The sequence below is a fragment of the Actinomycetota bacterium genome, assembly GCA_005888325.1.
Classification (GTDB): Bacteria; Actinomycetota; Acidimicrobiia; order Acidimicrobiales; family AC-14; genus AC-14.
Window position 1 is genome coordinate 1 of the sequence record VAWU01000068.1, and the last position, 45928, is coordinate 45928.

A 45928-nucleotide genomic window follows, 5' to 3' on the forward strand; every position below is an offset into this window, starting at 1 on the left:
CGACGACGTCGTCGTGTCGATGCTCGGGCCGGGCCCGGCTCCGAGCCGGGGCGCAGCGGCGGACTCCCGGGTGGTGAGCCGGCCGGCCGGCTCCTGGCTGCTGTCCCGTTCGGCCGCGCCGACGAAGACGAACAACGACAGGATCAACCCCAACGCGATCGTGCGGGAGTTGGTCATCTCCCGATCATGGCCCACCGCCCGGACGGCGGGGGCGTCATGCGTTCGCGGGGAGACGGACGACGAACCGAGCGCCGCCCGAGCCTGATTCGACGAGGATGCGACCGCCGTGCGCCTCGACGATCTCCTTGGCGATGGCCAGACCGAGACCCGCGCCCCCGGTGGCGCGGCTGCGCGAGTCGTCCAGCCGGGTGAAGCGCTCGAAGATCCGCTCCTGGTCGGCCGCGGGGACGCCGGCGCCGTCATCGGCCACGACGATGACTGCGGTGCCGTCCGAGTGGTGGAGCTCGACCGTGACGCGCGACTCGGCGTGTCGATCCGCGTTCTCGAGCAGGTTGCGTATGACGCGGCCGAGCTGGTCGGCGCTCCCGCTGACCTCGACGGCCGCGACCGGCGACGCCACGATGCGCGAACGGGCGCGAATTCGGATGCGCTCGACCTCCGTGCGCACGACGTCGTCGAGATCGACAGGAGCATGAGAGGCTCCCGCGCCGGGGTCGTCCGCCCGCGCCAGGAACAGCAGGTCGCGCACCAAGCGTTCCATGCGTTGGTTGTCGTCGAGCAGGTCGGCGGCGGTGGTCGACCAGTCGGTCGTCGTGGGGTGCCCGACCGCGACCTCGAGCTCGGCCCGGCTCGACGCGATCGGGCTCTGGAGCTCGTGCGACGCGTCGGCAACGAAGGCGCGTTGACGCTCCGCGAACCGCTGGAGGCGGTCGAGCATCCCGTTCATCGTCGTCGCCAGTCGTCCGACCTCGTCGTCGATGTTCGGCTCGGGCACCCGTCGCGCCAGATCGCGGGAGGAGAAGTCGGCGACCTGGGCGCGGATGGCCTCGACCGGCCGCAGCGCATGCCCGACGACGACCCAGGTGGTCCCGCCGACGAAGACGAGCAGCAACGGCAAGCCGAGCACGAGGATCCGCCTGACCGCGTCGACGCTCTCGCCCACCGGCTCGAGACTGCCGGCCGCGTAGACGATCAGCGGGCCCTCAGAGCTGGAGGTCCGCAGGGCGACGACGCGGAAGTCGGTGGTGTCGTGGGGATCCGGCAGGCCATGCATGGTGCGTCGTTCGGGACGGGTGCCGCGCGGCCGGAGCCCTGTGATGGGCCCCCTTTCCTCGAGGTTTGCGCTCCGCGACACGACCCGACCCGACGCGTCGATCACCTGCACGATGGCGTCCTCCTCCCCGGGCGCCGAAGGGGTGCGGGGCAGACTGCCTTGACGGGCGGCCGCAGCAACGTCCTCTGCCCGCGCCAGAGTCGCGTCGTCGATGTTGTCGACAAGTGAGCGGCGCAGCACCGCGAGGACGAGGATCGCGCTCACCAAGAGTGCGATGGCGACGACGAGGCACGCGGCGATCGTGGTGCGGGCACGTATGGTGCCCACGCGTCTCAACAGCCGGCTAGCCACCGTCGGGGTCGAGGCGGTAGCCGACGAGCCTGATGGTCGCGATGGCCTTGCGACCGAAGGGCAGGTCGATCTTCTTGCGCAGGTAGCCGACGTAGACCTCGACGATGTTGAGGTCGCCGTCGAACGCGTAGTCCCACACGTGCTCGAGGATCTCGGACTTCGAGACGACGTCGCCGGCGCGGCGCATCAGATACTCCAGGAGCGAGAACTGGCGCGACGTGAGCGTGATCTCGGTGTCGCCGCGCCAGCAACGGTGCTGCGCCGGATCGAGGCGCAGGTCACCGGCCGTGAGGACGGTCGGCCGCTCACCGCTGCCCCGCCGGATCAGCGCGCGCAGGTGGGCGAGCAGCACCACGTAGCTGAACGGCTTGGTGAGGAAGTCGTCGGCACCCGTGTCGAGCGCCTCGGCATGGTCGAGCTCGCCTTCCTTCGCCGTGAGCATGAGGATGGGGGTCCAGATGTTCGCGTCGCGCAACGCGGAGCACACCTGGAAGCCGTTTTGACCGGGAAGCATGATGTCGAGGACGATGGCGTCGTAGACGGCTTCCTTGGCGAGCCACAGCCCCTCGTCGCCGTCGAGCGCGACGTCGACGGCGAAGCCGTCCTCTTCCAGGCCCCGCTTGATCGCCCCGGCGAGTCGCTTCTCGTCTTCCACGACGAGGATCCGCATCCCACCAATGTGCCAGGCAACTGCTGAGCATCCGCTGAGATTCACCTGAAGTCACCGAAGGGCTCACAGGTCGCGGACGAGGGCGATCGCGGGCCGGCGGATGGCGGTGAGGGTTCCGTACGCGGCGACGACCACCGCGACCAGCGCCACCGCGACGAAGCTGCCCAGGTAAGGCCAGGGGACGGCGAGCGTCGACGGCGGCGGGTCGAACACACCCGCGAGCACCTTCACGAGCATCACGGCCAGCGCCCAGCCCGCGATGGCGCCGGTCAACAGCCCGCCGAGGGCGACGAAGGCCGCCTCGGCCCAGATGAACGCACCGAGCTGGCGGGATCTCGCGCCCAGGGAGCCGGCGATGACGAACATACGACGCCGCTCGGTCAGGCCCAGCGCGAGCACCAGGCCCGTCGCCGCGGCGGCGAGGACGAGGGCGAAGCCGAGCTCGACCTTGGTGAGGCCGGCGAGGTCGACCGAGGTCAGGCTCGAGCCGATGATGCGCCGGCTCGTGCGGATGTCGATGACCTTCGCCTCGGCTCCCACAACCGCGCGGATGCGACCGGCCACCGCCTGCGGAGATGCACCGCCGGTGTCGACGAGGAACGACCCGACGTCGTCGCTGCCGGTGGTGCGGGCCACGTAGTCGGCGTTAGCGACGAGGAAGCTATCGCGCGGGGCCGTGGGGAACTCCTTGGCCACCCCGGCGTAGTGGAACACGACGTCGCGGAGCTGCTTGGTGCGGGCGTCCTGGAGCCGCAACATGAGACGGTCGCCGGGACGGAGCTGGAAGTCGTGCACGGTCTCGGCGCTGACGAGGATCGAATCGGGACGCGCGCTCAGCGTCGAGATGAGCTTGCGCGCCGTCCCGCCGACGAAGTAGGCGTCCTGCAGCTTGGTGGCCGCGACGATGCTCGCGGGGCGCACGCCGTAGAGGTCCTGGAGGTCGGCGCCGACGTAAGCGAACCGATGTTGGATGGGCTCGACGTGCTCGACTCCCGCGACCTTGGCCAACCGGGCGGCACCAGCGGGGCCGACGCGCGCGCCAGGCGACTCGATGACCGTGACGTCCGCGCCGTTGGTGAGGCGTGCGTCGACGTCTGCCTGCTGCCGGTACGTCGAGTTGAACACGGCCGTGGACAACGCGAAGGACGCGGTCAAGGTGACGAGCACGAGCGCGCGCGCCAGGAGCCGTCGCTGGCGGGACATGGAAGCCGCCACCGTGCCGCAAAGGTTGCCGGCCAGGGGACGGACGCTCCGACGGATCAGGCCCCGGCCCCGCCCGAGGACCAGGTCGGCGAGGCGCCACGCGAGCAGGGCCGCGCCCGACCACAGCAGCGCGGGGCCGGCGAACGCCCAGTAGCTCACCGAGATGGTGGGAACGCCCTCGGGCGCGAGGACCAGCTTGTAGCCGCCGCGGCCGGTGAGCCAGAACACCACGCCACTCGCCAGCAACAGCCACACGTCGAGGCCGAGGCGAGCCCAACGCGGGCGGCGCGTGGCGCGCCCCACGCTGCGGCGGCCCGCGACAACGGTGATCTCACGAGCGTCCCGCCAGGCGGGCACCGCGACGGTCGCTGCCGCGATCGCCAGCCCGGCGACCGCCGCGCCGCTCGCCCAGCCGATCGCCGCACCGGTGGTGGCACCGAAGGCGCCGGTACCGAACGCGAGTCGCCCGACCAACCGCGCCAATCTGAGCCCGGCCGCGGCACCGACGAGCCCGACGACCGCGGCCTCGAGCACACCGAGCCGGACCAGCTGGGTCGTGGTCGCGCCGCGGGCGCGCAGCAAAGACTGTTCTCTACGCCGTCGCTCCGCGCCGACGCCCGCGACCGTCGCCGTGAGCATCCCGGCCAGCACTGCGCCGGGAAGCCCGAGGAACAGGAAGAGCATCTGCGCGTAGAGCGCGTCGGAGCGGGCCGCGCCGAGGGTCGCGGCCAGGTTGTCGCCCACCAGCCCGGCGCCCGCCAGCCGCACCTCGAGGTTGCGCGCCCGGCCCGAGACCGCGGCATAGGCGGCCGAGGGGTCGGACGCCAACTGGTGGCCGAGGCGCGCGTGCACCTGCGTGTGCACCAGGTCCGGGCGCTGGGCCCCGAGCGGGTCGAACTGCGCATGCCACTGGTCGGCCGGCATCACCAGCACGTTGTCGGGCGGCGCCGGTGGTTGCGCGCCGACCGGCGCGCCCACGTTCTGGAAGAAGGAGTCGGCCTGGGGCACGTCGACCACGCCATCGACCCGGACAAGCACGGGCGCCATCCCGGCACGGCCGATCGTGACGGTGTCGCCCGGCGCGGCGTGGAGGTTGGCTGCGGTCTGCTGCGCGACCAGCACGCCCGCGCGCGCGCCCGTCAGGTCGCGGAACACCGCGGGGAACGCGGCGCGGTACCCGTCGGGCAGACCGATCACGACGCCCGGCCCCGTCGTCTGGGTGGTTCCGCCCGCGCTGGCCTCGAACCCGGTGGTCGTGGCGAAACCGACCGGGAGCGCGGCGCGCACGCCTGCCGCGCGCCTCACGCGATCGAGCACGACCGTGGGATCGAAGCCGGGCTGCGCTTCGACCTGCCAGTCCACCGAGACGTCGGCAATCGAGCGGCGCGTCATCGTGGCCTTGGATGCGGACAGGAAGGAGCCGATCGACGCGAGAACCCCGACTGCGACGGCGATACCCGCGGCGGTGGCCAGGAGCCGGCCGCGTCGACGCGCGGCGAGGCCGCGCAGCCACGTCAGGCCGAGCATCGGCGGGTGTCACGGGTATCGAGGCGACCGTCGAGCATGCGCCAGCGTTCGGGCAGGCGGTCGGCGACGAGCACGTCGTGGGTGGTGACGACCAGGGCCGCGTCGAGGTGGCGCGCCGCCTCGAGGAGCGCGTCGACCACGATCGCGCCGTTGACGTGGTCGAGCTGACCGGTGGGCTCGTCGGCCAGGATCAACCGCGGCCGCCCCGCGAGGGCGCGAGCCACGGCCACGCGCTGGGCCTGCCCGCCGGAGAGCTCCTCGGGCAGCTTCGCGGCCAGCGCCTCCAAGCCGAGGCGGGCGAGCGCGCCGCGAGCGACGGCGTCGGCCTCGTGCTGAGACGCGCCCCCGAGGACGAGCGGGAGCGCCACGTTCTCGACGACGTCGAGCGGTGCCATCAGGCTCGGGCCCTGCAGCACGACCGCGACGGGGCCGGGCCGAAGCTCCGTCCGGGTACCGATCCCCGGCCAGCTCACGTGGCCCGCGGTGGGCTCGTCGAGGCCGGCGAACAGGTGGAGCAGGGTCGACTTGCCCGACCCCGAGGGACCGGTGACCGCGACCAGCTGGTGGGCGACGATCTCGCAGGAGACGCCGTGGACGGCGACCACCGCGCCCGGCCCCGTGCCGAACGTCCTCGCGACACCATCGCAGCGCACGAGGACCTCCGCCGTCACGCCACGACCTCTCCGTCCATGAGTCCTACGATGCGGTCCGCCTCCGCCGAGACCGTGCGGCTGTGGGTCACCACGACGATCGCCGAGCCGGCCGCGGCGCGTTCGCGGAGCAGAGTGAGGACGCCCGCCTCGGTGGACGCGTCGACTTCGCCGGTGGGCTCGTCGGCAAGGACGATGGCGGGGTCGTTCACCAGGGCGACGGCCAGCCCGGCGCGCGCCGCCTCGCCGCCCGAGAGCTCGGACGGGAAGGCCTCGGCGCGGTGGTCGAGGCTCAGCTCCGCGAGCAACGCTGCCCGTCGTTCGCGGTCGGGGCGCCCCGCGAGCGACTGCGACAGCGCAAGGTTCCGGTCGAGGCTCAGATGCTCGAACAGGTTCGCTGACTGGAACACCATGCCGATGGCGCGGGCGCGCAGCGCGGCCCGCTCGGGCTCCGGCCGTCGGCTCATCACCTGCCCCGTGACCTTCACCGTGCCGCCGTCGGGCTCGTCGAGCCCGGCGAGGCACGCGAGGAGGGTCGACTTGCCGGAGCCGGACGGTCCCGTCACGGCCACCAGCTCGCCGCGCTCGACCGCGAGCGTCACCCCGCGCAACGCCAGCGTCTCCTCCTCGCCGACGTGGAAGAAGCGGAAGAGTCGATCCGCCTCGAGGACCGGTGTCATCAGCTCCACCCGAACGAGTCGGTCACGATCCGCCACGGGTCGACGTTGTCGGCTCCCTGCGGGCCGGACAGCGTGAGGACCGCCTCCGTGCCGTTGCGCCAGAACTCGTAGCGCTCGACGTCGAGGCGCCTCACCTTTCCGGTGACGGCATCGGGGTTGCTGTCGGCCCGATAGGTGATCAGGACGGCCTGGCCCGCCTTGCGCGTCACCACGGTGACGCGGCCGGACGCGAAGTTCCCGACCGCAGCTGTGATCGCCGGCACTTCGCCCTGCTGGGCGGACGAGACCGTCGGGGCGCTCGCGACGCTGACCGTCTCCATGCGGATGCTGTTGAGGTTGTCGGTGAAGACGACGGCCCCGCCCTGCTCGCTGCGGGCCCAACCCTCGGGCACCTTCACGCTGAACCCGCCCGACGGCGGCGAGTACGCGACGAAGACCTGGTTGTCGGGGATGTCGCCCGCCGGGTTGATCTCCGGGGCGTTGGGGTCGACACCTCCGGCGGGCACGCTCGGCTGTGTGGTCGAGGTCGTGGACCCACTGTCGACTTCGCGCGGGGCCTTCGGCTTGGTGGAGGGCTTGGGCGCGCTCGACTTCGAGCCGCCACCGCAGGCGCCCGCGATCAGCGCGAGAACCACGAGCCCCGCGACGATGACGATCCGACTCACTCCCGTGCTCCCCGTGTTGGCGCGTCCACGAGCCCGAGGGTACGGAGACGGAGGTATCGGACCCCGCCGACGAAGGTCAACGCACGGCAAATCTTGGTGTCATGTCTACGCTCGACCCGTGGCCGCACCTCACATCCTGGTCGTGGAGGACGAGGACGACGAGCCCATCGGGCGCAGCCTGGAGGACGCGCTGGCCGCCCAGGGCTACCGCGTCACATGGGTCACGACCGCGGCCGCCGCGGACATCGCGACCGACCGCGAGCGCCCCGACCTCGCGCTGGTGGACCTCGGCCTCCCCGACGCCGACGGCGTCAACCTCTGCCGGCGCATCCGAGCGCGGCGACCGACGACCACCGTCGTCATCGTCACCGCTCGCAGCGACGAGATCGACGTGGTGCTCGGCCTCGATGCGGGCGCCGACGACTACGTGACGAAGCCGTTCCGGCTCACGGAGCTGCTCGCTCGGATCCGCGCCCATCTGCGCCGTCCACACGGCGAGCCGTCGCACGATCGGCTCGTCGTCGGCCACCTCACGCTCGACCCCGAGGCCCGCCGAGCCTGGCTGGACGACCGCGAGCTCGAGCTGCGAGCCAAGGAGTTCGACCTGCTCGCACTGCTCATGGCGCAGGCGGGTCGGGCCGTCACCCGCGGGCGCATCATGGCCGAGGTGTGGGACGAGCACTGGTTCGGCCCGACCAAGACCCTCGACATGCACATCTCCGCGCTGCGTCGCAAGCTCGGCGGCCAAGACGAGGCGTACGCGACGATCACGACGCTGCGCGGCGTCGGCTATCGGTTGGAGCTCCCATGAGCCGGCGGATCCTGACCGCCATCCTCACGGTCACCGTCCTCGCGGTGGTGCTGTTCGGCATCCCGTTGGCGGTCGGCCTACGACGGCTGTACCGCAACGAGGCGGTCGTCCGGCTGGAGCGCGAGGCCGCGCGCGCCGGCATCGAGGTGCCGGCTTCCTTCGAGACGACCGGTGACCCGGTCGAGCTCCCGACGCGGCACGACGCGACGCTCATCGCGCTCTACGACCGTCGAGGTCGCAGGCTGCAGGGCCACGGGCCGCCCCGCGCCGACACCGAGGTCGCACGTGCGCTGAAGGGCGCGGTCAGCGACGGGGCCCACGGAGGCGAGCTCGTCGTCGCCTCCCCGGTGACGAGTGAGGAGCACATCTTTGCCGTGGTGCGCGCCGCGGTGCCGGAAGGTGCGGTGAACGCCCGGGTCCGGCGAGGGTGGCTCACGATGGGTCTTCTCGCCGTCGCGGTGATCGCCCTCGCCGCGCTCGTGGCGCGTTGGCAGGCACGGCGGCTCGGTCGACCCGTGCTGGCCCTCGCGACTGCCGCCACCAAGCTCGGCGACGGCGACTTCTCGGTGCGAGCCGATGCCGCAGGGGTCCCCGAGGTCGACGCCGCCGCGTCCGCCCTCAACGCGACCGCCGAACGGCTGGGCGCGCTCGTGGGGCGTGAGCGAACGTTCAGCGCCGACGCATCTCATCAGCTCCGCACTCCCCTCACCGGGCTCCGCCTCCAGCTCGAGTCGACGCTGGTCAACCCGCGGGCGGACAGGGACGCTGCGATCGAAAGGGCACTCGGCGACATCGACCGCCTCGAGGCAACCGTCGAGGACCTCCTCGCGCTCGCCCGCGACGCGAGCCCCGCCCGTGACCCGATACGAATCGACGGGCTGCTCGCGGACGCCGACCACCGCTGGCACGGCCCGCTCGCCGCGGCCGGCCGACCGCTTCGGATCGACGCCGGCGCGGAGCTGCCGGCGGTGCGAGCCTCCGCCCCCGCGATCAACCAGGTGCTCGACGTCCTCATCGGCAACGCCCTCCAGCACGGCCGCGGCACCGTGACGGTCCGGGCCCGCCATGCGCCGCGATCGATCGCGATCGAGGTGTCCGACGAGGGCCCGGGTCCCCCCACCGACGCAAACGACGTGTTCCGTCGGCGCCCCGCGTCGGCCACGGGGCGGGGCATCGGCCTGGCGCTGGCGCGCTCGCTCACAGAGGCGGAGGGCGGCCGGCTGACGCTCAGCCGGGCGGGACCGGGGCCCCGGTTCACCCTCCTCCTGCCCGCCCCCGAAGACTGACGCGGGGTCACGCTCACGACGATCCCGGGCGGTTCCTTCGGTCTCGCGCGTCCAGCCGGAGCGTCATGCAGACACTGTTCGGGCTCGGTCCGTACTCGCCGAAAGGCTCACAGATCTCGAACCCCGCAGATGCGTACAGAGATCGAGCGGGGGCGAACGCCGCCATCGACCCCGTCTCGAGACTGACCCGGCTGCAGCCGCGAGCGCGAGCGGTGCCGATGAGGTGGTCGAGCATCGCCCGGCCGACGCCCCTTCCTCGCGCCGCCTCCGCGGTGTGCATCGACTTGAGCTCCGCGTGGACTGCGTCGAGCTGCTTCAGCGCTCCGATCCCAAGCAGTGCGCCGTTCACACGGATGCTGTAGAACGACACGTTCTCTGCGAGCAGCCCCGTGACGTCGAGCGCATGCACATCCTCAGGCGGGCCGTGGTGCTGCATGACGACCCGGTGGACCTCGAGGAGGGCCTGCACGTCCGTGGACTCGGGATGGTCAGGTCCGACGACGTACTCGCCCACCCGCGAAATCTACGCGTTGCGACCGCACGCTCGAGCACAGGCGCGCATCGGCGAGACGGGAACGCGTCTCGCCGGTGCGGGCGGCCAGGTGGCGGGCTCAGGCCCTGCCGCCTGTGGTCGAGGGTGGGCGGGGCGGCCGCCCCCGACGGTTGAAGTGTGAACGGGCGATCGGGCCTGGACAAGCGCGGACGCTCCTTGTTGCGTCGCCCGTCACCTGCCGTTTCCAACCCTGTCGCTTGCCGTTTCGCGGGGTGCCGGTCGTCGATCAGCTCGCTGCTACACCGGCGTCGATGCGGTCGTCGTCTCCGCGGTCGACGTGAGCGCCCTGCCGTGCGCTCGCTTCGCCGGCACGAGCCTGTCGGCGGCTCGCGGCGCGGACGGCGATCACGGCGACCGTGAGGCACCCGAGCCCGAGTAGAGCGCCGACAAGGACGTCGGTCAGGTAGTGAAGCCCGCGATAGACGCGAGCGAACCCGACCATTCCGACGACCCCGGACGCGACAACGGTGCTCACCACCCGAGCCAGCCTGTTGCGCGTGCAGCACATCACGATGATCGTGATGCCCACGAACAGAACGGTCGCCGCCGCGGTGTGCCCCGACGGAAAGCTCGTGTTCGACGGTGACGAGTTGAGGTCGAGCACGTCGGGACGCGGCCGCGCCACGACGAACTTCACGGAGAGAAAGACCGTGATCTCGAGTGCAAACGCGATCGCGATCAAGACTCCCTCCCGCCAACGCCCACGGCGAGCGAGGAAGGTGACCACGACCGCGGCGACGATGATCGCGGGCAGGTCGGCGTGCCCTACCCGCACGAACTTGCTGACTCCCGATGTCGCCCTCTTCGTCAGATCGTTCAAGCCGCTCGTACGATGACGAGCGAAGTAGTCGCTCACGTGCCTGTCCCAGCTGCCAACGCTGCCGTTCAAGGCGTGCGTGAGCAAGAGGCCGATGCCGAGCATCAGAGCCGTGAGGACCACGTAGCCGATGACCGTGACCGCGAGGGCCGCGCGAATCGGATGCTGCGGCGGGGAATCGTCGGCCCGCGCGTCAGTCGCGGGCTCGAGCAGCGAACCGGACGTCTTCCCCATGGTGCCTCCCGAAGGGTTCCCCGATGCGCCTTTGACGCTGCTCTCGGGTGGGGCCATCGTTGGTGTCTTCGGATTGGCCGCCCGCGGGCTTGAGGTTCGAGGCTCCCGGTGAGGGGCTGAGCCAGGCGACGCGGCATCGGTCAGAGCGAGGAGCCCCTGAGGCGCGCGTCAGCGAGAACGTTCCGAACGGTCCTCGCTGACGCGGGCGACCGGGGCCCCTGAGGCGTGGTCGCCGGGATGCCGGGGGAGGCGGACCCCCGACGAGGTGAGTGTGCAGCGTCGCGGCTGCGGTCACAAGCGGCGATCGCCGTAGTGGGGCAGGACGCGACACCGGAGGAGAGCTACGGCTTTGACCCCATGTCCGCGCGAGCGGTGGGTCGCCGGGGCGGACCCGGGCAATACAGTGCGCCGTGGCGTGGGTGCGGCCGTAGTTGCGCGCGCGCGTACACGCCGACCCGAAGGAGAGCGCACGATGGCCAAGGCGAAGTTCGTGGTCCGCAAGGGCAGGACAGGCAAGTTCCGCTTCAACCTCGTCGGCCCCAACGGCAAGATCATCGCCACCAGCCAGGCGTACGAGTCGCGAGCCTCGGCGCTCCGCGGCATCGAGTCCGTTCGCAAGTACGCGGCCCTCGCGGAGCTCGTGGACCGGGCGGGCACCCGCGTCGTGGGTGGCGCGGCCAGGACGGGCGTACCCAGACGGCGAGCGCTCCCAGCGTCTGATGTCGGAGTCGTTCCCTCCGACGAGGCGGTCCGGGGCCAGGTCGTCCGTCCCGACGTCGTGGGATGACAGGGTGGGCGCCGGCGGCCGCAGCTCCCGAGGAGCAACGTCCGTTTTCAGCGTGCTGCCGCTTCCCTCGCGTGGCCGACGACTGGAGTCACGGATGGCACGACGCTCTCCGGGTGCCTCTCTTGGAGCGCCACCTGATTGCGGCCGTTCGCTTTCGCGCTGTACAAGAGCCGGTCTGCGATGCGGAGCAAGGTGCTGGAGTCATCGGCATCGTCGGGGATCACCGCGACCCCGACGCTCACCGTGATCGGACGATCGACTCCGTTGACGATCGCCTTGCCAACCGCTTCGCGCACCGCCTCGAACAAGGAGCGGGCGCCATCGCGATCGGTGTCCGGGAGCAGCACCACGAACTCCTCGCCACCGTAGCGACCGACGAAGTCGGTCTCGCGCAGCCTGTGCCTTATTGCGACGGCGGCTGCCGCGAGGGCGTCATCGCCCACGTCGTGACCATACGTGTCGTTGATCTGCTTGAAGTGGTCCAGATCGAGCATGCCGAGGGCGAGCGGTGTGGCGGTCCGGCTCGCCAATGCCACCATCCGCTTGGTGGTCTCTTCCGTCGCGCGCCTGTTCGGTAGGCCCGTGAGCGCGTCGTTGTTGGCGCGGAACTCGGACAACGCAAGGACAGGAGCGGCTTGAGTGACGCTCTGGCGAATCGTGCGCCGGGCATCGGCATCGATCGGCGTCAGGCGCTCGATGACGATCGACCCGATCACCTCACCGCCCACGAGGAGCGGCTCGCAGAGCGATGCACCTTCGGTCGTTTGGCACAGCTCACAGCTGACGAGTGGGTCACAACCCGCGCCCTGGTCCTGCGCCTGCCCGAAACGTACGGCGAGACACGAACGGGGGGCGGCTCCGGCGAGCGAGTGCTGGAGTGGGGAGCCCTCCGGCACGTCGGTCATCGCCTGGAGACGATCGGCGCTGTTGTTTCGGTTGAGCACGACGACGGAGACGCCGGCGATCGAACGCTGCAGGTGACGCCGAATCAGCTCGTGCGCGTCGCCTTCGTTCTCGGCGGTCTGGAGCGCGTGGCTGAACGCGCTCTGAGCCTGGTCGTGATCTCGTGCGCGAAGCTGGTCGCGGACCATCGTGTCCAACGCGTGCCCGAGGTCGGCCAACTCGTCCGACCCCTCGACCTCGAGACGCTCCGACAGCCGCCCCTCGGCAACGTCGACTGCGTACCGGGCATACGCGCGCACCCGGGGCACCACGCTGCGGATCAGCCAGGAAAGCAACCCGGCTGCGACCAGGACGGCGCCGCCGACGAGACCGAAGAGCGAGAACCGCGTGAACCGGTAGGTGTGCTGAGCTGCCTTTCTGGATTTGGCGGCGTCAGCCACCTCGTTGTCCAACACCTTCTCGGTCAAGGCCCTCGCCGGAGCGAAAACGTGCGACACGTCGTCGGCGAGCTTTTCGTCCCTCGCCGCCGCCTCTGGCCCGTAGTCGGTGGCGTCGAACTCGGCACGTCGCCGTAGCTCGAGGAACGCCCGCCACTGTGTCTCGATGTCGTCCACAGCAGCTCGCTCGGCGCGGGAGTCGCTGGCGACGGCGGCGCGTAGTTCGGCGATCAAGGACGCCACGCGGAGGCCGTTGGCGTCGAGCCCGGCCTCGAGCTCGCCCCGGCGCTCGGGGCTGTTCGCGGAGATCACCCGCAGGAGCGCCTGCTCCGTGTCGGCCAGCCGAAGGGCGAGAGAGCTCACCATGTCCGTCGTGCTCAGCTCGTGATCAATTTCTATGGCGCGGTCGTTCACCCGCCGCACGCCGATGGTGGCGACGGCGGCGACGACAGCCATAACGATGAGTAGCCCCGCCAGCACCACCCCGAAGCGGTGGGCGACGCGTAGGCGGAGAACGGGTCGACGAAGGGAGCGCATGAGTTTCGGATCGGGGACGTTGTTCCCCTCTCTCCATCGTCACGCGGAAGGGTGAAGTTGACAGGAGCCGTCGCTCCGACGCGCGGCGGCCCCGAGCGGAGCGAATCAGAGGACGCGAGACACGGTTCCGGGCCCGGCGGCGGGCGCCTTGGGTGTGAACAACCCGGCGATGAGGTAGACGATCGCTCCGATCAGGGCGGGAACCCCGATCGCGTTGTGGAGGATCAAGCTGGTGCCGCTCACGTGAGGGCGGCTGATGGCACGGGCGTAGCTGACCATCGAGGCGGCGCAGATGACGGCGAGGGCGGCCGCGATGGTGAGTCGCCGGCGGCGACGACTCGCGTCGGGTGTGCGGATCGAGCGCGCCAGTGTGCCGCGTTGCGCGATGGCGACGAGTATCGCGGCTACGAGCAGGACGATCCCGGGTCCGAATCCGGCGAGGAAGCTGAGGGCACCGCCGGCGGTGAACACCGTGAGCGTGATGTACAGGGCCCTGTCGCTGTCTCGTTCGGTCATGATGGTCTCCAGTTGGTAGCGAGGAACGGTGACGACGAAGTCGATGCCGGTGCGGGCCCATGCGGCAGGTGCGCCCATGTGGGTCACGAGGTCGCCGAAGTGCTGCAGGAGATCCTCGCCGTAGACCGTCCGGAAGTCCTTCGGGTAGAGGCGCAGCAGCGAGCGGTAGAGCGGATGCCGAGCGGACATGGTCAGGTCATCCGCGGGCGGAGGTTGCGACGCGTCATGCGCACGAGGCCTGCAAGTCGGTCGGCCTCGGCGGCGCAGACCTGCCGCCCGAGCCCGCTCAGCCGGTAGTAGCGCCGCCGCTGGTCGTCGCCGGGTGCGGGTCTGCCGGGAAGCTCGTCGGCCAGCCCATGGTCGACGAGTCGCTTGAGCGTCCCGTACAGCGTTGCCGGGCCCATGCGTACGACCCCGTTGGAGGAACGCTCGACGGCCTGCATGATCGCGTAGCCATGCTTGTCGCCTTCCGTGAGCGCGACCAACACGTGGAACTGAGCCTGCGGTAGAGGAAGGAAGGATTCGGGGTCGGGACCGGCCACCACGCCACTCTATCACTGGACGATATAGTGTCAATCGATAGAGTAACTGCGCTCCGGCGTTTGGCCGGGTGGACGAGCTAACACGAGATCGTCTCGTAGCGTCTTCCCATGGCTATGCCCGACTATGTGCGACGACTCCGGCAGCGGATCGGACGAGATCTGCTGCTGATGCCATCCGTGAGCGTGCTCGTGCGTGACGGCGAAGGCCGAGTCCTGCTGGTGCGCCATTCAGACTCGGGATCGTGGGGCCTCGTCGGCGGTGCAGTCGAAGTCGACGAGCGGCCCGGAGACGCCGCGGTCCGCGAGACCGAGGAAGAAACCGGATTGCGTGTTGATTTGACGGGACTGATTGCCGCTCTTGGAGGCAAGAAGTTTCGGGTGACGTATCCGAACGGCGACGAGACGGCGTACGTGTCGGTGGTGTACGACGCGCGCGTTACCGGCGGAAACGAACGTCCGGACGGCGGCGAGACCATCGACCTCGACTGGTTCCGGCCCGAGGACTTGCCGACTGTCGACCTGGGTCCGTTCGCCGAAGCCACGTTCGAGGAGCTGGGGTGGCTCGAGCCGAGTCCTGAGTGACGGCGGTGGCGTTGGAACCGGCCAGGCCGTGCGTCGAGGGGCGCGGAAAGCGACCTATCCGTCGTCGTTGCGGATCGTCACGCGGCCGGTGTCGCGTGTGATCTTCGGGTTGCACGACGTGCCCGAGCACGACCCGCACGACCCTCCGCTCGTGCACGCCCTTGTGAGCATCACCGTGAAGAACTTGTCGCCGTCGCCGGGACGAGTGCCCGGCAGGATGCGAATGGGAATGGTGGCGCTGGACTGGCCGGGCGCGAACGTCACTGTTCCGATCCCGAAACCGTTCGGCAGGATGTAGTTGGCCGAGGGAATGGCCGTGTCGCCCGGCGCCCCCACCTGGTAGTCGACCGTGACGGTGGACCCCGGCGGTGTCGCGATCGTCTTCGAGAGCGTCACCGTGACGTTGGCGACCGCGCCGGTGCCCGTTCCGTCGGCGAGGTGGCCCTCGAAGTCACCCTCCCAGACCATGGCACCACCCACACCCACGTGGATGCCCGGCGGTGCGCTGTCGTCGTCGATGATGATGCCGGTGCCCACGCCATGTGAGATGGGTGGGCCGGTCGAGCCGCTGAGCGTGACCGAGAAGGTCTCGTCCGGCTCCGCGATGGTGTCGCCGAGCACCGTGACGTCGACGGACTTCGACGTCTCGCCCGGGGCGAAGACGAGCGTGCCGAGGACGTGGTTGAAATCGGACCCTCCGGTGGCCGTGCCGTTGGCGCTGCCGTAGTTGACCCGCACCTCCTTCTCACTCGGTTCCGACATCGTCACCGTGAAATGGGCGATCGGCTTCACCGGCGAGGAGACCGAAGGCGTGTTGCCCTTGTCGCCCTCGTAGACGGCCGCATCGCCGATCGCGAGCGAGCGCTTGCCGTCGCGCAACGCGGCGAGGCGTGCGGCCAGGTCGGTGGCGACACTCGGGCAGTTGGGTGGCTGGGGCGGTTGCGCGCCGGACTGCTGGCACAGGTTGTTGAGCTCGTAGGGATCGGTGACGAGGTTGTAGAGCTCCTTCTGCACGTAGTTGGGATTGGGAAACGTCAGCGGGTCCTTGATGTCGGTCTCGACGTACTTCCACGACTGGCCGGCCGAGGGGTAGTCGAGCGTGCGCAGTCCCCAGTAGCGGCGCTCGGTCGCGTACGGGCCTCCCACGTTGTTGAACCGCGACTCGATGAGCACCTGCTTGCGCCAGCTGGGGGCGGAGCTGCCCACGATGAGCTGGTAGAGGTTGGCGCCGTCGCGACCGCGGTCCTTGAAGGCGTCGAGGACGCCGGCGAAGCGCGCGTAGGTCGGGGCCAGGTCGACATTGCTGGTCAGGCGGTTCTCGGTGCGATTCGGGCCGCCCGGGTATCGGATGAGAAGAGGAACATGGGAGCACTCCTCGTACTGGCAGTCCTTGCGCGTCGGCTCGCTCTGGCCCAGCTTGTGGGACCCGTAGGCGTAGCCGTTGTCGCTCGTGAACACGATGATCGTGCGGTTGAAGACCTGCTGCGCCTTGAGCGCGGCCACCAGCTCCTGGACGGCCTCGTCGAGCGACTTGAGCGTGAGTTGTGCGTTCACGCGGACCCGGTCGGCGTCGTACTCGCCCACCTGCGGGTTGAGTCCGGGCGTGTTGCTGGTGACCTGCTGGAACGCGTTGCGCTTCACGAGCGGCGGGAGCGAGTCGAGCCACTGCGGCTTGTCGTAGGAGTCGGTGTTCCTCGACCCGTCGGGATTGCCGCCCTCGTTGAAGTTCGGCGACTCGGGCAGCGTCGGCGGTGGGGTCTCGGGGATGTGGCGCGAGGCGGGCACGGGTGACGGGGGGCAGGCCTCGCCGTTCGCCACGGTGCAGCTCTGCAGGGCCGAGTTGTGCGGGCCGCTGGGCGCGAAGTTGACGAAGTCGACCGCGGCCGTTGCGAGCACGTCGGTGGAGTAGCAGTTGTTCGGGTCGTCGCGGGCCAGCGGGGGGGCGTCGGGGCACGAACGGCTCACCACGTTGTGATCCTGATCGATCAGCGTGTAGTTGTAGTACCGGTTGTCTCCGGGGGCGTTCTCGTCGGATTGGAACGCGAGCCATCGGTCCCAGTTGGGGGGCACGTAGGGCTTGGCGACGCCGCCGATCAACTGGGTGCGGCCGAACGGGTAGAGGTTGAGGTACTTGCCGATCAGCCCGGTCTTGTAGCCCGCGCCGTGCAGCCAGTTGTTCACCGTGAGCGTGTCGTCGAGCACGAAGCCCTGCTTGTTGTTGGTGACACCGTTGTGGTGGTTGTACTCACCGGTGAGGAAGCTGGCCCGAGCGGGGCAGCACAGCGAGGTGTTGATGTAGTTGTTCTTGAACTCCACCCACGAGCCGTCGGGACGGCTGCCCAGGTAGGGCATCCCCGAGATCGCCGCGAGACCGGGCAAGCTGGCGAAGGAACCGGTGGCGGGCTTGCCGACCGGATCGAGCAGATCGGCGAGGGTGCCCATCGTCTGGTCGTCCGTGAGGATCTGCACGATGTTGCACTTGGGATGGGGCACCGCGCCGCAGTCGACGACGTCGTCGGCTGCGCTCGCCGGTCGCACCCGCTGCGCGTCTCCCAGGACCGTCGCCGGAAACACGCCCATCAGGACGATGGCGACCGCCGCCAGGGCCCTCACCGTCCGCTTGCGTCCACCCCGGGCCACCGTCACGTCCCCCTCACCCAGCCCAAGCCAATGTTGTCACCGTACGGCCGCTCAAGTGCGGCGGCAGCGGAAGGGCAGGGAGGGACGATTCAACTGGTGCCGTGATTCGCGGGTCGCACCCACGAGACACCGTTCGTTCGAGTCAGCCCGCGACGAGGGTCAGGTCGGAGACGAGGGGTCGTTGCGGGACTGCGACTCCCGCGCTGCGATGAGCCGATCGAGCTCGGCGCGGGTCATCGTGATCTTTTCCTCTGGATCCGGTGAAGGCGCCGGCGTTTCGCTTTCTTCACGAACTCCCTTCGCGAACTCCCGCTTGGCCGACCCGAGCGACCGGGCGAGTTCGGGGAGCTTCTTGCTCCCGAACATCAAGAGCGCCAAGGCGAGCACGATGAGCAGCTCCGGAGGTCCCAGGTCCACGACACCCAGGATAACGCCCCGCGGCGATTTCACTATCGCGCGCCAGGCGCCGAGCGCGCCGGGAGTGGGCCCGGGAGGGATCGAACCTCCGACCAGAGGATTATGAGTCCCCCGCTCTGACCACTGAGCTACGGGCCCGCAACGGAGGAACGGTAGTGGCAGCTCCGGGGGCGAGACTCGAACTCGCAACCAGCGGCTTAACAGGCCGTCGCTCTGCCGATTGAGCTACCCCGGACTGACAGCGCACGATAACAGCGCAGGTGCGGGGGCCAGCGCGCTCCGTGGAGGCGCTGATGTTCCTCTTCGGCAGCTTTCTTCGGGTAACCCTTGGTCATGGTCGTGCCCAGGGGGTATGACAGGGCCCATGAGATTCCGACTAGGGCTACTGCTCGGGTTCGCGGCCGGCTACTACCTCGGCACGATGGCGGGCCGGGAGCGCTACGAGCAGATCCACCGCACGCTCATGAGGGTCCGGCGCACCGCGGCGTACGAGACGGCCACGGGTAAGGCGAAGGCGGTCGTCGACCTCGGTGTCGAGCGGGCCCGGGACGCAGTCGAGAGCAAGATCGGAAACGGCTCGAGCTCACCCGGCCCGACGAGCTGAGCCGATCGGCTGATCAGCTCTCGTCGAGGTAGTCGCGCAGCCGCTGGCTGCGGATGGGGTGGCGCAACTTGGCGAGCGTCTTCGCCTCGATCTGGCGAATGCGCTCGCGCGTCACCCCGAACTCCTTGCCCACCTCTTCGAGCGTGCGCGCCTGTCCGTCCTCGAGCCCGAACCGCAGACGCACCACCTGGCGCTCGCGATCTGTGAGCTCGTCGAGCGCCTCGCCTACCGCCTCGTTGAGCAACGCGCGCGCCGCCGCTTCGGCCGGCGCCACCGCCTGCTGATCTTCGATGAAGTCGCCGAGGTGGCTGTCGTCCTCCTCGCCCACGGGCGTCTCCAGCGAGACCGGCTCCTGCGCGATCCGTTGGATCTCGCGGACGCGCGCCGGCGTCATCTGCACCTTGTCGGCCAGCTCCTCGACGCTCGGCTCGCGGCCCAGCTCCTGCAGCATCTGACGCTGCACGCGTAACACCTTGTTGATCGTCTCGACCATGTGCACGGGGATGCGGATGGTGCGCGCCTGATCGGCGATCGCGCGCGTGATGGCCTGCCGGATCCACCACGTGGCGTAGGTCGAGAACTTGAACCCTTTGGTGTAGTCGAACTTCTCGACGGCCCGGATGAGGCCGAGGTTGCCCTCCTGGATCAGGTCGAGGAACAGCAACCCGCGTCCGAGGTAGCGCTTCGCGATGGACACCACCAGCCGGAGGTTGGCCTCGATGAGCTCCCGCTTGGCGTGGAAGCCGTCGTGAACACGCGCCTCGAGCGGCAGCAGCTCGGCGTCGGGTATCAGCGAGCAGTCGCCGTAGTCGTCCTCGAGCTGGGCGATCCGGTGCACTGCGGCGAGACCGGCCTCGATGCGCTTCGCCAGGCGAACCTCCTGGGCGCCGGTGAGCAGCGGGACCTTGCCGATCTCCTTCAGGTACATGCGGACAGGGTCGGATGACGGACCGGCGGCGCGCTCGTCGCGCGCGTCGCGCCCGCGCATAGCATCGGTGTCGGTTGCGCGCGTGGTGATCGGGCGCGGAGCCGACCTGACCGCGGCAGGGCGTCCGTTGGCAGCCGCGACCGCGCCTGCTATCGCTTCGTCGTCCTCATCGACGACGACGTCGCTCACCTCGTCGAATCTGATGCCCTCTGCGGCGAGCCGACCGCGGATGTTGTCGATCAGGTCATGACTGAGCTCGACCCGCTCGAGCACCTTCATGACTTCGTCGGGCGTGAGCGAACCATGGCGCTTGCCCTTCTCGACCAGGCGGGTGAAGTCCTCAGCGGACACACCAGCCGGTACGGACAGCGTTGGGATGCTCTGACTCATTCCTCCACCTCGAACCGATCGACGAGCCAGCGTACCAACCTGACGCTGGCATCGACGGCCGTCGTGGGCTCGCGTAGCTCCTCACGGGTCAGCTTGAGCCATTCGATCGAGTGAGAATGCTCGGTCCAGTCGCCCGATCCCTCGCGTACCGCAGCCTGCAACTCGGCCAGCGCGCGGCCGCCGGCCTCGTCGGCCAAGCGGACGACGACGTCGTCGGCATCTGCGTCGGTCTCCTCGACCGCGAGCCGCTGGAGCAGCTCCGCAGCCTCGGGGTCGGCTGCCTCGATCGCATCGTGCAGCGTGGTCGCCGCCTGCAACGCGCGGAACGCGCTCAGATGGACCTCGTCGGAGAACAGCACCTCGTGCAGACGGTCGACAACTGCTTGCGGTCGGTGCACCGCCACCTTGATCGCCTCGGTCTCGGGCCCGACTCTTTCGCGCTGACGCGACGGTGTCGTTCGGATGACCGAAGCGCGTGACTCCAAAGGGCGTGACGCGGGCACCTGAAGGATGGCGCGGAGGCGGTCGGGCTCGATGCGACAACGATCGGCGATCTGCATCAGGTACTGATCGCGCACGAGCTCGTTGGGGTGCTCGCGCACCACGGTGACTGCGGACTGCGCGGCGCGCGCTCGACCCTCGGGTGAGCGCAGATCGGCCGAGGCCAGCGCGCGCTCGACGCGGAACGCGAGGAACGGGCGCGCCTCTTCGATCGCGACTCGGAGGGCGTCGGGGTCACGCGCGCCGAGGTCGGCCGGGTCGGTGCCGGACGGGAGCTGGGCGACCGCGATATCGATCTCGTAGAGGCGCTCCCACTCGTAGAACCGCTCGGCCGCGGCCTGTCCCGCGGCATCGGCGTCGTAGGCGAGCACCACGCGCCGAGCGAAGTTCTTCAGGATGCGGAAGTGCTCGTCGGCCAGAGCCGTCCCGCACGTGGCCACCGCGCGTGGGAGGTTGGCTCGCGCGAACGCGATGACGTCGGTGTAGCCCTCACACACCACGACCTCGCCCGCACGCACGACGTCGTTCTTCGCCCAGTTGAGACCGTAGAGCACGCGACTCTTCGAGTAGATGGGCGTCTCCGGCGAGTTCTTGTACTTCGGACCGTCGCTCCCGGGCATGGCGCGTCCGCCGAACGCGACGGGGTCGCCGTCGGCGCGGAAGATCGGGAACATGACCCGGCTGCGGAACGCGTCCTGCACGCGGTTGCGCCGGTTGAGGAACCCGAGCCCGGTGTCGCGCAGGACGTCGTCGGGAAGTCGGAGCGCGCGCACGAGCGCATCCCAGTCGTCCGGCGCCCACCCGAGCTGGTACGCGCGGACGACCTCGCCGTCGTAACCGCGCGACCGGAGATACGCGCGCGCCGGGGCCGCGTCGGGCGCGTGGAGCAGCCGCTCGTGGTACCACTGCACGGCGGCTGCCATCGCCTCGACCAGACGCGCTCGGCGTTGCCGGTCGCGCGAGGTGGCCGCGTTGTCATAGCGCAGCTGGATGCCCGTACGTCCCGCGAGCCGCTCGACCGCCTCCGCGAAATCGAGGTGCTCGACCTCGCGCACAAAGGTGATGACGTCGCCGCTGGCCTGGCACCCGAAGCAGTAGTAGAGGCCCTCCTCGGCGTTGACGGAGAACGACGGGGTCTTCTCCGCGTGGAAGGGGCACAGTCCGACCCAGCGTCGCCCCACCTTGCGCAGGGCGATGTGCTCGCCGGCGACCTGGACGAAGTCGACGGCGGCCCGCACCCGGGCGATGTCATCGACGAGGATGCCCACACCAGGGACGGTAGTCGAGCCCGCCACCAACGCATCCACACCCGCCCGACTCCGCCTCCCGACTCCGCCTCCCGCCGTTGTCGGCGGGCGCCCGCGGGCGGCGCGCTATGTCGACTGCAGATGGCGGGCGAAGAACTCGAGCACGATCTCGGCCCGCTGCACGCGGTGGCGTGGCGCGCCCGAGCGCGACAGCTCGTGGCCCTCGCCCGGGAACCGCACGAACTCCACGGTGCGGTCGAGGAGCTTGAGCGCCACGAAGAGCTGTTCGGCCTGTTCGATCGGGCAGCGCAGGTCGTTCTCGGAGTGCAGGATCAGCAGCGGCGTGTGGATGGCGTCGACATAGGTCACCGGCGACTGACGCGCGTACTCGTCGGGATCCTCGAGGTGCGAGCGCCCGACGTATCCCTTCTGGAAGTACGTGCCGATGTCGGAGGTCCACGACATCGTGCGCATGTCGTTGACCGCGCGCTCCGAGCAAGCGGCCTTGAAGCGATCGGTGTGGCCGATGATCCACGAAGTCATGAAGCCGCCGTACGAGCCGCCCAGCACTCCCAGGCGGTCGGGGTCGACGAAGTCGAACCGGGCAACCGCTTCGTCGACAACCGCCATGACGTCGTCGTAGTCGACGCCACCCCAGCCCGAGCCGGGATCCTCGTCGACGTTGGGACCGCGGATGGCGCGGCCCCACGCGTCGCCGTACCCCGACGAGCCCCTCGGGTTTGCATAGAGGACGACGTATCCCGCCGCGGACTGGATCTGGAACTCGTCGAAGAGATGGTTGCCGTACTGGGCGAACGGACCGCCGTGGACGTTCAGGAGCGTCGGGTAGCGGTGACCGACCTCGAGCCCGGCCGGCCGCATCACCCACGCCTCCACCTCCGTCCCGTCGGGCGCGGTCGCGGTGAAGCGCTCGGGCGCCGCCAACGCCGGCCCCGCCAACGGATCGTGGCCGAGATGGGTGAGCCGGCGCTCGTCGTCGCCGGCGAGCACGAACAGCTCTGACGGCGCGGTCGGTGTCGACGCGCAGAACGCGAGCGTGTCGCCGGCGAGGTCGAACCCGGTGATCCACCGGTCGCCTCCGAGCACCAGCTCGGGCTTCCCCGCGCCGCCGGCATCGACACGGTAGAGGTGCAGGTTGCCCGAGTCCTCGACCTGGAAGAGGAGATCCTCGCCGTCCCACACCGGTTCGCGAGCGGCGACCAGGATGGGTGCACAGTTGCGGTCGAGGGCCGACGTGAGCAATCGGTGGTCGCCGCCGTTGCGATCCACCGCGCCGACCTGCGTGCTGCGCGGGATCGAGCGGGGGTCACCCCACACGAACGCGATCGTCGAGCCGTCGGGCGACCAGGACGGGCCGCGGAAGGTCGGCCCGGTGGCCGTGAGCCGTCGGGGCTCGCCCCCGGCGGCACCGACCGTGAACAGGTCGACGGCCCGGTCGCGGTCCCAGGTGTCGTGCCGGCCGCCCGAGAAGGCCAGCGCGTCGCCGTCAGGTGACCACGCGGCCCCCGCATGGTCGAACGGCCCGCTCGTGACGGCGGTCGGGGGGCCGCTGCCGTCGGCCCGCACGGTGAAGAGGTGACGCGGGCGATCACACGTCCAGCCGGTGCCGTCGTAGCGGTAGGCCAGCCGGTCGATGCGGCGGGGAGGAAGGTCCCTGTCGTCCCTGTCCTTCGTCTGCCCTTCATTGGTGTCGCCGCCCGGTTTCGAGCCACCGCGGTCGTCGTCGCGCTGACGGGCGGTGAACGCGAGGCGCCGGCCGTCGGGCGACCAGGCCAGCTCCTCGATCTCCTCGGGCCACGACGCCGCTCTGCGCAGCTCGCCTCCACCGGTGACGGGCAGGACGTAGAGCTCGCTCCCCTGCCCTTCCCGATGGGAGACGAAGGCCAGCTCCCGTCCGTCGGGTGACCAGCGGGGGCGGCCGTCGCGATGCTCGCCTGCGGTGAAGGGCCGGGGCGGGACCGCGGTACCGGTTGGCCTCGAGGTCGACGGTCGTCACGACGAAGGCAATGGTGCGGCCGTCGGGCGAGACGCGGGGATCGCTCACCTCGACCAACCCGGCGATGTCGGCGGGCTGCATCCCCGGCTGGCTCTCGCTCACCCCGCCAGCACGCACTGGGCAGCCGCAAGTCGTGCGATGGGCACGCGGAACGGCGAGCAGGACACGTAGTCGAGACCCGCGTCGTAGAACAGCGCGATCGACTCGGGGTCACCGCCGTGCTCACCGCAGACGCCGAGCTTCAGCTCGGGGTTGGTGCTGCGACCCCGGTCGGAGCCGATGCGCACGAGCTCGCCCACGCCGGTCGGGTCGATGGTCTCGAACGGGTTGCGCTTCAGCAAGCCCTGCTCGAGGTAGGCCGACATCATGCGGCCCTCGACGTCGTCGCGGCTGAAGCCGAACGTCATCTGCGTGAGGTCGTTGGTGCCGAAGGAGAAGAAGTCGGACACCTCTGCGATCTCGTCGGCGCGGAGCGCAGCCCGAGGAGTCTCGATCATGGTGCCGATGATGACGTCGACCGGCTTCTTGGCGCCGGTCCTCGCCCTCTCGCCGCTCGTGGCGGCCAAGGCTTGCGCGATGGCGTCCTCCACCCAGGCGCGCGCCAGGCGCATCTCCTCGCGGGTGACGGTGAGCGGGATCATGATCTCCACGACCGGCGTGCCCCCGACCCTCACCCGCTCGGCGGCGGCCTCCATGAGCGCGCGCACCTGCATCGCGTAGAGGCCCGGCTTGACCACGCCCAGACGCACGCCGCGCGTCCCGAGCATGGGGTTGAACTCGTGCCACTCGCGGGCGGCGTCGTAGAGCTTCTGCTCCTCGGCGCTGAGCCCGGTCGTCGCCGCCTTGACGGCGAGCTCCTCGGTGTCGGGCAGGAACTCGTGCAACGGAGGGTCGAGCAGGCGGACGGTGACGGGCAGCCCGTCCATCGCTTCGAGGATCTCGATGAAATCGGCCCGCTGCGCGACGCGCAGCTCCTCGAGTGCGGCTTCCTCGGTCTCGGGGGTGTCGGCGAGGATCATGCGGCGCACGATCGGCAACCGGTCGTCGCCGAGGAACATGTGCTCGGTCCGGCACAGGCCGATGCCCTCGGCACCGAACTTGCGGGCGTTGGCCGCGTCGGGACCGTTGTCGGCGTTGGCCCGCACCGCGAGCTTCCCCTCGCGGATGCGGTCGGCCCAGCCGAGGATCACGTCGAACTCCTTCGGCGCCTCGCCCGCCGACAGCGCGACCTCGCCGAGCACGACCTCGCCGGTGGTGCCGTTGATCGACAGGACATCACCCTCGCGGACGGTGACCCCGGCGACGGCGAAGCTTCCGCCCGTGATGCGGATCTTCTCCGCCCCGACGACCGCCGGCTTCCCCCAGCCGCGGGCCACCACCGCCGCATGGCTGACGAGCCCGCCGCGCGCGGTGAGGATGCCTTCGGCCACCGACATGCCGTGCACGTCCTCGGGTGAGGTCTCGCTGCGGACGAGGATGACCCGCTCGCCGCGATCTACGGCGTCGACGCAGCCGTCGGCCGTGAAGTACGCCTTGCCCACCGCCGCACCCGGCGACGCGGCGAGCCCCTTCGCCAGCACCTTGAGGTCCTTGTCCTTGAACTGGGGGTGGAGCACCTGGTCGAGGTGCTCGGCGTTGACGCGCTGCACGGCCTCATCGTGGGTGAGGTGCCACTTGCGGCCCTTGGTCATGTCGACCGCCATCTTCAGCGCGGCGACCCCGGTGCGCTTGCCGACGCGCGTCTGCAACATCCAGAGCTTGCCCTGCTCGATGGTGAACTCGGTGTCGCACATGTCGCGGTAGTGGGCCTCGAGCTTGTCGAAGATGCCCATGAGCTGCTTGTAGATCTTCGGGAAACGCGACTCGAGCGCGGAGAGCGGCTCGGTGTTGCGGATGCCCGCCACGACGTCCTCGCCCTGGGCGTTGACGAGGAAGTCGCCATAGGCGCCCTGCGCGCCGGTCGCGGGGTCGCGGGTGAAGCCCACGCCTGTGCCCGAGTTGTCGTCACGGTTGCCGAACACCATCGTCTGCACGTTGACCGCGGTGCCGAGATCGTGGGGAATGCGCTCGCGGATCCGGTAGGCGCGGGCACGGGCGCCGTCCCACGAGCGGAACACGGCTTCGATCGCGCCGCGCAGCTGGTCGTGCGGGTCCTGCGGGAAGGGCTCGCCGGTGTGGCGCTCGACGACCTGCTTGTAGGACCGGACGAGGTAGCGGAGCAGGTCGGGCGGCACCTCGGCGTCGTTCGTCGTGTTCGCCAGCTGCTTTGCAGCCTCGAAGGCCTCCTCGAACTCGTCGCCGGGGATCTCGAGCACGATGCGCCCGTACATCGCCACGAAGCGCCGATAGGAGTCGTAGGCGAACCGCTCGTCGCTCGTCTGCTTGGCCAGCCCCTCGACCGAGTCGTCGTTGAGGCCGAGGTTGAGGACGGTGTCCATCATCCCGGGCATGGAGAACTTCGCGCCCGAGCGCACGCTCACGAGCAACGGGTCGCCGGGGTCGCCGAGGTGCTTGCCCATGGCCTTCTCCAGCGCCTTCACGTGCTTCGCGACCTCGGCGTCGAGGCCTCGGGGCCAGCCCTCCCGCATGTGATCGCGGCACGCGTCGGTGGTGATCGTGAACCCCGGCGGCACCGGCAGACCGAGCACGGAGGTCATCTCGGCCAGGTTCGCGCCCTTCCCGCCGAGCAGGTCCTTCATGCTCATGGGGGGCTCGCGGTGCTTGTGATCGAAGCCGTAGACGTAGGTCACGGCCCGTGAGCCTAAACCAGGTAGATGAAGCCGAAGGCTTCGTCGCGGAAGCCGATCCCGGCGGCGCGGAGGGCGTCGCCCCAGTCGCCGCGCACCTCGGGGTTGGTCTCCTCCATGCCGTGGTCGGCCACGAGGAAGAAGGCGGTGCTGTCCATCGCCCCGGCCCGTTCGACGGCCGCGAGCACCTCGCCGAGGCGCGCGTCGGTGTCTCGCACCGATGCGGCGGCCACTTCGGAGTGAGGCCCGCCCTCGTGGAACGCGGCGTCGGTCAAGGTGAAGTTCACCCACATGAACCGCGGCCTGGGCATCTCGACGCCCCGGTAGCGCCCGCTCCAGATGCCCACCGCCTGCTCGACGCTGGTGTGGTCGATGCGCGACGACCAGCGGTAGTCCTTGAAGGGACGCACGAAGCGCTGGGTGGCGTTGGGGAGCTCGTCGGGCGCCGGTGGGCGCGCGATCGTCTCGCCCCTGCGCAGGACCTCGAACGTGGACCACGAGGCGAACGCGTCGCACGGCTCGTTGATCGACACCGACAGGTCGTCGGGCCAGGTGCGGCGGACCGCGGAATGGATCGTGTCGACGCCGCTCCCGAGCCATCTCATCGCAGTCGCCCACGTCGCCGGTGAGTTCGTGATGACCTGCCGGCCGCCGGCCCGGTCGTACCACGCGTTGTGAAGGATCTCGTGATGCCCGGGATGGGCGCCCGTGAGGATGGCGGTGTGGTTGGCGAGCGTGACCGTCGGCAGCGACGCGACCGCGCCGTGACCGAACGTGGTGCCCATCGCCATGAGCCGGGCCACGTTGGGCGCCTCACCCGCCTCGGCCATGCCGTACAGCACGTTGGGGTTGGCCCCGTCGAGCAGGAAACCCACGACCGTGCGCGGCCTGGTCGCCGACGGGTCGATCACGTCGAGCTGCGGCTCGCCGTCCTGGCGCCGCAGGAGGGCGTCGGCGCGGGGCGACCCGTTGATGCCCAGGCCCACGGGCACCGGAGCCGCGCCGAGCAGCTGAAGCACGGTCGGCGCCACATCGACCAGCCGGCAGGCGCGCGGGATTCTCCCCAACGCGCGCACCCCGGCGCCGCCGATGATGAACGGCGCCCGCGACTGCACGGCGTCGAGCGAGCCGTGTTCCCCGCGGTGGCCGCCCGCGTCCTCCCAGTTGTGCGCGGCCGTGTGGATCACGCAGACGTCGGGTGGCGATGGCGCGTCGAAGAGTTGGGCCACCATCTCGTAGGCGAAGGGGTAGGCGTTCCGGGTGCGGTGCGGGAAGGGAGCGGCGCGCTCGGCGTCGACACCCACGAAGCGGTCGACCGCCCGGTCGCCGAGCGGGTTGCGCCCCTCGACCGCCTCGACCTCGAAGCGCCAACCGTGGCCCTCGTCGTGGCGCCGGAACCGCACCCGGCCGTCGGCCGCCCGGGCCTCGTAGCCGCCGTGGCCGCGGCCGCCGTGGTCGCGGTAGAGCACCATCTCCACGATCGGTTCGAGGTCGTCGTCGAGCAGGACGTCGAGCGCCCGCTCGAGCGTCACGACAGCTTCTCGCGCAGGTGCTCGACGAGCTTGTCGATCGAGACGCGGTCCTGGGCCATCGAATCGCGCTCGCGCACCGTGACCGCCCGGTCGTCGATGCTGTCGAAGTCGACGGTGACGCAGTACGGCGTGCCGATCTCGTCCTGGCGCCGGTAGCGCCGACCGATCGCCTGCGTCTCGTCGTAGTCGCACATGAAGTGCGGCTTGAGGATGTCGAACACCTCCCGCGCGGTCGGCACCAGCCGCTCGTTCTTCGACAACGGCAGCACCGCCGCCTTGAAGGGCGCCAGCCGCTTGTGGAGTCGCAGCACGAGGCGCGTCTCGTCGTTCACCGTGTCCTCGTCGTATGCAGCCATGAGGAAGGCCATCAGGGGCCGGCCCACGCCGGCCGCGGGCTCGATCACGTGCGGCACATAGCGTTCGCCCGACTTCTGGTCGAAGTACTCGAGCCGCTCGCCCGAGAACTCGGCGTGCCTCTTGAGGTCGTAGTCGGTGCGGTTCGCGATGCCCTCGAGCTCGCCCCAACCCCAGGGATAGAGGAACTCGACGTCGGCCGTGCCCGCGGAGTAGTGGCTCAGCTCGTCGGGGTCGTGTGGTCGCAGACGCAGCTGCTCGGCCGGGATGCCGAGGTCGGTGTACCAGCGAAGCCGCTCCGCACACCAGTACTCGAACCACTTGGGCCCCTCATCGGGGGGCACGAAGTACTCCATCTCCATCTGCTCGAACTCGCGCGTGCGGAAGATGAAGTTGCCCGGCGTGATCTCGTTGCGGAACGACTTGCCCTGCTGGGCGATGCCGAACGGCGGCTTCTTGCGGGTCGTCTGCAGGACGTTGGCGAAGTTGACGAAGATGCCCTGCGCGGTCTCGGGCCGCAGGTAGGTCACCGACGCATCGTCCTCCACCGGCCCCACGTGCGTCTTGAACATGAGGTTGAAGGCGCGCGCCGGTGTGAGGTCGGTGGAGCCGCAGTGGAGGCACGCACCGTCGACCAGCTCGTCCTCCCGCCAGCGCGACTTGCAGTTGCGACAGTCGACGAGCGGATCGGTGAAGGTGGCCAGGTGGCCGGACGCCTCCCACACCCGGGGGGCCATGAGGATGGCGGCGTCGAGGCCGACGATGTCGTCGCGCTCTTGCACCATGGCCCGCCACCACGCGTCCATCAGGTTGCGCTTCATGAGGACGCCGAGGGGCCCGTAGTCGTAGGTCGACCGGAAGCCGCCGTAGATCTCGCTCGACGGGAACACGAAGCCCCGACGCTTGGCCAGGTTGACGATGTTCTCGAAGAGGTCGGGCATCTGGGCGAGCGTAACCCCGACGCTCCGGATCGCCCCCCCGGTTTCGACCGCTCGGGCTGCGCGGACGCCCGACGCCCGGCCGCGGAGCCGGAGCGGGTATCCTACGGTGCGTAGTCGGCCGGGGCGCGACGGAGGGGCGTGGCGGCCGCAGGGTCGCCGAGCATGGCTCGAGACAATGGATAATCACCACAAAAGCGGCGGTTCCACGCGGCGGGACCTGCTCAAGCGCGGCGCGATCGCCGGCGGCACCCTCCTCTGGGCGTCACCGGTGATCCAGTCCCTCGACCTGCGCGCCGCCGCCGCCGACGCGGGAACCGAGAAGCCTCCGCCGCCGACCATCGCCGAGAAGATGCCGCCGTCGGTGGTGACGACCACCACCTCTCCCGAGGAGCGCCCGCCGTTCCCGCCCGCCGGCCAGGCGATCGCGCACCTCGACTTCCTGTTCGGCTCGGCCGGGACGGTCTATGCCGCCCGCTACGAGCCGTTCGGCGACGGCGGGGCGTTCGTCGCACCCGAGAAAGCCCCGGAGGGCGCCGGCCTCGAGCCGAAGCGTCCGGACTGCCTCGACGTCTATCCCGACTGGGCTCCGGCGACCCCGGAGCTGCTCGACGCGCTCAACGTGAAGGGCACGGTGCAGACGCTGGGTGCCGGCGACCAGCGTCAGTACGTCGTGCAGGTGCCGCCCGGGATCGGGCTCGTCGCCGCGTTCTCGCGGTGCGCCGATCGGTGCGGGCCGCCCGCGCCGTGGAAGGGCGCCCTCCTCTTCCAGCCGTGCCCGCCGGAGACCGAGATGGCCGCCGGCGGCGGGGCGCCCGGGAGCTCGCCGACCACCACCACTACGACGACGACGAGCACAACGACCACGAGCACGACCACCCCGCCGAAGGGCTGAGGCACCCGGCGGGCCGGGTCACGCGAGCACAGAGCGTCAGCCGCGATCGAGCAACGCCATCGAGCGCAGCCGCCGCTCCAGATGGTGCTCGAGGGCCCGGGTCGCGAGGTGGGCGATCTCGTCGGTGGCGGGGCCCGCGGGCTCGTTGAGGGCGGGGGCGAGCCCGCCCCCGAGGATGCGACGGAGCAGGTCGAGTGAGCCGGGGCCCAGCGGAAGGGCCCCCCGCCCACATGTGCTGCACAGCACGCCTCCCTGACTCAGGTCGAAGGCCACGAGATCGTCGGTGGCGCCACAGGTCGCGCACGTCTCGAGCACTGGGTGGAAGCCCTCGAGCGAGAGCAGCTTCCAGAAGAACGCGGGCACGATGAGCGGCGCGTCGTGGGCTGCCAGCGCACGCAGGGCGCCGACGAGCATCTGGTAGAGGGCCACGTTGGCGTGGCGCTCCTGGGCCACCTGGTCGACGGCCTCCAGCATCTGCGTGGCCCGCGTCAGGCGGTCGAGGTCCTCGCGGACGGCACGGAAGTGGTCGATGGCCTCGGCCTGCGTGACGATGTCGAGCTCGCGTCCCTCGTAGAGCAGCAGCGACACGTGCACCGTAGGCTCGAGCCGGGCACCGAAGCGGCTCTTCGTCTTGCGCACGCCCTTGGCGACGGCGCGGACCTTGCCCCGTCCCTCGGTGATGAACGAGACGATCCGATCGGCCTCACCGAGCCGGATGGAGCGCAGCACGACTCCCTGGTCGCGGTAGAGGCCCACGCGGCTACCCGTCGACCCCGCCGTAGCGACGGTCGCGCCGCTGGAACTCACGCACCGCCTCGAACAGATGCTCGCGCCGGAAGTCGGGCCAGAGCACGTCGGTGAACACCAGCTCGCTGTAGGCCAGCTCCCAGAGCAGGAAGTTGGAGATGCGGTACTCGCCCGACGTGCGAACGACGAGATCGGGATCGGGCATCTCGGGGTCGTAGAGATGGCGTCGAATGGCGCGCTCGTCGATCTTGTCGGCCGTGGTGCCGGAGGCCACCAGCGCGCGCACGGCGTCGACGATCTCGGCGCGGCCGCCGTAGTTGAACGCGATGGTGAGGGTCATCGTGCGGTTGCCGGCCGTGAGCGAGAACGCCTCGTCCATCCGACGGACCAGCCGCTTGGGTACGCGCCAGTCGCGCCGGCCCACGAACCGGATGCGCACGTCGCGGTCGTTGAGCTCGTCGCGCCGCCGCACGAGGATCGACTCGTTGAACTGCATGAGGAAGCGCACCTCGTCGGCCGGGCGCCGCCAGTTCTCGGTCGAGAACGCGTAGACCGTGAGCCACTTGATGCCGAGGTCGAGCGCGCCCTCGACGGTGTCGAACAGCGCCTCCTCCCCCGCCGCGTGCCCTTCCGTCCGGGGCAGCCGCCGCTTCTGCGCCCAGCGCCCGTTGCCATCCATCACGCAGCCGACATGGGCAGGGATGCGTCGAGGGTCGATCTCGTCGATCGTCAGGGGCATCGAGTGGAAGTTACCGCCTCGGGGGGTACGGTCCTTGCCGTGCTCGAGAAACTGCGGCCCCTCGGCGAGCGCTGGCCGTGGTTCGGCACCGCCCTGCGGACGCAGGTGCGCATGGGCGACGTCAACGGCAACCAGCTCGCGGCGTCGGTGACCCTGTCCGCCTTCCTCGCGCTCTTCCCTCTGCTGCTGGTCGCCATCGCAGTCGTGGGTTTCGTGTCCTCCAACGACCCCAGCCTGGCCAACGACCTGGTGAAGAACCTCGGGCTCACCGGCGACGCGGCCACCACCATGAAGAAGGCGATCAGCTCCGCGGAACACAGCCGCCGGGCGGCGTCGGTCGTCGGCTTCCTCGGGCTCCTGTGGTCGGGGCTGGGTCTGGTCGGCGCGCTGCAATATGCGTTCAACGCGACCTGGCAGGTGCGGGGCCGGGGGCTGCGCGACAAGCTCCGGGGCCTCGTGTGGCTGGGCGGCGCGTTCGTGATCTTCGCCGCGTCGTTCGGCATCACGACCGTTCTCAACTTCCTTCCCGGGCTCCTCGCGCCGCTCGGCATCCTCGCCGGTCTCGCCGTCAACTTCGCGCTGTGGCTGTGGGCGATGAAGGTGCTGACCAACCGCGACGTCGGATGGAAGGCACTGGTGCCCGGCGCCGTGTTCGGCGCGGTGGGCTTCGAGATCCTGAAGGCGGTGGGCTCGATCTACGTGCCGCGCCTCGTCGCGTCGTCGCAGGCGCTCTACGGGACGCTGGGCATCGTCTTCGCCACGCTCGCATGGCTCCTGTTCTTCGGCCGCCTGCTCGTGTACGCGAGCGTGCTCAACGTCGTCCGTTGGGAGGAGGACCACGGCACGCTCGAGGTAGAGGTCGACGTGCCGAACGTCCCGGGTGACGTGCCTGCGACCGCGGGTCGAGACGGCGCGATGGAGACGCAGCCCGACGTCAGCGTGCGCGAGCGGCTGACCTGACGCGGGCCCGCGCGTACACGTCCTCGAAGCGCGGGACGAGCCCCGTCCACGAGAACACCGAGCGTGCGTGCGCGAGGGCGTTGGTCGCGCGACGGGCGCGCTCGTCGGGTCGGTTCACCGCGTCGACGAGCGCGTCGGCGAGCGCATCCACGTCGTCGGGCGGTACCAACCACCCGTCGGGTCGGGCGGCATCGGTGTTGATCATGGTCGGGAAGCCTCCGCTCGTGGTCGCGAGGACGGGGAGGCCTGTGGCCATCGCTTCGAGCGGGGTCTGCGGATACGAGTCGTTCACCGACGGCATCACGAGCACCTCGGCCTGTGCCAGGCCGAGGGGAAGGTCGTCGTGCCCCCGCCAGCCGGTGAAGAAGACGCCCTCGTCACCGACCTCCTGCGCCACCGCGTGCGGGTGCTCCCCCTCCCACTCGCCCGCGGCTCCTCCCCACACCAACAGCGGCGCGGGCGTGTCGAAGCGCGACCGCGCCCGGGCGTAGGCGCGGATGAGGAGGGGGACACGCTTGGCGTCGGTGAAGCGCCCGACGAACAACAGCGTCGGGCCGGCTGCGAACACCTCGAGGTCGGCGTCGCAGTAGCGCACGACGGCACCGGAGGGATCGCGCCCGCGGGCATCGTCGACCAGCCATTGCCGAAGGCGCGCCCTCCGTTCGCGCCGCGGGACCTCTCGCGGGGTGAAGCGCTCGATGTCGACGCCGTTGGGGATCGGCGTGACCCGATCGGGATCGACGTCGAGCAGGCGGGCCGCGGTCTCGGTGTCCTCCGGGTTGACCGCCACGAGGTGGTCGCAACGCGCCGCGATCGCCCGGAGGCGCTCCGACCAGAACCTCCCGTGCGGCCACCGATCGGGCGCGCGCTCGACCGCCTCGAGGAACTTCAGCTCGGTGCCGTGGAGGTGGGCCACGATCGTCGCGTCGGGCCAGCGGCGGACCACCGCTTCGTGCTGGGGGGTCAGGTGGTGGAGGTGGAACAGGGTGGCGTGGTCACCTCCGGCCGCGACGAGCGGGTCGTCCCAGAGCGCGGCCAGGGGCTGCGCATCCGATGGCGGCACCCGCGCGAGCACGGGGTCGGGGGCGCCGGGCCGGTCCTCGAACGACGGGTGCATGGGCACGTGTGGATCGGAGTAGTCGAGCGCGTGCACGCCGTCGAGGCCGGCGAAGAAGGTGCCGGCATGGGTCTCGTCGCCGTCGCGCCCGAGCGACCCCGTGACGAGCGAGACCGTCCAGCCCGCATCGCCCAGGCACGGGGCCAGATAGCGCGCCACCTGGGCCGAGCCGCCGCGGGGGAAGAACAGCAGCCCCATGACGACGCGGCCCTTCGTGACCCGCGCAGCCCTCACCTCGCCAGTGCCTGGCGCGCCGCGGCCACGTCGCGGCCCATCTGGTCGACGAGCGCCTCGACCGACTCGAAGCGCTCCTCGCCCCGCAGCCGGCGGACGAAGCGGACGCGAGCCCGTTCGCCGTACAGGAGGTCGTCGAAGTCGAGCAGGTGGGCTTCGAGCAGCGAGGCCTCGGCGTCCGCGTAGAACGTGGGGCGGCGTCCGAGCGAGATGGCGGTCGCGTGGACCGCGCCCGACGGCCTCTCGTACCAGCCCGCGTAGATGCCGTCGGCCGGCAGCAGGATCTCGGCGGGCACGGCGACGTTGGCGGTGGGGAAGCCGAGCTCGCGGCCGCGGCCGTCGCCGCGCTCGACGACACCGCGCACCTCGTGCGGGCGGCCGAGCAGATCGGCCGCGGCCTCCACTTCGCCCGCGGCCAGCAGCTTGCGGATGGCAGTCGACGAGACGGGCCCGACGAGGCCGGCCCCCTCGACCAACCCGAACGGCACCACGTCGAAGCCGTGCCGGGGACCGAGCCGCTGCAACAGGGCCACGTCGCCTCCGCGGCCGCGGCCGAAGTGGAAGTCCTCGCCGACCGCGACGGCGCGCGCGGCCAGGCAGTCGACGAGCACCTCGGTGACGAACTCCTCGGCGGGCTCGGCCGCGCGCGCCTCGTCGAAGTGGATCACGACGCAATAGTCGACGCCGCTCGCCGCGAGCAGCTCGATCCGCTGGTCGAGGTCGGTGAGCAGCTGCGGCGCGGAGCTCGGCCGAACGATCATCGCCGGATGACGGTCGAACGTGGCGACCGCGGTGGCGCAACCGCGTGTCGCGGCCAGCTCGCGCACGCGCCCGATGAGCGCCTGGTGACCGCGGTGCACACCGTCGTAGAACCCGATGGTGACGACCGTGCCGCGGTCGAGCGCCGGGCACGCGCGCAGGTCGGTGATCACCTCCATCGGCGATGGAGGCTACCGGTCAACTGCGTCCCCGCTCCCGGCCGCTGTGGCCGTGTCCCCGCTCCCGGCCGCCCCCTCGTTCTCTGAACGATCGGGGTCCCTCTGGCTCCGTGGATCGTTCAGAGAATCGGAGGATGAGGGCGCGAGCACGACCGCGGGCTTGGCCCGGTCCGCGTCGTAGCGCTCGTAGACGGCGAGAAGCGCGCCGCGCTCGTCGAGCACGGCCCACGGGCCGTCGCCGGCCGCGCCGAGCGCCTCGAGCCCGAGCACCCGACCGTGGGCGACGACGGCCGCCAAGCCGGCGTCGACGATGCAGCGCTCCAGATGGGAGACGACCGCGGCGGGCGCCAGCACCGAGTCGGGGCCGATCGCGTCGAGCGGCTGCGCACGGTCGAGCCCGAAGGCGCCGATCGCGGTGCGCCGGAGGTGCCGGAGGTGCGCGCCGCCGCCGAGCGCCCGGCCCACGTCCGCGGCCAACACACGCACATAGGTGCCGGACGAGCATTCGACGACGATTCGGTAGACGTTGGCGGCGGGGGTGTCGGCGACGTCGAAGCGGTCGACCCGCACGCGCCGGGCCGGACGTTCGACGTCGACGCCCTGCCGCGCCAGCTCGTGCAGCCGCCGGCCGCCCACCTTCACCGCCGACACCATGGGTGGCACCTGATCGATCTCGCCGACGAAGCGCGCCGCGGCCGACCGCACGTCGTCGAGGGCGACGTCGCGCATCTCGTGCTCGACGACGACGTCGCCCTCGTCGTCGAGCGTGGTCGTCTCGATCCCGAGCACCATCTCACCCTCGTACGACTTCGCCAGCTCGGCGACGAACCGCAACAGGCGAGTCACCTGACCGAGGCCGACCAGCAGCACGCCGGTCGCGCCGGGGTCGAGCGTGCCCGCGTGCCCCACCCGCTTCTGGCCGAAGACGCGCCGGCAGCGAGCGACGACGTCGTGCGACGTCCACCCCGCAGGCTTGTCGACGACCACCAGCCCGTCGATCACCCGACCCCCGCTCGAAGCTGGTCGCGGTGGAGGGTCGCGATCACGCGGCCGCGAGCGCGGCTTTGATCTCGGTCATCAGCTCGGAGGCGGGCCGGTCGGACGTGAAGCCGGCCGCGGCCCGATGTCCGCCACCGCCGAAGGCGCTCGCGATCGCACTCACGTCGACGTCGGTCGTCGAGCGCAGCGACACGCGCGTGCCGTCGGACATCTCCTTGAGCACGCACGCGACGTCGGCCTCGTCGGTGCGGCGGACCAGGTCGATGAGGCCCTCGGTCTCATCGAGCCCGACGCCGAAGCGGTCGAGATCGGCCTGGGTGACCCACGTGACGACCAGGCGGAGCTCGCGATCGAGCTCGGCCCGATCGAGGGCGACGCCCACCAACTGCAGGTAGGCGAACCGGTGCAGCTCGAACAGCTGGCGCGACATCGACGCGATGGGCAGGTCGAATGTGCTCAGCTCGGCCGCCAGCTCGAAGACCTCCGGGGTCGTGTTGGAGTACTGGAAGCGCCCGGTGTCGGTGACCAGGCCGGTGTAGATGCAGATGGCCGCATCGCGGTTGAGCGCCCAGCCGAGTCGCCGCGCCAGCCGGCGCACGACGACCGCAGACGCGGCGGCGGCGGGGTCCACCAGGTTGATCGAGCCGTAGCGGTCGTTGGTGACGTGATGGTCGACGACGATGAGCGCGCCTGCGGCGCGCGCCGGCGCCGCCAGCTCGCCCAGCCGGCCGAGCGAACCGCAGTCGAACGTGACCATCAGGTCGGGCTCCGCCGGGAAGTCGGCCGGCTTGGTCGTGAGGTCGAGACCCGGCAGGTAGGCGTAGTGCGGCGCCACCGTGAACGGCGCGGGCCAGGACGCGACCGAGCGCTTGCCGGCCGCGAGGCACAGGTGGTGGAGCGCGAGCATCGAGCCCAGCGCGTCGCCGTCGGGTGACACATGGCACGCGAGGGCGATGGAGGCGCAGGCCTCGATCGCCGACGCCGCGGCATCGACGTCGGAGCTCATGACGTCAGAGCCCATCGACCTCAGAGCTCACGGTCGCTGCCATCTTCCTGCGTCCCATCCCTACCAGTGTCCTGCAGTTCGCGCAGTATGTCTTCGACCCGGCGACCCGTCGTTATCGCAGGGTCGGGACGGAACGCCAACTCCGGCGTGCGCTTCATCCGCACCTGGCGCCCGATGGCGGCCTGGAGGCGCACGCGGTGCTCGGCCAGCACCTCGTCGACGCTCTCGGTCAACGACGTGAACCACACCACGGCCCGTCGCAGGTCGGGCTCGACGTCGACACCCGTCACTGTGACCAGCTCGAGCCGCTCGTCGTCGATCCGCTCGAGCTCCTCGGCCACGACCTCGCGCACGAGCTCGTTCACCCGCGCCGTCCGGGGATAGCGGCGGTCAGGCATGCTCGGTCGTGGTCGCGAGCACGTCGATCTCGGGGAACGACCACACGAACCGCTCCACCTTGTCGAGCACGACCGCCACGTGCCCCGCGCTCTCCCCGACGACCGCGAAGCCGAGCGATGCGCGCTGCCACTTCCCCTGGTGGTCCACCTCGGCGGCCGCCACCTGGAACCGGCGCCGGGCGCCCTCGAGGATCGGCTTGATGACGGCCCGCTTCTCCTTGAGGGAATGACTCGTCGGGATGTGCAGCTCGATCTGCAGCGTGGCTACGTGCACATGACCTCACGTGCGCGGAATCTCAGGTACGCGGTATCTCGCGCTCCTCGTACGGCTCGATGATGTCGCCCGGCTTGAGATCCTGGAAGTCGGAGAGCCCGATGCCGCACTCGAAGCCGGTCTGGACCTCGCGCACGTCGTCCTTGAACCGCTTCAGCGAGGTGATCGTGCCCGTCCAGATGATGACGCCCTCGCGGAGGAAGCGCACCTTCGAGCCGCGGGTGATCACGCCGTTGCGCACGTAGCAGCCGGCGATCGCACCCACACGCGGCACCCGGAAGATCTCGCGCACCTCGGCCTCGCCGGTGACGACCTCTTCGAACTCGGGCTTCAGCATGCCCACCATGGCGTTCTCGATGTCCTCGAGCACCTGGTAGATGATCTGGTACGTGCGGACCTCGACGCCCTCGGACTCGGCCAGCGCCCGCGCCTTGCGATCCGGGCGCACGTTGAACCCGATGATCGTGGCGCTCGAGGCCGCGCCCAGCTGCACGTCGTTCTCGGTGATCCCGCCGACGCCGCGGTGCACGAACGACAGCTTCACCTCGTCGCGCTCGAGCTTCTTGAGGCTCTCGGTGAGCGCCTCCAGCGAGCCCTGGACGTCGGCCTTCAGGATCATGTTGAGCGTGGCGACCTCGCCCCGCTGGATCTGCTCGAAGATGTCCTCGAGCTTCACGCCGGTGCCGATCACCGATGCCTCGCCCCGGCGCGCACGCATGCGGTAGCGCTGCTCGCGCGCCGCCGCCACCGTCTTGGCCACCTTGCCGTTGGGCGCGACGCGCAGCTCGTCGCCGGCCTCGGGCACGTCGGAGAGCCCGAGCACCTGCACGGGCATCGACGGCGGGGCCTCCTTGATCTGCTCACCCGCATAGTCGATGAGGGCGCGCACCGTGCCCCACGCGGCACCTGCGACGACCGGGTCGCCGACGCGCAACGTCCCCCGCTCCACGAGGACGGTCGCGACCGGCCCCCGCCCGACGTCGAGGTTGGCCTCGAGCACGATGCCCCGGGCCGGTCCTTCGGGGTTGGCCATGATGGGCGGGTCCTCGAAGTCGGCCACGAGGAGGATCTGCTCGAGCAGGTCGTCGATGCCCAGGTTCTGCAGCGCGGAGACCTCGACCGTGATCGTGTCGCCGCCCCAGGCCTCCGGCTGCAGCCCCTGCTCGGCGAGCTGCTGCAGCACCCGGGTCGGGTCGGCGTTGTCGCGGTCGATCTTGTTGACTGCGACCACGATGGGCACGTCGGCGGCGCGTGCATGGTTGATGGCCTCGACCGTCTGGGGCATCACACCGTCGTCGGCGGCGACGACGAGGACCGCGATGTCGGTCGCGTCGGCTCCGCGTGCGCGCATGGCGGTGAACGCCTCGTGGCCGGGTGTGTCGATGAACGTGATGAGGCGGCCGTCCTTCTCCGCCTGGTACGCACCGATGTGCTGCGTGATGCCGCCCGCCTCGCTCGCCACCACGTTGGTCTGGCGGATGCGATCGAGCAGGAGCGTCTTGCCGTGGTCGACGTGACCCATCACGGTGACGACCGGAGGCCGGACGCGCAGCGCTTCCTCGTCCTCCTCCTCGTTGTCGTCGAACAGCGTGAGCAGCTCGAGCTCCTGCTGCTGACCGGGATCGACGAGCAGGACGTCGGCACCGATCTCGGCTGCGAAGAGCTCGATCATGTCGTCGGACAGCGACATCGTGGCGGTGACCATCTCGCCCTGCTGCAGTAGGAAGCGCACGACGTCGGCCGCGGTGCGGTTCAGCTTGGGCCCGACGTCCTGGGCGGTGGACCCGCGCTCGACGACGACCTCGCCCTCGGGGACGGGCGCGTCGGAGCGGGTGTAGTTCGTGGCCTGGGTGGGCTCGAGCTCCTCGCGGCTCCGGCGCCGCCGCTTGCGCCGCTGCGGCCGGGGCCGTCCGGCGCCGGGCCCGCCGCGACCGGGCGGGCCGCCACGACCGGGCGGGCCGCCGCCCGGTCGGCCGAAGGGCGCGCCGCCGGGGCGATCGGTGGAGAAGCCGGGACGCCCTGCGCCTGCCGGGCGTCCGGTACCGCCGGGGCGACCGACGCCCCCTGGACGCGGGGCGCCGCTCGGCGGCGCGCCGCGGCCTCCGGCTCCGGGCGGCGGCGGGATGGGCTTGCCGCTCTGCGAGCGCGGCGGACCGCCGGGCGGCGGAGGGATGGGCTTGCCGCTCAACGAGCGCGGTGGCCCCGCGGGTGTCGTCTCTTCAGCCGGAGGGGCGGGGCCGACGGGAGGTGTCGCCGTCGCGGGCGCCGCGCCAGTGGCTGCCGGCGCGGTGGGCAACGGCGGCGGGGCTGCGGGCGGAGGTGACGACGGTTGTGCCTCGACGGGAGGCTTCGGTGGCGCCGGGGCAGCCGGCGCGGGCGATGCCGCCGCGGGAGCGACCGGCGCGGGGGCGGCGGGCGGTACGACAGGGGGGGCGACCGCCGCGGGCCGGGGCGCCGGCGCGGGACGCGGTGTCGGGGGGACGAGACGGGGCGCGTCGTAATCGGGCTGCTCGCTCAGCGGGCGGCTGGTGACGAGGCGGGACGCGTGCTCCGGCGATCGCGCCGCCGGCGCCTCGGCAGCCTCGGCGGCGATGGTGTCGTCCGGCTTGGGCGGCGTGACCGCGGCGGCCGCCTTCTTGGCTCCGCGCTTCGCCGGCACGGGCTCCTCCGGTTGCACCTCTCGCCGCAGGCCGTCGCGGTCGGCCTTGCGCCGCACCCGGTCGGCCTGCGCGTCCTCGATGCTCGACGAGTGGCTCTTCACGCCGATCCCGAGCGATTCGCAGAGGTCGAGCGTCTCCTTGTTGGTGAGCCCGAGCTCGCGTGCAAGCTCGTAGACCCGGATCCTCGCTGCCAAAGTGCTGCCTCAGTCCTTTCGATGCTCTTCGAATCGTCTGCTCTACATGCGCATCATCCGTGCTCGGAGTTGTGGTCGACCCGATGCCGTCTCAGTTTGTGCCGTCCTACTGCGTGCCGTCCTAACTGCGTGCTGTCGTACTACGTGCCGTTCCGCCGGGTGCTCATCCTCGCACGATTCACCAGCGTGGCACGAAGCGACGCCAGCGCCTCGGACCCCACGGTCGTGCGGAGCGCCCGCTCGAACCCGTGGCGGCGGACCGCCGTATCGAAGCAGGCGAGCGACCCGCGGCACAGCCATGCGCCCCGACCGGGCAGCGTCCGCCCGAAGGCAAGGCCACCATCGGGCAGGGCGACCACCCGATCGAGCTCGTCGGCCGGCCCGACCCGCCGGCATCCGGTGCAGGTCCGCTGCGGTTGTCCTATGCCGTCCCCTCACTGTCTGTTGCGGGGACCTCGGTCGGGGTGACGTCGGCCTCGGGCGCTTCGGGCTCGGCCGCCTCGGGCGGCTTGGCCTCGTCGGCCTCGTCGCCGTGCGGCTCGGCCTCGTTGACCCCGTCGCCGTGCGGCTCTGTTGGCTCGTCGCCGTGCGGCTCTGTTGGCTCGTCGCCGTGCGACCATGCCTCGGCGGTGAGGCCCTCGCCGCCCTCCGCGGGCTTCCACACCATCTCTCCCGCCTCGTTCTCGACCCACTCGCCCTCGGCCCAGTCCTGGTTGGCGTAGGCCTCCTCCTCGGCCAGCTGCGTCTCGCTCTTGATGTCCACGCGCCAGCCGGTGAGGCGGGCGGCGAGGCGGGCGTTCTGCCCTTCCTTCCCGATGGCGAGCGACAGCTGGTAGTCGGGGACGATCACCTCGGCGGTGCCGGTGCCCTCGTCGATGCGCACCTCCTTCACCCGGGCGGGCGACAGCGCCTTCATCACGAACTCACTCGGCTCCTCGGAGAACGGCACGATGTCGACCTTCTCGCCGCGCAGCTCGTTCACGACCATGCGCACGCGGGCGCCGCGGGCACCGACGCACGCGCCGACGGGGTCGACGTTGCTGTCGTTGGACCACACCGCGATCTTGGTGCGGTGACCGGGCTCACGCGCCACGGCCTTGAGCTCGACGATGCCGTCGCTGATCTCGGGCACCTCGAGCTCGAACAGCCGCTTGATCAGGCCCGGGTGGGTGCGCGAGACGACGATCTGCGGACCCTTCGTCGTGCGCCGCACCTCGACGATGTAGGCCTTGAGGCGGGCGTTGTGCTCGTAGCGCTCGTACGGCACCTGCTCGGCCTGCGGCAGCAGGCACTCGACGTTGCCCAGGCTGAGCAGGGTGTACCTCTGGTCGGACTGCTGGATCGTGCCCGATACGATGTCGCCCTCGCGACCCGCGTACTCCTCGTACTTCATCTCTCGCTCGGCCTCGCGGATGCGCTGCAGGATCACCTGCTTCGCCGTCTGCGCGGCGATGCGGCCGAAGTCGTCGGGCGTGTCCTCCCACTCGCGGGTGACGTTGCCGTCCTCGTCGAGCTCCTGGGCGTAGACGTGCATCTCGCCGGAGTCGGGATCGATGGTGACGAACGCCTCCTCGGCGGCGTCGGGCATGCGCTTGTAGGCCGACACGAGCGCGTTGGCGAGCGCCTCGAGCAGGGTGTCCATGGGGACGCCCTTCTCGCGCTCGATCACCTGCAGCGCTTCCATCAGCTCGAAGTTCATGATGCTCTCTTCTTCGTGGACCTCTTGGCCGAGCCTCCCCAGCTGAAGACCGTGTGCGCCCGTTCGATGTCGGCGTAGGGGACGGTGCGGCTCCCGACGGTGACACCGACGTCGTCCGCGGCGGTGAGCGTGCCTTCCACCCGGCGGTCGCCCTCGGTGCCCGGTCGGGTCTTGACGGCGACGGTGGAGCCGATGTGGCGGAGGAAGTGCGCGGGCGTGCGGAGCGGGCGCTCGACGCCGGGGCTGGACACCTCGAGCGTGTAGCGACCCGGGATGGGGTCGTCGCGGTCGAGCGCCGCCGAGACGACCTCCGACGCGCTGGCCACGGTCTCGAGGTCGATGCCCCCGCCCTCCACGCGGTCGACGGTGATGCGAAGGGTTGCGCCGGAGTGCTCGACGTCGACGACCTCGAGGCCCTGCTCGCCGAGAAGGGGCTCGATCAATCCGCGGACGCGCTCGCCTGCCGACATCTCTCGCACCTCCCTTCTCGCGCTATGCCCTCAACAAAAAACGTGGGCAAACGCCCACGCTCCACCACCACCCGTCCTCACCCGTTGCCCACCAGTCGAACGGAACAGCCGGCAGAGTATAGCGGCTCAGGTGCGGCTACGGCGGGCCGCGGCGCGTCCTGTGTCAGAACTCCGTGGCGCACCAGGGCGCTTCGGCGGTCTTGAAGAGCCCGTCGCCGGCGGCCAGCGCCCCGGGCGCGTGCTCCTCGATCCGGCCCGCCCGCGCCAGCGCGGTGCAGCCGACGCCACCGAGGTAGAGCGCGCCGAGGTCGGCCACGCTCATGGCGAGGTCGGGCTCGGCGCGGGTTCTTCGGCACTCGGCACCGTCGGGACCGCCGACCAGCTCGTAGCGGCCCGCGTTGTGCGGCTTGAACGAGTCGGTCACCTCGAGCACGAGCCGCCCAGGTGACGCATAGCGCCGGCCGCCCAACGCGCCGGGGATGTCGACCAGGCGCGCCCACAACCAGTCGCTCACCGCGGTGACCCGGAACCGGCGCGGGTCCGACAGCATCCAGCGCAGGGGCTCGTCGACCGGCGCGTTTGCGCAGCTCAGGGTGGCTGTGAGGTCGACACCGAGGCAGAACTGCCAGAGCGCGGCCCGCACCGCGGGGCTCGACCCGTGCAGCTCGTACACCTGCGTGTCGCCCGCGGCCACACCTTCGTCCCTCCAGTTCCTCTTGACCCGGTACGAGACGAACCCGTCGGCCTCGCCGGCGTCGGACTCGTGCAGTGCGTAGAAGCGCGGCGAGGCGCCGTCGCGCTGGTCCTCGGGATCGCGGAAGTAGTCGAGCCACCATCCGTGCGGCCGGCTCAATGCGCCGACGCAGCTCCGACGCAGCTCGTCGTAGAGGTCAGGGATGCGCTTGGGTGCTTCGTCGTTGTCGAGCATCACCACCCGGCCGCCCGCATCGACCGGTCGGGTCAGGCCGGCGTGGAGCCGTTCGATGGCGAACCCCGCGGCCCACGTGGCGAGGCCGTAGCCGAAGCGCCCGTAGATGATGCTCTCCGAGGCGGTGAGCACGGCCACCGCCTCACCGCGATCGGCGACGTCGTCGAGCTGGCGCGCCATGAGCGAGGTCAGCACGCCCCGACGGCGGTGGGTGGGCAGCACCGCCACCGCGGTGACCGTGGCCGTGGGGACGATGGCCGGCCCCGGCACCGTGAGCTCCCACGATCCCGCCGCGGCGGTGCCGACGACGCGGCCCGCCTCGAACGCGGCGAGCGTGCGATCGATCTCGGTAATGGCCCGAATGGCTTCGAGGCGCGCCGGCGTCATCTCCTCGCTGAACGCAACGTGCCCGGCCGCAACGAATGCAGGGAGCTCGTCTTCGGTGACAGGACGGATCTCGAAGTCGGCGCGGCGTCCCGAGCCGGGGGCACCGAAGTCGGGGGCAGAGTGCATGCCGCCGTTCTACTCGGTGCGCTTGCGGATGAGCTCGACCTTTTCCTCGCTGTGGTTGACGTCGTGGCCCTGGCTTGCGAGCAGGGCCTGCCGGTCGGCCTCGGCCGCCGCGGCAGCGCCGGAATCGGCGGCGGCCAGACGCGCCTCGACTCCTTCGGCCACCAACCGCTCGGCCTCCTCGACGAGCGCATCCACCATCTCGTCCTCGGGGACCACCCGCACGACCTGGCCCTTGATGAACAGATGGCCGCGCTTGCGGCCCGCGGCGATGCCGAGGTCGGCCTCGCGGGCCTCGCCGGGGCCGTTCACCACGCAGCCCATCACCGCGACTTGGATCGGCAGGTTGAGCGACTCGAGGGCAGCCTGCGCGTCGCGCGCCACGCCGATGACGTCGATCTCGGCCCGCCCGCACGACGGGCAGGCGATGAGGTCGAGCCCCTTGCGCTCGCGAAGACCCAACGCCTCGAGCAGCTGCCGGCCGGCACGCGCCTCCTCGACGGGGTCGGCGGTTAGCGAGTAGCGGATGGTGTCACCGATGCCCTCCATCAGGAGCGTCGCCATGCCCGCGGTCGCCTTCAGCAGGCCGGCCGGGGGCGGGCCCGCCTCGGTGACACCGAGGTGCAACGGGTGGTCGACGACGTCGGCCAGCTGCCGGTAGGCCTCGATCATCAAGGGCACGTTGGAGGCCTTCACCGAGATCTTGACGTCGTCGAAGCCGACCTCGTCGAAGTACGCGAGCTCCAGTTGGGCGGACTCGACCATCGCCTCGGGCGTCACCCGCCCGCCGTGCTTCTCGTAGAGCTTCGGGTCGAGCGACCCGCCGTTCACGCCGATGCGGATCGGCACACCGCGGTCGCGGCACTCGCTCGCGACGATCTTGATGTGCTCGGGCTTGCGGATGTTGCCCGGGTTGAGGCGGAGGCAGTGCACTCCCGCGTCCAGCGCGGCGAGGGCCATCTTGTACTGGTGGTGGACGTCGGCGACGATCGGCACCGGCGCGCGGGGCACGATGCGAGCCAGGCCCTCGGCGGCGGCCTCGTCGTTGCACGTGCACCGCACGATGTCCGCGCCGGCCGCGGCCAGCGCGTAAATCTGGGCGAGCGTGCCGTCGACGTCGCCCGTCTTGGTGATCGTCATCGACTGCACGCTCACCGGCGCGTCGCCGCCGACCGTGACGGGGTTCGTGGGATGCCGGAGGACGACCTGGCGGGTCTTCCGACGCGGGAACGCCATCCCTACTGGATCGAGATGGGGCGGACGATGTCGAGGTAGAGGACGGCCACGCCGAACACCACGAGGAACACCACCACGGCAGAGGTGAGAGGAAGCAGCTTCGCCACATCGGCGTGGTACCGGCGGCCCCGACGCGAACGGATGCGCTCGTACACCGCGATGGCGACGTGGCCACCGTCGAACGGCAGCAACGGGATCATGTTGAAGATCGCCACGAAGATGTTGATGCCGATCAGCAGCAGCAGCAGCTCGGAGAAGCGGTGGTCCTCCGCCAGATGGCCTGCGACGCGGGTGGCGCCGACCACCGAGACCGGCCGGTCGCTGTTGGTCGCGGTCGACCCCTGGCCGCTCTGGCCCACGATCTGGTCGGCGTAGTTCTTGAGCCGGTGCGGAGCGAAGAACGAGCCCAGGGCCTTGACGGTGAGGACGGTGCCGTTGCCGATGCCGCGCACGGTCTGGTCGAGCCCGCGCACCGGGCCGACGCGTTTGTTCTCGACCTTCGAAGCGATGCCGACGAAACCCACCCGCTGACCTTCGGGGTTCTGGTGCGCGGGGACGACGGTCAGCGGCACCTGCGCGCCTTGGCGCTCGACGACGAAGCGGATGTCCTTGCCCGGGCGCTTC

38 protein-coding genes, 2 tRNA genes and 3 pseudogenes (1 of these 43 cut by a window edge) are annotated in these 45928 nt (G+C 70.6%); 7 read left to right on the plus strand and 36 right to left on the minus strand.

Annotated elements, in window-relative coordinates; all coding sequences use genetic code 11:
- Positions 1–214 precede the first annotated feature (214 nt).
- The 6 genes from E6G06_19985 to E6G06_20010 form a co-directional block, all read right to left on the minus strand.
- Entirely contained in the window at positions 215–1561 is a 1347-nt protein-coding gene (locus E6G06_19985) for a HAMP domain-containing protein (protein ID TML86557.1), read from the minus strand.
- A 16-nt stretch (positions 1562–1577) separates the two neighbouring features.
- A complete protein-coding gene (locus E6G06_19990) occupies positions 1578–2255 on the minus strand; it encodes a response regulator transcription factor (GenBank protein TML86558.1) in 678 nt (225 codons plus the stop codon).
- Positions 2256–2318: 63 nt separating this feature from the next.
- Positions 2319–4985: an FtsX-like permease family protein gene (locus tag E6G06_19995; GenBank protein TML86559.1), complete on the minus strand. Its 2667-nt coding sequence runs from the start codon at positions 4983–4985 to the stop codon at positions 2319–2321.
- Positions 4973–5656, minus strand: coding sequence for an ABC transporter ATP-binding protein (locus E6G06_20000; protein ID TML86560.1), 684 nt, complete (start codon positions 5654–5656; stop codon positions 4973–4975). Before E6G06_20000 ends, E6G06_19995 begins: the two co-directional genes overlap by 13 nt.
- A complete protein-coding gene (locus tag E6G06_20005; GenBank protein TML86561.1) occupies positions 5653–6315 on the minus strand; it encodes an ABC transporter ATP-binding protein in 663 nt (220 codons plus the stop codon). The genes E6G06_20000 and E6G06_20005 overlap by 4 nt, the downstream gene beginning before the upstream one ends.
- Positions 6315–6980: a hypothetical protein gene (locus E6G06_20010; protein TML86562.1), complete on the minus strand. Its 666-nt coding sequence runs from the start codon at positions 6978–6980 to the stop codon at positions 6315–6317. Before E6G06_20010 ends, E6G06_20005 begins: the two co-directional genes overlap by 1 nt.
- Here E6G06_20010 and E6G06_20015 point away from each other — a divergent pair.
- Together E6G06_20015 and E6G06_20020 are read left to right on the plus strand one after the other, a co-directional pair.
- Positions 6964–7791 (plus strand): response regulator transcription factor, encoded by an 828-nt coding sequence (locus tag E6G06_20015; protein ID TML86563.1) that lies wholly within the window; start codon positions 6964–6966, stop codon positions 7789–7791. The genes E6G06_20010 and E6G06_20015 overlap by 17 nt on opposite strands.
- Positions 7788–9077, plus strand: coding sequence for a HAMP domain-containing histidine kinase (locus tag E6G06_20020; GenBank protein ID TML86564.1), 1290 nt, complete (start codon positions 7788–7790; stop codon positions 9075–9077). Before E6G06_20015 ends, E6G06_20020 begins: the two co-directional genes overlap by 4 nt.
- 13 nt (positions 9078–9090) lie before the next feature.
- Here E6G06_20020 and E6G06_20025 read toward each other — a convergent pair whose 3' ends face one another.
- Together E6G06_20025 and E6G06_20030 are read right to left on the minus strand one after the other, a co-directional pair.
- Positions 9091–9513 carry a GNAT family N-acetyltransferase gene (locus tag E6G06_20025; GenBank protein ID TML86657.1) on the minus strand — a complete coding sequence of 141 codons (423 nt, stop codon included), beginning with the start codon at positions 9511–9513 and terminating at the stop codon, positions 9091–9093.
- Positions 9514–9856: 343 nt separating this feature from the next.
- A complete protein-coding gene (locus E6G06_20030) occupies positions 9857–10738 on the minus strand; it encodes a phosphatase PAP2 family protein (protein ID TML86565.1) in 882 nt (293 codons plus the stop codon).
- 415 nt (positions 10739–11153) lie between these two features.
- Between E6G06_20030 and E6G06_20035 the strand changes: the two genes are divergently transcribed.
- Positions 11154–11468, plus strand: a complete 315-nt coding sequence (locus E6G06_20035) for a DUF1508 domain-containing protein (GenBank protein TML86566.1) — start codon at positions 11154–11156, stop codon at positions 11466–11468.
- Between the two features lie 47 nt (positions 11469–11515).
- Here E6G06_20035 and E6G06_20040 read toward each other — a convergent pair whose 3' ends face one another.
- The 3 genes from E6G06_20040 to E6G06_20050 all read right to left on the minus strand — a co-directional run bounded on the left by E6G06_20040 (position 11516) and on the right by E6G06_20050 (position 14304).
- Positions 11516–13345 carry a diguanylate cyclase gene (locus E6G06_20040; protein ID TML86567.1) on the minus strand — a complete coding sequence of 610 codons (1830 nt, stop codon included), beginning with the start codon at positions 13343–13345 and terminating at the stop codon, positions 11516–11518.
- Between the two features lie 105 nt (positions 13346–13450).
- Positions 13451–14050 (minus strand): hypothetical protein, encoded by a 600-nt coding sequence (locus E6G06_20045; protein ID TML86568.1) that lies wholly within the window; start codon positions 14048–14050, stop codon positions 13451–13453.
- Between the two features lie 2 nt (positions 14051–14052).
- Entirely contained in the window at positions 14053–14304 is a 252-nt protein-coding gene (locus E6G06_20050; protein ID TML86658.1) for a PadR family transcriptional regulator, read from the minus strand.
- Between the two features lie 207 nt (positions 14305–14511).
- On the opposite strand from E6G06_20050, the gene E6G06_20055 reads away from it, so the two are divergent.
- Entirely contained in the window at positions 14512–14985 is a 474-nt protein-coding gene (locus tag E6G06_20055) for an NUDIX domain-containing protein (GenBank protein TML86569.1), read from the plus strand.
- Between the two features lie 54 nt (positions 14986–15039).
- On the opposite strand, the gene E6G06_20060 is transcribed toward E6G06_20055, so the two are convergent.
- The 4 genes from E6G06_20060 to E6G06_20075 all read right to left on the minus strand — a co-directional run bounded on the left by E6G06_20060 (position 15040) and on the right by E6G06_20075 (position 18277).
- Positions 15040–17631, minus strand: coding sequence for a hypothetical protein (locus E6G06_20060; protein TML86570.1), 2592 nt, complete (start codon positions 17629–17631; stop codon positions 15040–15042).
- Positions 17632–17784: 153 nt separating this feature from the next.
- The gene (locus tag E6G06_20065) at positions 17785–18012 is read right to left on the minus strand and encodes a twin-arginine translocase TatA/TatE family subunit (protein TML86571.1); all 228 of its coding nucleotides are present in this window, start codon (positions 18010–18012) and stop codon (positions 17785–17787) included.
- Positions 18013–18107: 95 nt separating this feature from the next.
- Positions 18108–18180 (minus strand) — tRNA-Met (locus tag E6G06_20070).
- A 24-nt stretch (positions 18181–18204) separates the two neighbouring features.
- Positions 18205–18277 (minus strand) — tRNA-Asn (locus E6G06_20075).
- Positions 18278–18406: 129 nt separating this feature from the next.
- On the opposite strand from E6G06_20075, the gene E6G06_20080 reads away from it, so the two are divergent.
- On the plus strand, positions 18407–18646 hold the full coding sequence (locus E6G06_20080; GenBank protein ID TML86572.1) for a hypothetical protein: 240 nt from the start codon (positions 18407–18409) through the stop codon (positions 18644–18646).
- 13 nt (positions 18647–18659) lie between these two features.
- On the opposite strand, the gene rpoD is transcribed toward E6G06_20080, so the two are convergent.
- From rpoD to E6G06_20110, 6 genes and pseudogenes are all read right to left on the minus strand, one after another.
- A complete protein-coding gene (gene rpoD, locus E6G06_20085) occupies positions 18660–19964 on the minus strand; it encodes an RNA polymerase sigma factor RpoD (protein ID TML86573.1) in 1305 nt (434 codons plus the stop codon).
- On the minus strand, positions 19961–21772 hold the full coding sequence (locus E6G06_20090; GenBank protein ID TML86574.1) for a DNA primase: 1812 nt from the start codon (positions 21770–21772) through the stop codon (positions 19961–19963). Before E6G06_20090 ends, rpoD begins: the two co-directional genes overlap by 4 nt.
- Positions 21773–21838: 66 nt before the next feature.
- Positions 21839–23810: pseudogene (locus E6G06_20095) on the minus strand (S9 family peptidase).
- Between the two features lie 17 nt (positions 23811–23827).
- Positions 23828–26479, minus strand: a complete 2652-nt coding sequence (locus E6G06_20100) for a pyruvate, phosphate dikinase (GenBank protein ID TML86575.1) — start codon at positions 26477–26479, stop codon at positions 23828–23830.
- Positions 26480–26490: 11 nt separating this feature from the next.
- Positions 26491–28008: a nucleotide pyrophosphatase gene (locus E6G06_20105; GenBank protein TML86576.1), complete on the minus strand. Its 1518-nt coding sequence runs from the start codon at positions 28006–28008 to the stop codon at positions 26491–26493.
- Positions 28005–29303 carry a glycine--tRNA ligase gene (locus E6G06_20110; protein TML86577.1) on the minus strand — a complete coding sequence of 433 codons (1299 nt, stop codon included), beginning with the start codon at positions 29301–29303 and terminating at the stop codon, positions 28005–28007. The genes E6G06_20105 and E6G06_20110 overlap by 4 nt, the downstream gene beginning before the upstream one ends.
- 805 nt (positions 29304–30108) lie before the next feature.
- Here E6G06_20110 and E6G06_20115 point away from each other — a divergent pair.
- A pseudogene (locus E6G06_20115) lies at positions 30109–30186 on the plus strand (cellulose-binding protein).
- 45 nt (positions 30187–30231) lie between these two features.
- Here the strand turns inward: E6G06_20115 and recO are convergent.
- Positions 30232–31020 carry a DNA repair protein RecO gene (recO, locus tag E6G06_20120; GenBank protein TML86578.1) on the minus strand — a complete coding sequence of 263 codons (789 nt, stop codon included), beginning with the start codon at positions 31018–31020 and terminating at the stop codon, positions 30232–30234.
- Positions 30956–31681, minus strand: coding sequence for a di-trans,poly-cis-decaprenylcistransferase (uppS, locus tag E6G06_20125; protein TML86579.1), 726 nt, complete (start codon positions 31679–31681; stop codon positions 30956–30958). The genes recO and uppS overlap by 65 nt, the downstream gene beginning before the upstream one ends.
- Here uppS and E6G06_20130 point away from each other — a divergent pair.
- On the plus strand, positions 31634–32641 hold the full coding sequence (locus tag E6G06_20130) for a YihY/virulence factor BrkB family protein (protein ID TML86580.1): 1008 nt from the start codon (positions 31634–31636) through the stop codon (positions 32639–32641). The genes uppS and E6G06_20130 overlap by 48 nt on opposite strands.
- Here E6G06_20130 and E6G06_20135 read toward each other — a convergent pair.
- From E6G06_20135 to E6G06_20195, 13 genes and pseudogenes are all read right to left on the minus strand, one after another.
- Positions 32616–33992 (minus strand): glycosyltransferase family 4 protein, encoded by a 1377-nt coding sequence (locus tag E6G06_20135; GenBank protein ID TML86581.1) that lies wholly within the window; start codon positions 33990–33992, stop codon positions 32616–32618. The genes E6G06_20130 and E6G06_20135 overlap by 26 nt on opposite strands.
- Positions 33989–34930 (minus strand): bifunctional riboflavin kinase/FAD synthetase, encoded by a 942-nt coding sequence (locus tag E6G06_20140; GenBank protein TML86582.1) that lies wholly within the window; start codon positions 34928–34930, stop codon positions 33989–33991. The genes E6G06_20135 and E6G06_20140 overlap by 4 nt, the downstream gene beginning before the upstream one ends.
- Before the next feature lie 12 nt (positions 34931–34942).
- On the minus strand, positions 34943–35932 hold the full coding sequence (gene truB / locus E6G06_20145) for a tRNA pseudouridine(55) synthase TruB (GenBank protein ID TML86583.1): 990 nt from the start codon (positions 35930–35932) through the stop codon (positions 34943–34945).
- 40 nt (positions 35933–35972) lie between these two features.
- Entirely contained in the window at positions 35973–36950 is a 978-nt protein-coding gene (locus tag E6G06_20150) for a bifunctional oligoribonuclease/PAP phosphatase NrnA (protein ID TML86584.1), read from the minus strand.
- Positions 36951–36955: 5 nt separating this feature from the next.
- Positions 36956–37333: a 30S ribosome-binding factor RbfA gene (gene rbfA / locus E6G06_20155; protein ID TML86585.1), complete on the minus strand. Its 378-nt coding sequence runs from the start codon at positions 37331–37333 to the stop codon at positions 36956–36958.
- A complete protein-coding gene (locus E6G06_20160) occupies positions 37326–37607 on the minus strand; it encodes a DUF503 domain-containing protein (protein ID TML86586.1) in 282 nt (93 codons plus the stop codon). The genes rbfA and E6G06_20160 overlap by 8 nt, the downstream gene beginning before the upstream one ends.
- Positions 37608–37629: 22 nt before the next feature.
- Positions 37630–40461 (minus strand): translation initiation factor IF-2, encoded by a 2832-nt coding sequence (infB, locus tag E6G06_20165; protein ID TML86587.1) that lies wholly within the window; start codon positions 40459–40461, stop codon positions 37630–37632.
- A 140-nt stretch (positions 40462–40601) separates the two neighbouring features.
- Positions 40602–40886 carry a YlxR family protein gene (locus E6G06_20170; GenBank protein ID TML86659.1) on the minus strand — a complete coding sequence of 95 codons (285 nt, stop codon included), beginning with the start codon at positions 40884–40886 and terminating at the stop codon, positions 40602–40604.
- Entirely contained in the window at positions 40883–42160 is a 1278-nt protein-coding gene (gene nusA / locus E6G06_20175; protein ID TML86588.1) for a transcription termination/antitermination protein NusA, read from the minus strand. The genes E6G06_20170 and nusA overlap by 4 nt, the downstream gene beginning before the upstream one ends.
- Positions 42157–42630 carry a ribosome maturation factor RimP gene (locus E6G06_20180; GenBank protein ID TML86589.1) on the minus strand — a complete coding sequence of 158 codons (474 nt, stop codon included), beginning with the start codon at positions 42628–42630 and terminating at the stop codon, positions 42157–42159. Before E6G06_20180 ends, nusA begins: the two co-directional genes overlap by 4 nt.
- Before the next feature lie 163 nt (positions 42631–42793).
- Complete coding sequence (locus E6G06_20185) at positions 42794–44071, minus strand: GNAT family N-acetyltransferase (GenBank protein ID TML86590.1); 1278 nt, start codon at positions 44069–44071, stop codon at positions 42794–42796.
- Between the two features lie 9 nt (positions 44072–44080).
- On the minus strand, positions 44081–45304 hold the full coding sequence (gene ispG, locus E6G06_20190; protein ID TML86591.1) for a flavodoxin-dependent (E)-4-hydroxy-3-methylbut-2-enyl-diphosphate synthase: 1224 nt from the start codon (positions 45302–45304) through the stop codon (positions 44081–44083).
- 2 nt (positions 45305–45306) lie between these two features.
- A pseudogene (locus E6G06_20195) lies at positions 45307–45928 on the minus strand (hypothetical protein) (it continues 674 nt past the right edge of the window).

Bases quoted from the DNA above. Each gene is read 5' to 3' on its own strand.
- E6G06_20080 (TML86572.1), top strand. From the start codon at position 18,407: ATGAGATTCCGACTAGGGCTACTGCTCGGGTTCGCGGCCGGCTACTAC.
- E6G06_20025 (TML86657.1), bottom strand. From the start codon at position 9,513: ATGCAGCACCACGGCCCGCCTGAGGATGTGCATGCGCTCGACGTCACG.
- uppS (TML86579.1), bottom strand. From the start codon at position 31,681: ATGCCCCTGACGATCGACGAGATCGACCCTCGACGCATCCCTGCCCAT.
- E6G06_20005 (TML86561.1), bottom strand. From the start codon at position 6,315: ATGACACCGGTCCTCGAGGCGGATCGACTCTTCCGCTTCTTCCACGTC.
- E6G06_20180 (TML86589.1), bottom strand. From the start codon at position 42,630: ATGTCGGCAGGCGAGCGCGTCCGCGGATTGATCGAGCCCCTTCTCGGC.
- rpoD (TML86573.1), bottom strand. From the start codon at position 19,964: ATGAGTCAGAGCATCCCAACGCTGTCCGTACCGGCTGGTGTGTCCGCT.
- E6G06_19995 (TML86559.1), bottom strand. From the start codon at position 4,985: ATGCTCGGCCTGACGTGGCTGCGCGGCCTCGCCGCGCGTCGACGCGGC.
- E6G06_20035 (TML86566.1), top strand. From the start codon at position 11,154: ATGGCCAAGGCGAAGTTCGTGGTCCGCAAGGGCAGGACAGGCAAGTTC.
- nusA (TML86588.1), bottom strand. From the start codon at position 42,160: ATGAACTTCGAGCTGATGGAAGCGCTGCAGGTGATCGAGCGCGAGAAG.
- E6G06_20110 (TML86577.1), bottom strand. From the start codon at position 29,303: ATGCCCGACCTCTTCGAGAACATCGTCAACCTGGCCAAGCGTCGGGGC.
- E6G06_20150 (TML86584.1), bottom strand. From the start codon at position 36,950: ATGGGCTCTGACGTCATGAGCTCCGACGTCGATGCCGCGGCGTCGGCG.
- ispG (TML86591.1), bottom strand. From the start codon at position 45,304: ATGGCGTTCCCGCGTCGGAAGACCCGCCAGGTCGTCCTCCGGCATCCC.
- E6G06_19990 (TML86558.1), bottom strand. From the start codon at position 2,255: ATGCGGATCCTCGTCGTGGAAGACGAGAAGCGACTCGCCGGGGCGATC.
- E6G06_20055 (TML86569.1), top strand. From the start codon at position 14,512: ATGGCTATGCCCGACTATGTGCGACGACTCCGGCAGCGGATCGGACGA.
- E6G06_20140 (TML86582.1), bottom strand. From the start codon at position 34,930: ATGGAGGTGATCACCGACCTGCGCGCGTGCCCGGCGCTCGACCGCGGC.
- E6G06_20040 (TML86567.1), bottom strand. From the start codon at position 13,345: ATGCGCTCCCTTCGTCGACCCGTTCTCCGCCTACGCGTCGCCCACCGC.
- E6G06_20130 (TML86580.1), top strand. From the start codon at position 31,634: ATGGGCAGGGATGCGTCGAGGGTCGATCTCGTCGATCGTCAGGGGCAT.
- E6G06_20045 (TML86568.1), bottom strand. From the start codon at position 14,050: ATGTCCGCTCGGCATCCGCTCTACCGCTCGCTGCTGCGCCTCTACCCG.
- E6G06_20015 (TML86563.1), top strand. From the start codon at position 6,964: ATGACGATCCGACTCACTCCCGTGCTCCCCGTGTTGGCGCGTCCACGA.
- E6G06_20030 (TML86565.1), bottom strand. From the start codon at position 10,738: ATGGCCCCACCCGAGAGCAGCGTCAAAGGCGCATCGGGGAACCCTTCG.
- E6G06_20050 (TML86658.1), bottom strand. From the start codon at position 14,304: ATGCAGGCCGTCGAGCGTTCCTCCAACGGGGTCGTACGCATGGGCCCG.
- E6G06_20185 (TML86590.1), bottom strand. From the start codon at position 44,071: ATGCACTCTGCCCCCGACTTCGGTGCCCCCGGCTCGGGACGCCGCGCC.
- rbfA (TML86585.1), bottom strand. From the start codon at position 37,333: ATGCCTGACCGCCGCTATCCCCGGACGGCGCGGGTGAACGAGCTCGTG.
- E6G06_20020 (TML86564.1), top strand. From the start codon at position 7,788: ATGAGCCGGCGGATCCTGACCGCCATCCTCACGGTCACCGTCCTCGCG.